At 54.4% G+C, this 57,671-nt stretch carries 51 protein-coding genes, 1 tRNA gene and 1 riboswitch; of the genes, 23 read left to right on the top strand and 29 right to left on the bottom strand.

What is annotated here, in order from left to right; all coding sequences use genetic code 11:
• Positions 1-336: 336 nt before the first annotated feature.
• A tRNA-Cys gene (locus tag IQ254_RS06800) sits at positions 337-408 on the bottom strand.
• 155 nt (positions 409-563) lie between these two features.
• Positions 564-1,382, bottom strand: a complete 819-nt coding sequence (locus tag IQ254_RS06795; protein WP_193965415.1) for a creatininase family protein — start codon at positions 1,380-1,382, stop codon at positions 564-566.
• 113 nt (positions 1,383-1,495) lie between these two features.
• Positions 1,496-1,550, top strand: a riboswitch (Glutamine riboswitch).
• Positions 1,551-1,589: 39 nt separating this feature from the next.
• Here IQ254_RS06795 and IQ254_RS06790 point away from each other — a divergent pair.
• The 4 genes from IQ254_RS06790 to IQ254_RS06775 all read left to right on the top strand — a co-directional run bounded on the left by IQ254_RS06790 (position 1,590) and on the right by IQ254_RS06775 (position 5,053).
• Positions 1,590-1,760: a DUF4278 domain-containing protein gene (locus tag IQ254_RS06790; protein WP_193965414.1), complete on the top strand. Its 171-nt coding sequence runs from the start codon at positions 1,590-1,592 to the stop codon at positions 1,758-1,760.
• Between the two features lie 269 nt (positions 1,761-2,029).
• Positions 2,030-3,370, top strand: a complete 1,341-nt coding sequence (locus tag IQ254_RS06785) for a cell wall metabolism sensor histidine kinase WalK (RefSeq protein ID WP_228040269.1) — start codon at positions 2,030-2,032, stop codon at positions 3,368-3,370.
• Positions 3,371-3,476: 106 nt separating this feature from the next.
• Positions 3,477-4,262 carry a pseudouridine synthase gene (locus tag IQ254_RS06780; RefSeq protein WP_193965412.1) on the top strand — a complete coding sequence of 262 codons (786 nt, stop codon included), beginning with the start codon at positions 3,477-3,479 and terminating at the stop codon, positions 4,260-4,262.
• A gap of 17 nt (positions 4,263-4,279) precedes the next feature.
• Positions 4,280-5,053 (top strand): RodZ domain-containing protein, encoded by a 774-nt coding sequence (locus IQ254_RS06775; RefSeq protein ID WP_193965411.1) that lies wholly within the window; start codon positions 4,280-4,282, stop codon positions 5,051-5,053.
• Positions 5,054-5,176: 123 nt separating this feature from the next.
• On the opposite strand, the gene IQ254_RS06770 is transcribed toward IQ254_RS06775, so the two are convergent.
• Positions 5,177-6,007, bottom strand: coding sequence for a prohibitin family protein (locus tag IQ254_RS06770; protein WP_369011293.1), 831 nt, complete (start codon positions 6,005-6,007; stop codon positions 5,177-5,179).
• Positions 6,008-6,137: 130 nt separating this feature from the next.
• Positions 6,138-7,187: a phosphoribosylformylglycinamidine cyclo-ligase gene (gene purM, locus IQ254_RS06765; RefSeq protein ID WP_193965410.1), complete on the bottom strand. Its 1,050-nt coding sequence runs from the start codon at positions 7,185-7,187 to the stop codon at positions 6,138-6,140.
• 578 nt (positions 7,188-7,765) lie between these two features.
• Between purM and IQ254_RS06760 the strand changes: the two genes are divergently transcribed.
• The 3 genes from IQ254_RS06760 to IQ254_RS06750 all read left to right on the top strand — a co-directional run bounded on the left by IQ254_RS06760 (position 7,766) and on the right by IQ254_RS06750 (position 11,535).
• The gene (locus IQ254_RS06760; protein ID WP_228040266.1) at positions 7,766-8,767 is read left to right on the top strand and encodes a septal ring lytic transglycosylase RlpA family protein; all 1,002 of its coding nucleotides are present in this window, start codon (positions 7,766-7,768) and stop codon (positions 8,765-8,767) included.
• Positions 8,768-9,038: 271 nt separating this feature from the next.
• Positions 9,039-10,625, top strand: coding sequence for a bifunctional pantoate--beta-alanine ligase/(d)CMP kinase (locus IQ254_RS06755; RefSeq protein WP_193965408.1), 1,587 nt, complete (start codon positions 9,039-9,041; stop codon positions 10,623-10,625).
• A gap of 46 nt (positions 10,626-10,671) precedes the next feature.
• Entirely contained in the window at positions 10,672-11,535 is an 864-nt protein-coding gene (locus IQ254_RS06750) for a shikimate dehydrogenase (protein ID WP_193965407.1), read from the top strand.
• A 10-nt stretch (positions 11,536-11,545) separates the two neighbouring features.
• Here IQ254_RS06750 and IQ254_RS06745 read toward each other — a convergent pair whose 3' ends face one another.
• Together IQ254_RS06745 and IQ254_RS06740 are read right to left on the bottom strand one after the other, a co-directional pair.
• Positions 11,546-12,940 (bottom strand): serine hydrolase, encoded by a 1,395-nt coding sequence (locus tag IQ254_RS06745; RefSeq protein ID WP_193965406.1) that lies wholly within the window; start codon positions 12,938-12,940, stop codon positions 11,546-11,548.
• A gap of 109 nt (positions 12,941-13,049) precedes the next feature.
• Positions 13,050-13,421, bottom strand: coding sequence for a hypothetical protein (locus tag IQ254_RS06740; protein WP_193965405.1), 372 nt, complete (start codon positions 13,419-13,421; stop codon positions 13,050-13,052).
• Between the two features lie 56 nt (positions 13,422-13,477).
• On the opposite strand from IQ254_RS06740, the gene recR reads away from it, so the two are divergent.
• From recR to IQ254_RS06720, 4 genes are all read left to right on the top strand, one after another.
• The gene (recR, locus tag IQ254_RS06735) at positions 13,478-14,071 is read left to right on the top strand and encodes a recombination mediator RecR (RefSeq protein WP_193965423.1); all 594 of its coding nucleotides are present in this window, start codon (positions 13,478-13,480) and stop codon (positions 14,069-14,071) included.
• Between the two features lie 184 nt (positions 14,072-14,255).
• Entirely contained in the window at positions 14,256-14,900 is a 645-nt protein-coding gene (locus IQ254_RS06730) for a histidine phosphatase family protein (RefSeq protein WP_193965404.1), read from the top strand.
• A gap of 12 nt (positions 14,901-14,912) precedes the next feature.
• Positions 14,913-15,566, top strand: a complete 654-nt coding sequence (locus tag IQ254_RS06725) for a histidine phosphatase family protein (protein ID WP_193965403.1) — start codon at positions 14,913-14,915, stop codon at positions 15,564-15,566.
• Positions 15,567-15,697: 131 nt separating this feature from the next.
• Positions 15,698-16,951 carry a PQQ-dependent sugar dehydrogenase gene (locus IQ254_RS06720; RefSeq protein WP_193965402.1) on the top strand — a complete coding sequence of 418 codons (1,254 nt, stop codon included), beginning with the start codon at positions 15,698-15,700 and terminating at the stop codon, positions 16,949-16,951.
• A 12-nt stretch (positions 16,952-16,963) separates the two neighbouring features.
• Here IQ254_RS06720 and IQ254_RS06715 read toward each other — a convergent pair whose 3' ends face one another.
• The 6 genes from IQ254_RS06715 to grpE all read right to left on the bottom strand — a co-directional run bounded on the left by IQ254_RS06715 (position 16,964) and on the right by grpE (position 23,162).
• Entirely contained in the window at positions 16,964-17,188 is a 225-nt protein-coding gene (locus IQ254_RS06715; protein ID WP_228040264.1) for a DUF2811 domain-containing protein, read from the bottom strand.
• Positions 17,189-17,680: 492 nt separating this feature from the next.
• Positions 17,681-18,814 carry a small ribosomal subunit biogenesis GTPase RsgA gene (rsgA, locus tag IQ254_RS06710; RefSeq protein ID WP_193965401.1) on the bottom strand — a complete coding sequence of 378 codons (1,134 nt, stop codon included), beginning with the start codon at positions 18,812-18,814 and terminating at the stop codon, positions 17,681-17,683.
• Between the two features lie 3 nt (positions 18,815-18,817).
• Positions 18,818-19,066, bottom strand: a complete 249-nt coding sequence (locus IQ254_RS06705) for a sulfurtransferase TusA family protein (protein ID WP_193965400.1) — start codon at positions 19,064-19,066, stop codon at positions 18,818-18,820.
• Positions 19,063-20,187 (bottom strand): molecular chaperone DnaJ, encoded by a 1,125-nt coding sequence (dnaJ, locus tag IQ254_RS06700; protein ID WP_193965399.1) that lies wholly within the window; start codon positions 20,185-20,187, stop codon positions 19,063-19,065. Before dnaJ ends, IQ254_RS06705 begins: the two co-directional genes overlap by 4 nt.
• Positions 20,188-20,293: 106 nt before the next feature.
• Positions 20,294-22,261 (bottom strand): molecular chaperone DnaK, encoded by a 1,968-nt coding sequence (gene dnaK / locus IQ254_RS06695; protein ID WP_193965398.1) that lies wholly within the window; start codon positions 22,259-22,261, stop codon positions 20,294-20,296.
• 211 nt (positions 22,262-22,472) lie between these two features.
• Complete coding sequence (grpE, locus tag IQ254_RS06690) at positions 22,473-23,162, bottom strand: nucleotide exchange factor GrpE (RefSeq protein ID WP_193965397.1); 690 nt, start codon at positions 23,160-23,162, stop codon at positions 22,473-22,475.
• A gap of 343 nt (positions 23,163-23,505) precedes the next feature.
• On the opposite strand from grpE, the gene IQ254_RS06685 reads away from it, so the two are divergent.
• The 3 genes from IQ254_RS06685 to IQ254_RS06675 all read left to right on the top strand — a co-directional run bounded on the left by IQ254_RS06685 (position 23,506) and on the right by IQ254_RS06675 (position 28,234).
• Positions 23,506-25,509: a GspE/PulE family protein gene (locus IQ254_RS06685; protein ID WP_193965396.1), complete on the top strand. Its 2,004-nt coding sequence runs from the start codon at positions 23,506-23,508 to the stop codon at positions 25,507-25,509.
• Between the two features lie 170 nt (positions 25,510-25,679).
• Complete coding sequence (locus IQ254_RS06680) at positions 25,680-26,804, top strand: type IV pilus twitching motility protein PilT (protein ID WP_193965395.1); 1,125 nt, start codon at positions 25,680-25,682, stop codon at positions 26,802-26,804.
• A gap of 209 nt (positions 26,805-27,013) precedes the next feature.
• A complete protein-coding gene (locus IQ254_RS06675) occupies positions 27,014-28,234 on the top strand; it encodes a type II secretion system F family protein (RefSeq protein WP_193965394.1) in 1,221 nt (406 codons plus the stop codon).
• A gap of 525 nt (positions 28,235-28,759) precedes the next feature.
• On the opposite strand, the gene IQ254_RS06670 is transcribed toward IQ254_RS06675, so the two are convergent.
• The 9 genes from IQ254_RS06670 to rpaB all read right to left on the bottom strand — a co-directional run bounded on the left by IQ254_RS06670 (position 28,760) and on the right by rpaB (position 37,343).
• The gene (locus tag IQ254_RS06670) at positions 28,760-29,758 is read right to left on the bottom strand and encodes a homogentisate phytyltransferase (RefSeq protein ID WP_193965393.1); all 999 of its coding nucleotides are present in this window, start codon (positions 29,756-29,758) and stop codon (positions 28,760-28,762) included.
• Between the two features lie 93 nt (positions 29,759-29,851).
• Positions 29,852-30,937: an AI-2E family transporter gene (locus tag IQ254_RS06665; RefSeq protein ID WP_193965392.1), complete on the bottom strand. Its 1,086-nt coding sequence runs from the start codon at positions 30,935-30,937 to the stop codon at positions 29,852-29,854.
• Positions 30,927-31,229, bottom strand: coding sequence for a DUF2288 domain-containing protein (locus tag IQ254_RS06660; protein ID WP_193965391.1), 303 nt, complete (start codon positions 31,227-31,229; stop codon positions 30,927-30,929). Before IQ254_RS06660 ends, IQ254_RS06665 begins: the two co-directional genes overlap by 11 nt.
• Positions 31,230-31,322: 93 nt before the next feature.
• Complete coding sequence (locus IQ254_RS06655; RefSeq protein WP_193965390.1) at positions 31,323-31,961, bottom strand: 1-acyl-sn-glycerol-3-phosphate acyltransferase; 639 nt, start codon at positions 31,959-31,961, stop codon at positions 31,323-31,325.
• A gap of 70 nt (positions 31,962-32,031) precedes the next feature.
• Positions 32,032-32,922, bottom strand: a complete 891-nt coding sequence (fabD, locus tag IQ254_RS06650) for an ACP S-malonyltransferase (protein ID WP_193965389.1) — start codon at positions 32,920-32,922, stop codon at positions 32,032-32,034.
• A 364-nt stretch (positions 32,923-33,286) separates the two neighbouring features.
• Positions 33,287-34,222, bottom strand: a complete 936-nt coding sequence (locus IQ254_RS06645) for a GGDEF domain-containing protein (RefSeq protein WP_193965388.1) — start codon at positions 34,220-34,222, stop codon at positions 33,287-33,289.
• A gap of 307 nt (positions 34,223-34,529) precedes the next feature.
• Positions 34,530-35,513, bottom strand: coding sequence for a beta-ketoacyl-ACP synthase III (locus IQ254_RS06640; protein WP_193965421.1), 984 nt, complete (start codon positions 35,511-35,513; stop codon positions 34,530-34,532).
• A gap of 15 nt (positions 35,514-35,528) precedes the next feature.
• Entirely contained in the window at positions 35,529-36,563 is a 1,035-nt protein-coding gene (plsX, locus tag IQ254_RS06635; protein ID WP_193965387.1) for a phosphate acyltransferase PlsX, read from the bottom strand.
• 51 nt (positions 36,564-36,614) lie between these two features.
• On the bottom strand, positions 36,615-37,343 hold the full coding sequence (gene rpaB, locus IQ254_RS06630) for a response regulator transcription factor RpaB (protein ID WP_193965386.1): 729 nt from the start codon (positions 37,341-37,343) through the stop codon (positions 36,615-36,617).
• A 310-nt stretch (positions 37,344-37,653) separates the two neighbouring features.
• Here rpaB and radA point away from each other — a divergent pair, with 310 nt between their 5' ends.
• Positions 37,654-39,180 (top strand): DNA repair protein RadA, encoded by a 1,527-nt coding sequence (radA, locus tag IQ254_RS06625; protein ID WP_193965385.1) that lies wholly within the window; start codon positions 37,654-37,656, stop codon positions 39,178-39,180.
• 160 nt (positions 39,181-39,340) lie between these two features.
• Positions 39,341-39,607, top strand: a complete 267-nt coding sequence (gene grxC, locus IQ254_RS06620) for a glutaredoxin 3 (protein WP_193965384.1) — start codon at positions 39,341-39,343, stop codon at positions 39,605-39,607.
• A gap of 93 nt (positions 39,608-39,700) precedes the next feature.
• Here the strand turns inward: grxC and raiA are convergent, their stop codons facing one another.
• Positions 39,701-40,354 carry a ribosome-associated translation inhibitor RaiA gene (gene raiA, locus IQ254_RS06615; RefSeq protein WP_193965383.1) on the bottom strand — a complete coding sequence of 218 codons (654 nt, stop codon included), beginning with the start codon at positions 40,352-40,354 and terminating at the stop codon, positions 39,701-39,703.
• A 154-nt stretch (positions 40,355-40,508) separates the two neighbouring features.
• Between raiA and lipB the strand changes: the two genes are divergently transcribed.
• Positions 40,509-41,192: a lipoyl(octanoyl) transferase LipB gene (gene lipB, locus IQ254_RS06610; RefSeq protein WP_193965382.1), complete on the top strand. Its 684-nt coding sequence runs from the start codon at positions 40,509-40,511 to the stop codon at positions 41,190-41,192.
• Here lipB and IQ254_RS06605 read toward each other — a convergent pair.
• Entirely contained in the window at positions 41,161-41,748 is a 588-nt protein-coding gene (locus tag IQ254_RS06605) for a DUF721 domain-containing protein (protein WP_193965381.1), read from the bottom strand. The genes lipB and IQ254_RS06605 overlap by 32 nt on opposite strands.
• 228 nt (positions 41,749-41,976) lie before the next feature.
• Between IQ254_RS06605 and IQ254_RS06600 the strand changes: the two genes are divergently transcribed.
• Positions 41,977-43,557 carry a metallophosphoesterase gene (locus IQ254_RS06600; protein WP_193965380.1) on the top strand — a complete coding sequence of 527 codons (1,581 nt, stop codon included), beginning with the start codon at positions 41,977-41,979 and terminating at the stop codon, positions 43,555-43,557.
• 14 nt (positions 43,558-43,571) lie between these two features.
• Positions 43,572-44,165, top strand: coding sequence for a DUF924 family protein (locus IQ254_RS06595; protein ID WP_193965379.1), 594 nt, complete (start codon positions 43,572-43,574; stop codon positions 44,163-44,165).
• Positions 44,166-44,281: 116 nt separating this feature from the next.
• Here IQ254_RS06595 and rppA read toward each other — a convergent pair whose 3' ends face one another.
• From rppA to glpK, 4 genes are all read right to left on the bottom strand, one after another.
• Entirely contained in the window at positions 44,282-44,959 is a 678-nt protein-coding gene (gene rppA / locus IQ254_RS06590) for a two-component system response regulator RppA (protein WP_193965378.1), read from the bottom strand.
• Positions 44,960-44,978: 19 nt separating this feature from the next.
• Positions 44,979-45,437 (bottom strand): DUF29 domain-containing protein, encoded by a 459-nt coding sequence (locus IQ254_RS06585; protein WP_193965377.1) that lies wholly within the window; start codon positions 45,435-45,437, stop codon positions 44,979-44,981.
• Between the two features lie 61 nt (positions 45,438-45,498).
• Entirely contained in the window at positions 45,499-46,896 is a 1,398-nt protein-coding gene (locus tag IQ254_RS06580; protein WP_193965376.1) for an aspartate aminotransferase family protein, read from the bottom strand.
• Positions 46,897-47,000: 104 nt separating this feature from the next.
• A complete protein-coding gene (gene glpK / locus IQ254_RS06575) occupies positions 47,001-48,515 on the bottom strand; it encodes a glycerol kinase GlpK (protein WP_193965375.1) in 1,515 nt (504 codons plus the stop codon).
• A gap of 250 nt (positions 48,516-48,765) precedes the next feature.
• On the opposite strand from glpK, the gene IQ254_RS06570 reads away from it, so the two are divergent.
• The gene (locus tag IQ254_RS06570; RefSeq protein ID WP_278000304.1) at positions 48,766-49,923 is read left to right on the top strand and encodes an HhoA/HhoB/HtrA family serine endopeptidase; all 1,158 of its coding nucleotides are present in this window, start codon (positions 48,766-48,768) and stop codon (positions 49,921-49,923) included.
• 71 nt (positions 49,924-49,994) lie between these two features.
• The gene (locus IQ254_RS06565) at positions 49,995-50,339 is read left to right on the top strand and encodes a DUF4870 domain-containing protein (RefSeq protein WP_193965374.1); all 345 of its coding nucleotides are present in this window, start codon (positions 49,995-49,997) and stop codon (positions 50,337-50,339) included.
• A gap of 352 nt (positions 50,340-50,691) precedes the next feature.
• On the opposite strand, the gene IQ254_RS06560 is transcribed toward IQ254_RS06565, so the two are convergent.
• Positions 50,692-51,051 (bottom strand): hypothetical protein, encoded by a 360-nt coding sequence (locus IQ254_RS06560; RefSeq protein ID WP_193965373.1) that lies wholly within the window; start codon positions 51,049-51,051, stop codon positions 50,692-50,694.
• An 804-nt stretch (positions 51,052-51,855) separates the two neighbouring features.
• Positions 51,856-52,170 carry a hypothetical protein gene (locus IQ254_RS06555; protein WP_193965372.1) on the bottom strand — a complete coding sequence of 105 codons (315 nt, stop codon included), beginning with the start codon at positions 52,168-52,170 and terminating at the stop codon, positions 51,856-51,858.
• Positions 52,171-52,828: 658 nt separating this feature from the next.
• Between IQ254_RS06555 and IQ254_RS06550 the strand changes: the two genes are divergently transcribed.
• A complete protein-coding gene (locus IQ254_RS06550) occupies positions 52,829-55,621 on the top strand; it encodes a TrlF family AAA-like ATPase (protein ID WP_193965371.1) in 2,793 nt (930 codons plus the stop codon).
• A 143-nt stretch (positions 55,622-55,764) separates the two neighbouring features.
• The gene (locus IQ254_RS06545; RefSeq protein WP_193965370.1) at positions 55,765-56,742 is read left to right on the top strand and encodes a hypothetical protein; all 978 of its coding nucleotides are present in this window, start codon (positions 55,765-55,767) and stop codon (positions 56,740-56,742) included.
• Positions 56,743-57,671: the final 929 nt, after the last annotated feature.

Here is a 57,671-nt window from a genome sequence, read left to right as displayed (position 1 = left end):
TGGCGGTCATCTTGCGGCCTATTTCGGTATGGGAAACCCCACAGACCTCGGCAAACTTGCGAATTGATAGTGGTTGACGTTCCACGCCTTTGTTGGACTTGCTTCTGCCTTTGGCGTACATGTTGTGACCTCATAAGGTAATACATGCACTCAAAAAGTACTACTTTTGTCGAATTAGTGCCACCAGGTACCACGATTTTTACCCCAATTTTACCCCAATAGCCTGTCTAAACATGGCCAAACATGCCCAAAACAGAGACGGCGAGGGAAACACCGAAGTGCTGCACTCGCCGTCGGTCAGGGCTTCTGGGGGCTGAATCTAGCGGTTTACCGTAAAGGCGACAGGCGGATTCGAACCGCCGAATGGAGGTTTTGCAGACCTCTGCCTTACCACTTGGCTATGTCGCCATCTTTTTAGCTTATGAGTATAGCAAACTCAGGGGCGCGACACAGCCCACAGACAAGTTAAGCGGGGCTAGTACTCTGAGGCGGAAATGACCCAGCTATTTACTCACGCGGAAACCCTTATGAGACCTGGAATTCCCGTTCTGCCTTCTGCCTTCTTACTTCTGCCTTTCGGTATTAGCCCCAGGCTGACGAAACCGATAAATATCTTCCAGCGTGGTGACCCATCCGCTGACCAGAGACGCCAATAACGCATCGCCCTTTTCGAGGGTCGCCAGGGTGGGGTCACCCAACACGCCGCTGGCGCTGAGATCGCGCGTTACCCAGGCAAAGGGTAGCGCCCCCTCCATCGTCAGCCAGCTCTCGGTCGGCAGCCCCTGGGGGAACTCCGTCGCCGCACGATCCATCCGCACCTGGTCGGGCAGAATTGAGAGCATCAAGCTGGTTTCAGCATCGCCGGCGTGAATGCCCAACTCTAATTCTTTAGGTGTTAGTACTTCACCAGCGCAGTTGGGTACCGCCCAGAGAAACAGCGGAAACACCATTAAATCGTTGTGGGCCTGATGTAGGTCGCGGGCGGCAATCTCCAGCACCTGGGGCTGGCCGCCGTGGGCGTTAAGCAGCACCAGTTTGCGAAAACCGGCCCGGTAGAGGCTTTCGGCTACATCATGAATCACCCGCAGCAGCGTCTCAGCTGAGAGGGTGATGGTGCCGGGGAAGTGCCAATGCTCGTTAGATTTGCCGTAGTAAAGGGGGGGCAGGCTGTATACCGGCACCGATGCATCTAATTGCGCTAACGCCTGACCGAGCACCGCTGTACAAATGGCGCTATCTACCACCAGCGGCAGGTGTGGGCCATGCTGCTCGATCGCTCCCATGGGCTGCACAATCACCACCTGATCGCGATCGTCCATAGCCTCAATATCGGTCCAGGTCAGGTAAGGGAAATAGCGATGGGCTGGGATAGGGCTATGCATAGAGAATCATCGGTAAAGGAGCAGGGCAATCACCCAAGTCTAAATGCCAAGAATTCCTCACAGAGGAGACTTGACATTTAAAGGGCAAACAGTAACAATGAATACAGAAACAAATCGTTCATCTCTCTATGAGAGACGGAAGTAGAGCTTAGCTCGAAGGAACGCGCCTCTGTTTATACACCTTCACTCATTAAGGAGAGGCGAAAGATGTCCTTGAAGTATCGTGGTATCGATTACGAATTGGCTACCCCTCAGGTAGCTGTATCTGAAGAAGTTATTGGTCGCTATCGCGGCGCTGTGGCTACTCGTCACGTCGCCAAACAGGCCAAAGCCCAGCATCCCCAGGGTCTCAAGTACCGGGGTGCTGTGGTTCGATAGATGTTGATCTTGCCCGGTTAGGCTAGGCGATGGCTCCAGCTACTAGAGTAATAACGGCTGGGGCTATCGTTCTAAATATTTTACTGGGCGTAGATTGTCGGCAGGAGTTACCTGAATCATTATTTCGCATCGTCATTTTGAGGGCACTCCTACGGGGGTGCTTTTTTGTGCGATAGGCTAGGAGCATACAAAAGTGCAATAAATAATTAGGGGCAGGGCAAAGGTTGGTTATTGGGTTCTTCCTGTTGGGAGTAGTCACAGGCGCGCTGATGATGATCTATCAACAGCGCCAACAGCGGCATCGCGAGTATCGACTCATCACCACGCTCAAGGCGACCGATTGGTCAACGGCGTTAGGCCAAGTTGAGCAATTGGTAGAGACCCAGCCTCAGCAGCAGCTCAAGCTGCGATCGCTGGGCACCGACCGCGACACCCTAGAGCATATTCTCAAGACGGCTCCCATTGGCTACCTTCAAGTCGATGAAGAAAATCAGCTGGTCTGGTGCAATGCCCAGGCCAATCGGCTGTTGAAGATGAACCAGCCTCTCAACGGTTCAGTACAGCGGCGACGGCTGCTGCTGGAGGTAGCTCGTTCCTACGAGCTCGATGCGTTGATCGAAGAAGCTCGGGAGCGCCAAACCTGTTGTCAGCAAGAATGGATGCTCTATCAAATTTCCCCCGACCCACTGCATCCTAAGGAGGAGCCCACCTATCCGCTGCGGGGATATGCCCTGCCTTTAAACAATGGTGACGTCGGCGTATTTTTAGAAAATCGTCAGGAGGCAGCACTGCTAGTACAACAGCGCGATCGCTGGACTTCCGATGTGGCCCACGAGCTCAAGACTCCGCTCACTTCCATTCGGCTAGTGGCCGAGACGTTACAGCCTCGAGTCGATGAGGCCCAGCGGCGCTGGCTGGATCGGTTAGTCAACGAAACAATTCGCCTGAGCAATCTGGTCGAAGATCTGCTCAATCTCAGCCGTCTCCAAGGCGAGCAGTTTCAGGGGCTTTACCTTAAACCGGTAGATCTGCCCCAGCTGATTCAGCGGGCCTGGATTAGTCTCGAACCCCTGGCCCAGACTAAATGCCTGAGCTTAACTTACGAGGGCCCCCAACAATGCCTGGTCAATCTGGATGAAACCCTATTTCATCGGGTATTGCTCAATTTGATCGACAATGCCATTAAGCACAGCCCTAGTGGTGCTACCGTTTATGCCCGTCTCACCCTGGCTGAGGCAGGCACGACCGCATCCAGGGCTAATGACGACAATGCCGACAAAATTACCCTAGAAGTGATTGATATCGGGCCGGGGTTTAACCCTAGAGACTTGCCCTATATTTTTGATCGCTTCTATCGGGCCGACCCGTCGCGCACCCGCAGCGGCTCCGAAACAGAGCATATTCCCCCGGGCTCTCGGGAAGGCTTGCCAGGGAGTCGTGGATCGGGCCTGGGGCTAGCGATTGTCAGCCAAATTGTCGAAGCCCACAGCGGCACCATCACCGCTGCCAACCACCCTGACCTGGGCGGGGCCTGGCTACGACTCTATCTGCCCATGGCAGTGCTGGTAGAACCGTTTAAAGGGGCGGCCATACTTCCAGACTCTAGATAAAGACGGTAAGAACTTATACTCAGCCACCCGCAATTGCTGGCATAATCGTTATATAGGTTGATGCCGCCTAAATCAATGAGACGGCTGACAGCACGTTGACAGGGATATGGTAGATCGGCTCCAGAAAATTCTTTCTCAATACGGGGTTGCCTCCCGGCGACAGGCCGAGCAACTGATCGCAGCCGGTCAGGTGCAGGTCAATGGCGAGATCGCTCACCTGGGCCAGCGGGCTGACCCGCAGCGCGATCGCATTGAAGTCAATCACCAACTTATTCAAGCTCACCATCGACCTACCCAGCACTACCTGCTGCTGCACAAGCCGTTGGGCATGGTGTCTACCTGTGCCGACCCCGAAGGCAGACAGACAGTATTTAGCGCTCTCCCCGCAGACCTGCACCATGTCGGCATCCATCCCGTCGGTCGGCTCGATGCCTACAGCACCGGAGCACTCCTACTCACCAACGATGGTGATTTTACCTTTCGCCTGACCCATCCCCGCCATGACGTACCCAAAACTTATTGGCTGCGGTTAGAGGGTAACGTTTCGTCTGCCGCTCTGGCGGCGTGGCGTCAAGGCATCCAGCTCGATCAACAACTCACCCGCCCAGCCCAGGTTCGGGTGCTTGCCAGTGGCCCCACGGATACCCAAATCGAGGTCATTCTACAGGAAGGACGCAACCGACAAATCCGCCGGGTGGCCCAAATCCTGGGGTATCGGGTGCTAGACTTACACCGGGTTGCGGTTGGGTCTGTTGGTCTCAGCAATCTTAGGGCAGGGGCTTACAGAGCTTTATCAACGGACGAAATCAAGGCATTATTAGATCAGTCCTCGGTTTCATCCACCCCCTCGGCTGGTCTATCTCGATCATCAGCTAGCCATTCACCGTCTTGAACTAACATCCTCCCTGTATGAAGACTAAAGAGTTGGTTGATCCCAATGTTCTCTACCGAGAGCAACTCCTAGAACTCGGCACCTTGCTGCTGGCCGCCCGCCAGCAGCAAGGTCAAACTCTTGAGGCGATGGCCACCAAGACATTGATTCGTCCCAGTTTACTGGCGGCTATTGAACAGGGCGACCTCGATGGGCTACCCGAGCCTGTCTATATTCGTGGCTTAATTCGTCGCTACGGCGATGCCCTGCATCTCGACGGCGAAACCCTGGCCAGTCAATTTTTCACCCCACGCCGTATCGAACGCCGTTCGTGGCAAGAGTCACCTGCCGCTCAGCTGCGCCCCCTGCATCTCTATGGGGCCTACTTTATGCTGATGCTAACCGCTATCAGTGGGCTATCCTACGTGCTTCGCCAAACAGCCCCAGAGGTCACCATGCTGCCTCCGTTAGCTCCCCTGGGCGAAGTAGAACCCAACCCAGCCACCAGCACTAATGCCCCGCCGCCAGCCTCCGAGCCCGCTGAGCCCCAGGCCCCGATCAAAGTCAAAATGACCCTCACCAGCCAATCCTGGTTGCGCATTACTTCAGATGGCACGACCGAATTTGAAGGTATTTTGCAGCCCGGCGATACCCGCCTGTGGTTGGCCGATCAGGCGCTTACCATCCGGGCAGGCAACGCTGGTGCAGTCATGGTGAGCTACAACGACAATCAGGCTGAAGCCCTGGGTCAACCGGGTATGGTGCGTGAGGTCACCTATTCTTCTCAATCGACCGTCAGCCTAGCCTGGTAGACAAAGCGTTCTGCACAACAATCGGGGCTTCCTCAAAGCCCTACAGACAAGGCAGCCCTTAATCTGAGGGCTGCCTTGTCTGTAGGAGGCGTTAATTAGGCTTCACGACCACGGCTGCTTTCTTTAACGTGAGCCGGGTAATAGGCCGTTCGAGTCTTCCATCTGTTGCAGATCAAAGATAAAGGGCACGCTACTGCCTTCCCCCATGACCAATACCCGCGGCACCTGAGCCCCGCCGTCTTTCCAAGCTTCGATCGCTTCTTTTTGCAGCACTAGCTGACCGCCTTGGGCTTTTAGAGTTTCGGCAATCAGGCGCTGAGCCTCAGCCCGGCCCTTGGCGCGGTTAATCTCAGCCTGGGCCTCTTGCTCAGCCTCCTGAGCAATATAGACGGCACGACGAGCCCGCTGTTCGGCAATTTGCTTATCTTCTACGGCCTTAGCAAAATCCGTCGAGAAGTTTAGGTCTACCACGCTCGTATCCAGTACCAAAATGCCGTACTTTGCCAATCGCGTGGTGAGGGCATCGTCAAAGTCTTGTTTGAGCTCAGCCCGTTGAGTAATCGCCTCTTCAACAGTACGGCGGGCCGCAGCAATCTTAAAAGACTCCTGGGTTTGAGGTGCCACAATCTTAGAGACTAGATTTTCGAGGGTGCCTTGGGTGCGGCGAATGTTGACCACCTCAGTGGGGTCAAGGCGAAAGTTAATGGCAAACCGACCAGACAGATCCTGAAGGTCTTTGGTAGAGCTCTGGGCTGGCACCTCAAACTTTTGTACGGTTACGTCGTATACATCGACATTAGAAACCAGGGGCGGCTTCAGGTGAATGCCCTCTAGCAAAGCACCATCCTGGGATTTACCCAAAATGCTAAGCACCCCAGCCTGGCCGGGATTGATAATTACAAAACTGCTGGTCACCAGGGCCAGGGCTACAATCGCCAAAAAGCTGAGTACCACTGGCGGCCAATTGAGAGTTGAAGATTTCAACAGAAAGTCCTAATCACACTGCTTCTCTACGGTATCGGCTATTGGGTAAAGCTGGGTCGTTCTTCAGCAAGGCTTCGGATCAGGGCTATCCAGTCACAGGTTATTCGGGTAGCCCTGTCACCACGCCACTGCCAGCCGTGACCTCGCCCACCAGGTAAGCCGTCAATTGGTGCTGAGTAAGCCAGCTAAGCGTCTGGTCAACCTCAGCCGATGGCACCACTAGGGCAAAGCCAATGCCCATATTAAACGTGTGGTAGAGGTCGACCTCGGGCACCTGCCCCGCCTCGGCCAGCCAGGTAAAGACCGGCGGTACCGACCAACTGCCGCGATACAGGTGGATATTCTGGGCCGGCCCCAGGCAACGGGGCAAGTTCTCGGGTAGGCCACCGCCTGTAATATGGGCCATCGCGTGGATCGGAACGCCCTCGCGGCGGGCCTTGAGCACCGGATCGACGTAGATTTGCGTGGGCGTCAGCAGGAGTTCTCCTAGGGGTTGGGAACCCAGTGCCGCTATCGTCTCATCCCAGCAGTAGCCAGCCCCACCGTTGGAGCGCTGACCTTCGGCAACGACCTTGCGCACCAGACTAAACCCATTGCTGTGTAGACCGCTGCTGGCCAGCCCAATCACTCGATCGCCCAGCTGCACCTGGCTACCGTCTAATATGTGAGATTTTTCGACTACGCCCACGCAAAAACCAGCCAGGTCGTATTCGCCAGGGCCATAGAAACCAGGCATTTCTGCGGTTTCGCCCCCCAGGAGGGTACAGCCAGCTTGGCGACAGCCCCGAGCAATGCCCTCTACAACTGCGGCTAAATCGACCGGCTCTAATTTACCGGTAGCGAGATAATCGAGGAAAAAGAGGGGCTCGGCCCCACTGGTGAGAATATCGTTGACGCACATGGCGACCAGGTCGATGCCGACGGTATGGTGACGCTGGGTAACCTGGGCAATTTTGAGTTTAGTGCCAACGCCATCGGTGCCCGAAACCAGTACCGGTTCACGGTAGCCCCTAGGGAGTTCACACAGACCGCTAAAGCCGCCCAACCCGCCCAATACCTCAGGGCGCCGAGTGCTGTCTACGAGGGTGCGAATACGTTGGACAAAGTTGCGTCCAGCTTCTACATCTACGCCGGCATCCCGATAGTCCATAACGGGTTCATCCTTAGCTTGGGGGCCAGTCTCTAACCTTAGGCAGGGACAGAGTCTTCGTCAATGGTTTTGGAGGAGAATGCAGAGAATGCGATCGCAGCTTCGAGCATGGTTATTGCCGTCAGATTTTGCATCAAAAGTTACATTTTTTCACTCTGAGATTACCGTTTTTTGGCTTACCCTGCCGACAATGGCATAGCAGATTGATTATTCTTTCATAATTTAGTTGCCTTGACCTATAACTAATTCAAAATTTAGATTCACCCGCATCAGTCTTTGCAAGCCTTATAGACAGACTATCTTAGGCAATTATTAAGGACTCCTCTATCGTTTATTTTGTAACGACGACTTTAAACCCCTAGGTATCCCCGGATTCGCAATACCAGTCGAACGTGCTAAGTTACATTTCGATAAAAATAGAAAACCAATTTGTAACGGGTATGGGATTTAAGGCAATCCAGTGATTGCCTGTTTTGATGCCTTTCCTAAGGTCAAAATTTATCTCCTGCTCTTCGTGTTGATTTCTTTTGGTGTAAATGAAACATTCCCTATTGGGCGGACTGACGGTTGCCGTCACTATGTCCGTTTTTGGAGCACCCTTGCCCAGTACAGCCCAGGAGATTAGCCATAACGACTTGCTCGAGGGCACAGTCGATAGCCAGCCAGCTAATTTTTCATCCCTTACCTTAGAACCTGACACCGATTCATTCGTCGATACCGTTGCTTCAGCCCCAGAGGCCACCACGTCTGAGGTAGTTCCTGCTAACGGCTCCCCTACCCTGACCTTTGCCGAATCAGCTGCTTCTGATGGTTTCCTGGCCGTGACCGATCTCGCCACGGTATATCCCCACGCCCTAGACGACAAGCAGGCTGCAACGGTCTACATTCGCTCTATTCCCGTCATTACTCTCGTAGGGGATGAGCTAGAGACCCTCAGCGCTGGCACTAACCCGGCGGCGGCAGCGCCTGACTACCATGCCCCTGTTAGCCAAGCCAATGAAATTTTGACGGCGCTCCAGACCCTCGCGACCACCCACGATGCTGCGGATATCAAGGCCCGCTGGGATAGCGACAACGACTCCTTTGTGGTGTCTTGGGGGAGTGAGGACATGCTGATCGTCAACGACAAGGTGATGCTGCCCGACACCACTCAAAACCCCGCAGAAGACGTTTTGCAAATTGCCAATCGCCTACGCCGACTTTTGGGCGATGCCCCTCCCCTAGCTCGGGTTGAAGGGCTACCCGAGCCGTCGGTCTCGGCGTCACAGGTAAGTGTTGTGGCATCGACCGTGAGTGGTATGGCCTCTTGGTATGGGCCAGGGTTCCATGGGCGGCGCAGCGCCAGTGGCGAGGTATTCAACCAGAATGCCTTGACAGCAGCTCATCGCACACTGCCGTTTGGTACCCAAGTTCGAGTGACTAACCTTGCTAATGGGCAGTCAGTAGTTGTGCGCATCAATGATCGCGGCCCCTTCGGCCATGGTCGGATCATCGATTTATCGGCGGCGGCGGCATCCAATATTGGCTTAAGGGCCAGCGGTGTTGCTCGGGTCCAGCTTGAGGTACTGTCGTCGCCATAGACTAAGCCCGGCAAGACCGGCGTCGGGATTTGGCAACGGCCCACTAGTCTGGCTTCGCGACCCATGGATGCCTCCATGACAGCCCTCTCTAACCCTCTGGTTGGAGAGGGCTTTTGATCAGAAGGTTGGTCGAGGACAAGGGGCAATGACATTGGCAAACAGACTTAGCCAGATATATTCAATACCTTAAATCTGGTAGGGTATTACCTTTGGAATCAGGTGGCCAGAAGTTCAGCTGTCACACACTCACGCGGCATGAGGTATAAACATTGTGCGAGCACTCAAGACAGTTGAAGGATTAGCGCGCTACTTGGCCCAGGTGCGAGCTCACTCGCCGGGGGAGGAGGCCGCCACGGTAGGCCTGGTAACCACTATGGGTAATCTCCACCAGGGGCACCTGAGCTTGATCGACCGGGCCCGACGAGAAAATGCAGTGGTGGTAGTCAGCATTTTTGTCAACCCACTGCAGTTTGGCCCCCAGGAAGATCTGGCCCGCTACCCCCAGACTCCTGACCACGACTTGCGCCTCTGCGAGCAATGCGCAGTCGATGCCGTATTTATGCCTACCCCGACAACCCTCTATGGCAGCTTAGCTCCCTCAGCTGCAGACCTTACTCAGGTAATGCCACCCAAAGAAATGATGGCGGTGTTATGCGGCCCCTATCGCCCTGGCCACTTTGAAGGCGTCGCTACGGTGGTGACTAAGCTGCTTAATCTGGTTGCTCCCGATCGCGCCTATTTTGGCTACAAAGATGCCCAGCAGTTGGCTATTCTTCGGCGCACTGCCCGCGATCTGAACCTGCCGGGCAAAATTGTAGGCTGCCCCATTGTGCGCGATCGCAACGGCCTAGCCTTGAGCTCGCGCAACGCCTATCTGAGCGCAGATGAACGCCAGCAGGCTACGGCCCTCTACCGAGGGTTGGTGGCTGCCCAAACCCTGTTTAAGGCCGGTGAGCGCCAGAGCCCAGCCTTGATTGAGGCCGTTTACCAGACGCTCGCCCAGGCCCCTGACCTGCGCCCTCAATATATAGAAGTAGTGCATCCTGAGACGCTGCACCCTCTCCAACACATTGACACCCTAGGGATGGTAGCGGTGGCAGCCCACCTGGGCAATACTCGCCTGATCGACAATGTACTGCTGCGCGATCGCCAGCCCATTGTGGCTATCGATGGCCCAGCGGGGGCGGGTAAATCGACCGTGGCCCGTCGAGTGGCCCAACGGCTTAACCTGCTGTACCTCGACAGCGGTGCCATGTACCGGGCGGTGACCTGGCTGGCCCTAGACCAAAACGTTGACCTACACGACGAGGTTGCGATCGCAGAACTGTTGCCAGGTTGTCGTCTCCACCTAGCAGCCTCAGGCGATGACCCAGCCTTTGCCGCCTACCCCAGCCGGATCTGGCTCAACGATCAGGAGGTGACCCAGCTCATTCGTAGCCCAGCGGTGACCGAGCAGGTCTCGCTGGTATCGGCTCAGCCCACCGTGCGCCAGCTGTTGCTCCACCAGCAGCAGCAGTACGGCGCGACCGGCGGCGTGGTGATGGAGGGGCGCGATATTGGCACCGTGGTCTTTCCCCAGGCGGAGCTGAAGATATTTCTCACCGCCTCAGTGGGGGAGCGCGCCCGCCGTCGGCAGCGTGACCTGGCCGCCCAGCAGCAGCCGGTTGCCGACATCCAGGCCCTTGAGCAGGCCATTGACGAGCGCGATCGCAACGACAGCAACCGCCGTGTCTCCCCCCTCCGCAAAGCCGACGATGCCGTTGAGCTGATTACCGACAGTCTGACCATTGCCGATGTGGTTGAAAAAATTGTGGCTCTCTACGAGGAAAGAGTGCAGGGCACAGCAATGGGAGAATGAGTTCAGGATCCTGTCCACCAATTCTGCTCCTCATTCAGCTAGCTGTATGGCGATTACCGGCACAACCCAACTTCTCGGCGTTATTGGTGACCCAGTCACCCACTCCCTATCGCCTGTGATGCACAATGCAGCCCTCGCTGAGCTGGGGGCCGACTATCTGTACGTAGCCTTCCCGGTGGCAGCGGCAGGGCTAGCAGCCGCGATCGCAGGCTTTGCCGCCATCGGGGTGCAGGGGTTTAATATCACTATTCCCCATAAGCAGGCGATTCTGCCCCTGCTAGCCGAGGTCACTGCCGAGGCCCAGGCTGTGGGTGCCGTCAACACCGTATGGCGCACCGCAGCGGGCTGGGTAGGCACCAATACCGACGTTGCGGGCTTTATCGCTCCCCTTAAGGCAAAACCCACCTGGACAGGTCGCACAGCTCTGGTGTTGGGCAACGGCGGGGCCGCCCGCGCCGTGGTGGCAGGCTGCGCCCAGCTCGGCTTTGCAGCGGTGCAGGTGGTGGGGCGCAACCCCAATAAGCTGGCGACCTTTGCCGCTAGCTGGCGGGCGTCGCCTCTGGGTGGCCCCCTGACTACCCACGGCTGGGATGCGTTGCCAACCCTCCTGCCCATGGCCGATCTGATTGTTAATACAACGCCGATTGGCATGCACCATGCCGCCGAACAAACGCCGCTGGCCGCCGCTGATTTAGCGCTGGTTCCAGCGACTGCGGTCATCTACGACCTGATCTACACCCCCCGCCCCACCAAATTACTTGACCTGGCGACCCGTCGAGGGTTAGCCACCCTCGACGGCTTAGAAATGCTGGTGCAGCAGGGGGCTGCCGCGTTAGAAATTTGGCTTCAACAGCCCGTGCCAGTGGCTACCATGCGCCAGGCTCTGACCGATTGGTTAGCTTCGGCATAAGATGCCGGCGCTAGGGCAAGAACGCCTGAGGCCGAGCCGCGATCGCCTCAGATGAGGCCACAGTATGCTCAAAGCCGTTGTGGGTCAGCAAATATTGCACCACGTCTGCGACCACCGACCTGAGGGCGCTTTCACTACCGCTGTGGTCTAGGGTCGCGGTGATAATATAGCGCTGACCGCCAACGCTGATCGCTGTCGTTGTGCCCAGCACCTTAGAGTTTCTGCCGGTTTTTTCGCCCAGCCAGGTAATGGGAGCCTGGACGGCAGCATGGCCCAAAGCGCGATCGCGCTGGTTAGCGAGGGCCGTTTCGATTAACTCAGCACCGGGATATTCGTGGTTATAGATCGCCACCATCATGTCAGTGAGTTCGTCGGTGGTGATCACATTGGGGGCGTTGCCAGCATTGGCCGGGTAAGTCGATTCGCCCACTAGCTTGCTAGTCACTCGGGTAGTGGTGTATCCCCGGCTCCGCAGAATTTGGTTAACCCCTTCCCATCCCAGGTAGTCGATCAGCTGATTGGTGGCGATGTTGCCGCTGGCGCTCACCATATCGGCCATGACTTGCTCTAGAGGATACTCGGTTCTAACCCAGGTCGAGCCCGCATCTTCGGTCCAGTTGCTGGGGCTGACCCACAGCGGGGTGGCGGGGGCGGTGCCTTCCTGGTGCAGTTTAGCCATCAGCGCGATCGCAACGGGCACCTTGATTAGGCTGGCCGGGCTGGCGGGGGGCTGATTCCCCTGCCAGCGGCGGCATTCGCGCTGGAGGTTGCAAATCGTCAGCCGGAGCCGCCCAGCTAGGCCCTTTTGATCGGCGATCGCCCGCAAAAAATCAGAGCGAGCAGTGTCATGGTGGTAGGCGGCGATCGCCCGCTCTCCTTCATACTGCCGTTGCTGAACCACTACCTGCATGGCGCCGAAAGTATCGCCAGGAATTTGGTCAAGGGCCAACAGCGCCGCTTCCCAATGGGTTACCACTAGATCTAGCATCGAGGTCGGTAGAAAGGCTGGATCTCCCAAACCACGAGCTGCTGCTGCATGCATCTGAGCCTGGTGCCGCCATTTCTGGGCCTGCTCTTCTTGGCGTAGGCGGTGATCAATCGACCAGAGCTGATCGAGGGCGTCGTCTGACACGACCCCCAGGCCAGACCGGTTGGCCATCGTTACAGCCGGGCGCTGGCGGAGTTCAGCCCGCAGGCGATCGCGGCGGTGATATAGATCCGCCAGGGTGTCTGTCTTAGACAGTGGCACTAATTGACGCTGTAGTTCTGGAGCCCACACCGGTAGCGCAGGCAACACCACACTGGCCAGCAGCATGCCAACCACCATCCCAGGCTTTAATAGCTGCAACCCTAACGCATACATCGACCCCTCAACCCCACGGGAGTAGGCGTTGTCATAGGACAACGCTACTTAATATAGGGCTTTCTAGACTGAAAAAATGCCAGCCAGGGTACATAAGCTCGGTTTTCGAAGCATCGCTCCACCCTGGCTTTATAGGCATCACCTAGCAGCTTTAGTCAGCAGACAACACTAACTGACGATCGACAACCCTATTCCAGCTAGCGGTGAGGTCATCCTCGCTCCGGTAAGCTTCCCAAGGACCAGCATCAAATCCAGCAATATTCCATTGCCCAGCCAGATGATTGCCATCTTCTGAGACAGTACCGACATAATCAATAGAGGGCAGCTGCTGGGTTAAGTAGCGTTTCACAAAGCTAACCTGTCGTCCAGCGACGCGGCCCACGAGCTGGGCTTCGCCCAAATAGCCATCGTCCAAAATGCTACCGCTGAGGGTATTGCCCCCCTGTACCAGGGTGACCTCAAAGCGGGTGGGATGGTCTTGCTGCCAATAGGTACCTAGCCAGGTGCCGCTCAAATCTGCCATAGGTTTTACCTTACACGTACAATCTATACATTGAGCAAGGCAAGGAGTCTGGCCCCATTTATACCCGTCCCCTGGCGCGATTAATCGAAGAGTTTCAGCGGCTGCCAGGGGTTGGCCCCAAGTCGGCCCAGCGGTTGGCGCTACATATTCTCAAGCGTCCCCAGAGTGAAGTGCAGGCCTTAGCCCAGGCCCTGCTAGACGCCAAGACCCAGGTAGGCCAGTGCTCGGTGTGCTTCCATCTCTCGGCTGACCCCGTTTGCGATATTTGCCGGGCCACCAGTCGCGATGGCCAAACGCTCTGTGTGGTAGCCGACTCGCGTGACGTGATTGCGATCGAAAAAACCCGCGAATACCGGGGCCGCTACCACGTGCTGGGTGGCCTGATCTCACCCATGGATGGCATTGGCCCTGAGCAACTCACTATTGGTCCGTTAGTGCACCGGGTCAACCAGGAGGGCACTCAAGAAGTGATTCTGGCCATTAGCCCCAGCATTGAGGGCGACACCACGACCCTCTACGTGGGGCAGTTGCTCAAGCCTTTCACCCGAGTCACGCGCATTGCCTTTGGTCTGCCCATGGGCGGCGATCTAGAATATGCCGATGAAGTCACCCTGGCCCGCGCCCTCGAGGGCCGTCGCGATCTAGATTAAGTCCGGATTTAGCTAAGTCTTATACAATTCTGAATCTGTTTTGGGTTGCCCAGTCCGTAGGTTAGATTAAGGGTGCATGCCCCATAGGCTTATGGTCTATCCAATCCTATGGCTGTTGCTATAGAGATCGTTGTCACAGATTGATCTAAGGGGGCCACTGCCCCGTTTTTACCCCTAGGCATCCATGGGAGTTTTTCTCTACTTTTTGCGCCATGGCCAAACCGCCTACAGTCTCACAGGTGGCTACTGCGGTATGCCTGAAAACGATCCCGGCCTTACCCCAGAGGGGGTAGCCATGGCCGAAGAATTTGCCAGTACCTATGCCCATCTGCCCTGGACGGCCGCCTATATTAGCCCCCTACGGCGGGCGGTGGAAACCGCTCGGCCCCTGTGTGAAGCACGGGGGCTAGACATGCATCTGCGCGATGGCCTGCGAGAGGTAATGTACGGTCGCTGGGAGGGCATGCATCCCTCGGCGGTCGATCGGGAGCACCACGATGAGTATGTGGCCTGGCTCACCGACCCTGCCTGGTACGCACCAGTCGGGGGCGAGCGCGCGGTAGATATTGCCCGGCGGTCGGCTCAGGTGCTCGATGAAATCGAACGTACCCACGCCAATGGCCATATTTTGCTGGTTTCTCATAAGGCCACCATTCGCATTATGCTGTGCACTCTGCTGGGCATTGATGTCGGTCGTTACCGCGATCGCATGGATATGCCTGTCGCAGCCGTCAGTGTCGTCGAACTGGGCCAGCGGGGTCCCCTATTTCACACCATTGCCGATCGCTCCCATCTGAGCGACCAGCTGCGATCGCTTCCCTGCACCTGAGGCCAGCCCCCTATGCCCCTGAGGCTATACCTGCTCCGCAATGCCGAAACCGAATACTGCCGCACGGGTCGCTACTGTAGCCAGGATGGGGTAGCGCTGACAGATCGTGGCCAGCAGATGGCTGACTATTTTGCTAAGGCCTATCACCACCTCGACTGGAAGGCGATTTTTTGCAGTCCCCTCAACCACGCTGCCGCTACGGTGCAGCCCCTCTGTCAGATTACGGGGCTCGGCGTGCAGCAGCGCTATGGCTTGCGAGAGCTATCCTTTGGCCAGTGGGAAGGCATGGCCCCCGCCACCGTTAATAAGACCTTTCACGACGACTACATTCGCTGGCTGGCCGACCCCGCCTGGAACACCCCGACCCAGGGTGAAAAGGCTATGCAGGTGGCCCGCCGCAGCTCTAACGTACTGGCTGAGATCGAAGACACCTATCCCGATGGCAATGTGCTGGTGGTTTCCCACAAGGCCACCCTGCGCATCGTGCTCTGCACCCTGCTCGGCATTGATGTCGGGCGATATCGCGATCGCCTCGCCATGCCCGTCACTGCTGTTTCTCTAGTCGAGCAAATGGACTATGGCCCCTTTGTGCGCCAACTCAACAACTGCTCTCACCTCCCCCTGCATCTGCGTCGCCCCTGGGCCGGTAACGGCTCTGATAGCTGAGCAGATCAACCTAGCAGCTCTATCCCAGGGCAGATGGCAGCGGCTATACAATTCACTGCGATCAAAGATGGGCGCGATCGCGCTGCACCGGTCTCGATTTCTCGTCAACCACAACTCACCCGTTAGCCCCTATGTTGACTCGGTTTACACTAGTTTTACGACCCCTGGTATGGCTCGGCCTCTTGGGCAGTTGCACCCTATCTACCGCGCCCAGCAGCCCTCCTGCTCAGCCTTCGGCAGCCGCCCCAGAGGCTGTCACCGATACAGGGTCTGTCACCGATACAGAGGCTGTCACCGATTTAGAGAACCCAATTGCCACCGTCAATCAGGTCAACCCCGTCACCGTAGTGACAGGTCTAGAACACCCCTGGAGCATGGCTTGGTTACCCAATGGTGACATGCTCATCACCGAGCGCCCTGGCCGTCTACGCCGAGTTAGCAATGGTGTTTTAGAGCCGACCCCCCTCTCGGGATTGCCCAACGTCCTGGCCCTGGGACAGGGAGGCCTGCTGGATATCGCCCTCCATCCACAGTTTGAAACCAACGGCCTGATTTACCTGGCCTATGCCGCAGGCACTCGGCAGGCCAACCGTACCCAGGTAGCCCGGGCCCGTCTGCAAGGCGATACCCTCACCGATTGGACGGTCATTTTTGCCAACAATCGCGATAAATCGGGGGGGCAACATTTTGGTTCACGCCTGCTATGGCTGCCCGACAACACTCTGTTGGTCGCCATCGGCGACGGTGGCAACCCACCCTTAGAGCTGGAAGGCAACCTGATTCGCAATCAGGCCCAAAACCGCCAGACCCTGCTAGGATCCATCGTCCGCCTCACGGACACTGGGGAGGCACCCAGCGATAACCCCTTTGTCGATACCCCTGAGGCCAATCCCCTGATTTGGAGCTACGGCCATCGCAACATTCAGGGGCTAGCCCTCGACCCCGCCACTGATCAGGTGTGGGCGACCGAACACGGCTCCCGCGGCGGCGATGAGTTAAATCAGCTGGCCGCCAGCGAGAACTATGGATGGCCGGTCGTCACCTTCAGCGAAGAATATTCTGGTGGCCCGATCTCAACCGAGCAGTCACGCCCTGGGATGGTCGATCCGATCACCCACTGGACGCCCGCGATCGCGCCCTCTGGGCTAGCCATATACCGGGGCGATCGCTACCCTCAGTGGCAAGGGCAAATCTTTGCTGGCGGTCTAGTCTCCCAGGATGTCAAGCGCATTGAGGTAGACGTCAACGGCAATGTCATCAATGAAACGGCCATTCCCATTGGTCAGCGAGTTCGGGACGTGCGCCAGGGGCCCGACGGCTTTCTCTACGTGCTTACCGACGACCCGAATGGCCGTCTTGTGCGCCTAGACCCTGCGGTTCAATAGCTGAAGCCAGCGTTAGGCAGCATAGTCAAACACGGCATCTAGGTATAGACGATTAATCCGGCGATCGCTGATACCGTTTTGCATCAGAAACAGCGACAAGGCCGCACAAAACACCCGATGCTGACTCCAGGAAGGATGGGTTTCTACATAGTCGCGCATGGCCTCAAACAGCTCCTCCGGCACCTCTACATTAAGGCTAATTCTGGGTGCCATTGCCGCCATTGATTGCTCACTCATCTCCACTTCCCCAAGCTGAAAGTTCACACCAGAACACCACCCACTATCAACCCAAACCACAACCTGGATCCCTTGCCGTAAAGGAACTTCAGATGCGTTAACTAGGTCAAGACAGAAGCGCTGTATACGTTGGTCGCACCATTGTCACCAGAGTGCTGGGGGATGTCAATCTTGCCAAGCCTGCCCCTATCCGCTAGCCCCTATCAGTCGCAAACGAAGCGCTAAGGGTTTCAGCGATCCCCATTGCTTTCATCAGTAGCAGTCGCTACACAGGAGATCTTGTGTACCTGTGGACAATGCCAATCCACAGCCTTAGCTGCAAACCCCATTCTCCGTTTGATTCTGGGGAAATAAAGTCTAATTCTGGGGAAAACCTTGGGGAAAACTCATATAAAAAAGAAAGAAAATATAAATTTCGCTAGTTTTAAAGTTTTTAATGTTGTAGGTAACCCACTGATGGCGATCGAGCAGGGTTGTCACTCAGCTTACAGATCAACCCGGAGGCGATTCTTCCTCAGGTAACCGCTCCAGGGCATCTAGCGAGGCGTCGTGACATAGCTCGTCGAGAGCTTGCCTTTGACTACGCCGTGAGGAGCGACGGTATCGTTTAGATTGCAGCCGAGGCTCATGGTGGTGCTGCCCTTTTTGTCCTACCCTGACTTTGAGCACAGCTTCGGGATCTCGCTGCTGAAGCTGTAACGCTTCGTATGCAATGGCCTCCTCTAGCAGCGTGAGATAAAGTTCGTAGCGAGGCCAATCGGGGTCTACAGCACAGCCAGGAGTGCCCTGGTGCAGACAGTCGTTGAACTGGCAGCGGCCTAAGGCTAATCGCTGACGAATCTCAGGAAAGCACTGGCCTAAGGCCAGCGGTGTTAGGGCCAGATCAGGCTGATTAAAGCCGGGAGTGTCCGCCAAGAATCCGCCAGCCGGCAGCTCAAATAGCTCCACATGGCGGGTCGTGTGGCGGCCTCGGGCGAGCTTGCCCGACACGGTTCCAGTTCGCAGACTAACCCAGGGAATGAGCTGATTGATCAGGCTTGACTTACCTACCCCAGATGGCCCCGAAACAACCGTTGTGCGGCCCCTCAGCCGCGATCGCAACCCATCTAGAGAGGCGCTATCTCGAACACTCATCACCTGTGGCGTATAACCCCATCGCGGTAACTGGGTTTGCCAATATTGCACGCTGGCAGGGGTTGCCAAGTCTTGTTTATTGAGGCAAAGGCTTACCGGCACCCCGGTTGACTCAGCCTTCACCAAAAACCGCCCCAACTGCTGGGGATCAAGATCGGGTTCAGTCAGGGCGAATACCAGCAGAATCTGGTCAGCATTGGCCATGGGTGGGCGATCGAGCATCGTTTGGCGCGGGTGTATTGCCGCGATCGCACCCCGCCCCGCAGCCCAGTCTACGGCCTCCAAATGCACCCAATCTCCTACCATCACCCGTTGCCCGGTCTTCTTTAACCGCGCCCGACGAGTGCACAACAGCACCTGCCCTACGATCCCTAGATCACCTGGTGATTCTAGCCGTACCCGATAATAGTTAGCCTGAATCGCGACAACGCGCCCCCACGACTCAGCACCCGTCTCTAAAGCAATGCCTTCACTCGCCTCATCGGGTACCATCACCTAAGCCGGGCGACGTACGCGTAGGGCAAAGTAATCCGCACAGTCTTCCAACTGCTCCACCAGATACCCCTCCATCGTCAGGCTATCTGGAACCTGCTCCACCGGCTCTCCACTGTCCAGCCAAACCTCAAGCAAAGCACCAGGAGCCATCTTTTCGAGCTGTAGCTTAGTGCGCACAAAGTTAATCGGACAGGGAGTACCCCGCAGGTCTAGACAATCATCGGGCCGGGTAGACATCACGCTACTCATCCGCGAAATAGACCTCCTAAGAAACCTTCAATACCGCCTCGATTTACCTTCTCACCCCGAATTTCCGCTAGTTTCTCGATTAGCTCTCGCTCTTCGGGCTTCATGCGGGTAGGAATATCTACCTGCACCATGATCAAATGGTCGCCGCGGCTAACAGGGTTACCCAGCTTGGGCACACCACGATTCTCTAGGGTGAGCACAGTACCTGGCTGAGTTCCTGCAGGTATCTCTAGTTCCTCCGGGCCATCTACCGTATCAATAGTCAATGTGCAGCCCAAAATTGCTTGCAGGTAGCTAATTTTTAAGTCAGAGAGGATGTTGATACCATCGCGCTTAAAGGCAGCATCTTCGGCCACAAACAAGTAGACATAGAGATCTCCTGCCGGCCCCCCCCGTAGCCCAGCATCCCCCTCACTCGACACCCGCAGCCGAGTGCCATTGTCGACCCCAGCAGGCACTGTAATTTTAAGCTTCTTCGTCTCTTGGTTCTGACCGCTACCCCCGCAGACGTCGCAGCGATTCTCAATGACCTCACCAGTACCGCTACAAGTAGGACAGGCCGATACCTGAGTAAAACTGCCAAAGGGCGTGCGCGTAGCCCGACGTACCTGCCCGGTACCGCTACAGGTACCACAGGTGGTGGGGCGAGTGCCGGGCTTAGCCCCGCTGCCTGTGCAGGTACCGCAGGTTTCTAGATGGCTAATCTTGATTTCTTTTTCGCCACCAAACACGGCCTCTTTAAAGTCAAGTCGCAGGTCGAGGCGGAGGTCATCTCCCCGAGTTGGTCCTCGTCTTCGCCCGCCTTGGCCCTGCCCCCCCGAAAAACCGCTAAAGAAGCTTTCAAAGATGTCGGCGAAACCACCCATGTCGCCAAAATCTTGATACCCTCCAGCCCCTGCAGCGCCGACTCCAGCTTCACCGAAGCGATCGTAGCGGGCGCGGATCTCAGGCTCAGAAAGCACCTCATAGGCACGATTGATCTCTTTAAATGTATCCTCAGCCCCAGGATCTTTGTTGACATCTGGGTGGTACTTACGAGCTAAGCGGCGATAGGATCGCTTAATTTCATCTTGATCGGCGTTGCGCGAAATACCAAGAATGTCATAGAAATCACGGGCCATAGGGGGCTACCTAGACAACTCCAGCAACAATCAAACATTAAACCATTTTAAAAGGAGTGCACACCTTGGCTAGGTGGGATACCCGCCCTATTATTTCCCCTACGCGCTAGTCAATCGCTTCGTAATCAGCTGTCACAGTGGCATCTAGCTCTCCCTCACTGTCGTAGCCATCGTCATACTCACTATCGTAGGTTGCGGCATCGTCATCCTCTACGCCAGCGTAAGCCGATGCCGGAATGTCCATATCCACATCGGCACCAATATCTGCTTCACGATAGAGATTAGCGCCTACGGCAAAAATAGAGGCCTGTAAAGCATCGATACAGCCCTGGAAGGTGAAGATGTCAATGCTCGAATCATGAGTGGCTGCACGCAACTCACTGGCTTTTGCTTCCAGCGCAGCGCGAGCTTCATCATCGAGCAAACTACCGTGATCGCGTAGGGTGGCTTCGTAGCTATAAAACAGATTATCGGCTCGGTTGGTAAGTTCTGCTAGCTGGCGCCGCCGTTCATCTTCATCAGCGTAGGCTTCAGCCTCAACCCGCATGCGATCAACCTCATCATTGGTGAGGCCGCCCGTGTTGGTAATACAGATACTCTGAGCCCGTCCCGTTCCCTTATCGAGAGCAGATACTTTGAGAATCCCATCGGCATCGATTTCAAAAGATACCTCAATCTGCGGCACTCCACGGGGAGCGGGGGGAATACCCGTCAGCTCGAACTTACCCAGGCTCTTATTATCTCTGGCCATGGCCCGCTCACCTTGCAGGGCATGAATCTCGACTGAGGTTTGCCCATCGGTGGCTGTGGAAAATACCTGGGATTTACTAGTGGGAATAGTGGTATTGCGCTCAATCACTTTCGTAAAGACTTCTCCAAGGGTCTCAATACCGAGGGAGAGCGGCGTCACGTCGAGCAGCAGTAAGTCTTTAACTTCGCCTCCTAACACCCCGGCTTGAATGGATGCCCCTAGAGCGACTGCTTCGTCAGGATTCACCGAGCGATCGGGAGATTTACCATTGAAGTAACTGCTGATCGCCTGTTGCACGGCTGGAATACGGGTAGAGCCACCTACCAGTAAAATGCGATCGATTGCCTCAGGGCCCAAGTCCGCATCCTTTAAAGCCTGTTTAACCGGTTCTAGGGTCGCTTGAACAAGTTCTGATGCAAACTGTTCAAATTGGGACCGAGTCAGCGCCATTTCCAAGTGTTTTGGGCCTGATTCATCAGCCGTAATAAACGGCAAATTAATTGAAGTCGAGGGCATACTCGACAACTCGATTTTTGCTTTTTCAGCCGCTTCGCGAATGCGCTGCAGAGCCATGCGATCGGCAGATAAGTCAATCCCTTCCTGTTCCCGGAAGGCCGCTGTCATCCACTCAACAACGCAATTATCGAAGTCATCTCCACCGAGGTGATTGTTACCAGCAGTGGCTTTTACCTCGAAGACACCGTCTCCCAACTGCAAGATAGAAACATCGAAGGTACCGCCGCCGAGGTCAAACACCAGCACCATTTGGTCTTGGTCTTGCTTGTCTAGGCCATAGGAGAGAGCTGCGGCTGTCGGCTCATTGATAATACGCAGCACCTCTAAGCCAGCAATAGTACCGGCATCTTTTGTAGCCTGTCGCTGAGCATCGGTAAAGTAAGCTGGCACCGTGATAACGGCCTGAGTAACCTCAGCACCCAGATAGGACTCCGCATCCTGCTTAAGTTTTTGCAGAATCATGGCGGAGACTTCCTGGGGCGTAAACGCTTTACCACGAATCTGGACATCCACAGTATCGTCACGCCCGTTGACGCAAACGTAAGGCACTCGACTGCGCTCAGCCTCCGTATCTTCCCACCGTCGACCAATGAAACGCTTAATGCTGTAGACGGTATTTTCAGCGTTGGTGACCGCCTGCCGCTTAGCCAATTGCCCTACCAAGCGTTCGCCGTTTTTGCCAAACCCGACAATGCTGGGCACGGTGCGCCCTCCTTCAGTGCTGGCAATTACAGAGGGTTTACCGCCTTCTAGCACGGCAACACAGCTGTTAGTTGTCCCTAGGTCAATGCCGATTACTTTACCCATAGCCTGCGGTGCTCAATTTAATCGTTCGCCATAACTCTTGCGAGGTTAGCCTGGGTCATAGTTGACGCGGGCTAATTGTGGTTAGTTTGCCCGCTTACCACCAAAAAGTTACCCTGCACCTCAATGATTTATGGCAACGCCTGGGCTGAGCTAAATACCGCTGCACACACAAGATACTTAATAGTCTCTGTCAGCTCCCCATCACCGTAACCTACTCAGTCACCTCATTATCGACATCAGCATCTTCAGGAGGGGCCGCGACCTTGACCATGGCATGGCGCAAGACTCGTTCACCTAATTGATAACCACGCACGAATTCTTCAATGACTACCCCTTCTGGGTGATCGGCAGTAGGCTCACGCATCACCGCTTCGTGCAGTAGCGGGTCAAATTCTTGACCTTCGGCGCGCATAGCGGCAACCCCGAGGCGCTTTAAGGTTTCAACCAATTGCTTATAGACGCTCTGATAACTTTTGTGAATAGTCATCTCGGCCTCGGTCTGGGGTTTAATTTGCGATCGCGCCCGCTCAAAGTTATCGACCACCGGCAACAGCTCAATTACCGTGTCGCCCTTGATCTGGGTAGTCAAGTCCTCTTTTTCTTTACTAGTGCGCTTGCGATAGTTCTCAAAGTCAGCAGCAATGCGCATCGACTGGTTAGCACGGTCTTCAAGTTGAGCTTTGAGACCGACTACCTGGCGCTCTAAATCGCTGACCACAGCTGCTTCGACACCCTCGTTTGAGGGGTGAGTCTCGCCCTCAGCGGATTCTACTGTAGCTGCCGCCGCTTCGACCACATCATCAAAATCTAGGTCATTGATGTCGCCTTCTTCCAGAATTTCTTCAATCGCCTCAGGCTCAGAGGAAGGATCGTGTTCGGCTTGGTGGATATCGTCAACCATTTTGATACGTAACCCGACGGGTGAATGCAACAGTTCAATAGCTTTAGGTTAGCCAGGGGCGAGCCTCAACCGTTGAGGCTCGCCCCTGGTATTGGCCACAATTCTATCGTGGATTGTAAATTTCACGGCTACTCGCTGAGGCAACTCGTACATCCAGCCTGGGAAATGGCCTGCGGTTCGCCCTGGTGCAGATAAATTGGATGAGGGTATTATCGAGACTACGGGGTCACACGAAGGGATGAGCGATCGGGCATACTAGCCGACGCAGTCCCTCACTTAGGGCATACTGCCTGCATACGGTTAGGTTCAGGCCTTTTTTCATCGGTACTTTGGCATCAGCGCTATGACTAATTCCTCCTCCCGGCGAGCTCTGGTACTGCAACGGAGCTTTTCACCCTTCGGCAACAAGCTCATTCAATCTGGCTATGTAGACTCTGAGCAGATGCAGAAGGCTCTGGCGGAGAGCCGTAAGAACGGCCAATCGCTTACTGACGTGCTGGAGTCTTTGACGGGGCAACAGTTATCCCCCGAGCTGCTACGTCAGTACAAAAAACAACAGCTCTTTGAGCTCAAAATTCTCTATGGCGTTGAGTCTCTAGACCCTGAGCTCAATGATATTTCCCCGGCCCAGATTGGTCACCTGATCGACACCCTGATCCCCGTCGATATCTGCCGCCGACATCGTCTCGTACCATTATCCAAGCATGACGATGAGTCACCTTCTGTGCTGGTTGCCATGGTCGATCCTGAGAACTTAGAGGCCCAGGACGACCTCACCCGTATCTTGCGGCCACAAGAGTTGGCGCTTAAGCGTATGGTGATTACGGTTGAAGACTATCAGCGCTTAATGTCAACCTATTTGGATGATGCTGTTGCTAGACAGAAAAAAGAGGATCTAGACGCCGCTGTAGATGTTAACACCAGCCTAGAGGAGCTAGATTTTGGTGAAGGTGGCCTAGAAGAAGTCATTGATGAGGAGGCTGACTTAGGAGCCGCACTCAAAGATGCTGGCGCTGCTCCTGTCATTGCCCTAGTCAACAAGATTCTAGCCAAGGCATTGCAGGAAGGGGTGTCTGACATTCACATTGAACCCCAAGAGGAGTTTTTACGAGTGCGCTTTCGCAAAGACGGGGTGCTCAAAGAAGCTCTGCCTAAGATGCCGAAGAAAATCATCCCTGCCGTTACTGCCCGATTCAAAATCATTGCTGAGCTAGATATTGCGGAACGTCGAGCGCCTCAGGATGGTCGCATTCGGCGAGTATTTCAAGGCCGTAAGGTTGACTTTCGGGTCAATACTCTACCCAGCCGTTGCGGCGAGAAGGTGGTACTGAGAATTCTCGACAATTCCACGACTCAGCTGGGTCTTGACAAACTCATTACCGACCCTACGTCACTGCGCATCGTTCAGGAAATGGCCTCTCGCCCATTTGGTCTGCTGCTGGTGACCGGGCCAACGGGCTCGGGTAAAACCACAACGCTTTACTCCGTGCTCTCAGAGCGTAACGACCCTGGCATCAATATCAGTACGGCCGAAGACCCGATTGAATACACGTTGCCTGGTCTAACCCAGGTGCAAGTAATCCGTGAGAAGGGCATGGACTTCGCATCGATTTTGCGGGCATTTTTGCGACAAGACCCCGATGTCATTCTGGTGGGTGAAACCCGCGACCGTGAAACGGCTAAGACGGCGATCGAGGCAGCCCTCACCGGGCACCTTGTATTGACTACCCTACACACCAATGATGCCGCTGGCGCGATCGCCCGCCTTGATGAGATGGGGGTAGAGTCATTCATGGTATCTAGCGCTTTGATCGGGGTGCTTGCTCAGCGGCTTGTGCGCAAAGTCTGTTCAGAATGTCGTGTTGCCTACAACCCGAGTATCGAGGAGCTAGCTCACTTTGGCCTCACTGCCGCAGCCGATGCCGATATCACGTTCTATAAAGCCAACACCCTTTCTGTTGAAGAAATAACGGCTGCCAAAGAGGGCAACCGCCTATGCTCTACCTGCCAAGGGGGAGGCTACAAAGGTCGAGTTGGCGTCTACGAGGTTTTGCGGGTTACCGAGCGGCTCCAACAGCTGATTTCTGAAGGTGCGCCAACTGAGCATATCAAAGAGGCTGCCGTCGAAGAAGGCATGCAGACTCTGCTTTCCTATAGTCTCGACCTAGTGCGCCAGGGTTACACTACCCTTGAAGAAGTAGAGCGAGTAACGTTTACAGATACAGGGCTAGAGGCTGAGTTGAAGGCTAAGCGCAAGGCCTCGCTTACTTGCTCCTGCTGCGCCGCCGAACTTCAGCAGGAGTGGCTTGACTGTCCGTACTGTCTGACCCCTCGATTCCACGATTAGTTAGAGCTTTGCTCATTGCGGCGACATGATGCAGCTTTAAATTGGGCATCTTGTTACCAATAATTGTTACTAAATCATTAGGTATCACGGCACCAACGACATTCCGGGCTGATTTTAGGCTCTTAAAACCCGACATTTTTCTCGTTTCTCCATCCCCATGAGGTAGTTCTATGGAATTGATGATCGAAGACTTGATGGAAGAGGTAATTGAGCGTGGCGGCTCTGACCTACACCTCTCAGCAGGGCTGCCACCTTACATCCGCATCAGCGGTAAGCTCACGCCCACTGAACATGAACCCATGACCCCCGAGTCATGTCAGCGGCTCATTTTCAGTATGCTGAACAACACTCAGCGTAAACAACTCGAACAAACCTGGGAGCTCGACTGTTCCTATGGCGTCAAAGGGCTGGCTCGATTTCGAGTAAATGTCTACAAAGATCGAGGCACCTACGCGGCCTGTTTGCGGGCACTCAGCTCAAAAATCCCCTCTATGGACACGCTCGGTCTCCCCAATATTGTTCGGGAGCTATCGGAAAAGCCCAGGGGGCTGATTCTCGTTACTGGCCCTACTGGTTCGGGGAAATCAACTACCCTGGCTTCGATGATCAACAACATCAACCTCACTCGGCCAGAGCACATTCTCACCGTTGAAGACCCAATTGAATTCGTTTACGAACCGATCAAGAGCTTAATTCACCAACGCCAGATTGGGGAAGATACCAAGAGCTTTGCCAATGCCCTCCGCGCCGCCCTGCGGGAAGACCCCGACGTGATTCTGGTGGGTGAAATGCGCGACCTGGAAACCATCTCGCTGGCCATTTCAGCGGCAGAAACTGGCCACCTTGTATTTGGCACCCTGCACACCAGCTCAGCGGCCCAAACCGTTGACCGCATGATTGACGTATTCCCTCCCGAACAGCAACAGCAAATTCGAGTGCAGCTTTCAGGCTCCTTGGTTGCTGTGCTAAGCCAAACTCTGGTACCCAAGGCAAACCCTAAACCTGGTGAATTTGGTCGGGTTATGGCCCAGGAAATTATGGTGATTACCCCAGCTATTGCCAACATGATTCGAGAAGGCAAAACACCCCAGATTTACGGCGCCATTCAGACGGGGGGTAAGCTGGCTATGCAAACCCTAGAGAAAGTATTGGCCGATCTTTACAAGGCGGGTACCATTTCCTTTGAGGCAGCCATGTCTAAAACCTCTCGCCCCGATGAATTGCAGCGCTTAATTGGCCCAGCAGCCACACCCAATGCCGCTGCCCGTCAGGGTACTACTGCGGCTCGCCGATAGGAAGCTAGCCTATCAAAGGATGACTCAGTCGATGCCAGAGATGAGATCCACAGGTCATATTTTTTGGTATCGACATGGGCCTAACCCAGATCGACTATCTAGAATGGAACAGTCCACGCATTAATAACCATCAGGTAAATCTAGCGGGTTCGACAACTTAAACCCATCGTTATAATTGCAGTACCTTCAAACCACTGAGCCTTTGAGCCATGCCTACCTACGTTGCCATTGGTCGCGATACCAGCGGAGCCCAGCGCAAAGAACGAGTTTCTGCCGAAACACCTAATGAAGCTCGTAATCTCCTGAAAAATCAGGGCCTCTACGTGATGGACCTGAAAGAAGATGCAGGTTTCAACTTTGATCTGGAGAGTATCAAGACCTCCATGACCAAGGTAACCGTAAAAGATAAGGCCATTTTCTCTCGTCAGTTCGCAGCCCTAGTCAACGCAGGCGTGGCTCTGGTTAGGGGGCTTGGTGTCTTGTCAGAAGACTGCTCTAACCCCAAACTCAAGCAGGCTCTGATGGCTATTAATGCTGACGTGCAGCAGGGTACTAACCTTTCTGACGCTATGCGCAAGCACCCAAGCTGCTTTGACAACCTCTATGTGGCTCTAATTCAAGCAGGTGAGGTTGGTGGCGTACTCGATGAAGTGCTCAACCGTCTGGCTAAGCTCTTAGAAGACTTAGCTCGATTACAAAATCAAATTAAATCTGCCATGGCCTATCCGGTAACAGTAGGTTTTTTGGCCGTGATTATCTTTGTCGGTATGACCGTGTTTCTATTACCGATCTTTGCCGATATGTTTGAGGATTTAGGCGCTGACTTGCCAGTATTCACTCAAGTCATGATGATGATCAGCAGGTTCTTACGTCAGCCACTGAACTGGGTGTTTATGGTTGCCGCTATATCGGCATCGGGCTTTGCCTACAGGCGTTACTATGCCACCCTGAACGGGCGGCGAGTGATTGATCGACTTTCTCTCAAAATGCCGCTATTTGGCGACTTGATTCAAAAAACTGCTACAGCTCGTTTTTGCCGCACCTTTGGCTCACTGTCAAAGTCTGGGGTGCCTATCCTAACGGCACTAGAAATTGTGCGTGATACAGCTGGTAACCAGATTATTGCTGAAGCTGTAGATGACGCCAAGCAGGATGTTCAGGGTGGTGGCATGATCAGCATTGCCTTGCAAAAGCACGCCGTATTTCCTTCTATGGCTGTTCAAATGATCAGCATTGGGGAGGAAACCGGGGAACTTGACGCCATGTTGATGAAGGTTGCCGACTTCTACGAGGACGAGGTCGAGCAGGCAGTAAAGGCACTCACCAGTGTGATGGAACCGCTGATGATTATTGTGTTGGGCGGTATGGTTGGATCGATTTTAATATCGATGTATTTACCCATGTTCAAGATTATGGATGCAATTGGGTAAAGTGGATTGCCGGGTATAGCTTGACTCCTGTGGCTTCAGGGTCGCACTTTTGAGGTCACTGCTTCAGATCTGCGACCATTCGAGCTGGGGAGGCCATACTCCCTAGCACAGTCTAATAGCGATGGAGCACTTGAGAACTGAGCTTAGGGGCAGATGATGACCCAAGTATAGAGTTGGCCAATTCACTTAGGACGTGGCTAAATGCCGATCGCCGGGGTCAAGGTGGCGGGCTGGTGACCGATGCAACGTCCTAACTATTGTGGCGATGGCTGTAGTTGTCAATGGACTTACTCTGGTTGTTGGGCTCAGCCAGCCTAGAGCATCGGTTCAGTATGGCTAGAAACCCGGTTTCTGCGTTGGTTTGTCTACGAGATTTGGTCGTTCACAGGGTAGAAACCGGGTTTCTGTACTGGCGTTCTAGGACTGGTAGAAGACGGTTTGGTTTGGTGACCTTGATGAGTAAGGTATCTACTAAGGAGTGATGCATGTCGTATATTGGGTTGCTTGGGGCTTGTCTTTTCGGAGTTAGGCCAGCCAGCAGGCCAGGGGAAAGATTAGGTATTGCAGGAAAAACAGCTTCCAGATGAACTGATAAAACATTGGATAGACCTGGTTATTTGGCGTGGCAATCACCTGGCCCGTGTGGGGCACTCGCCGACTCATCCACCACAGGAGAGCTAGAACTAGCAGGTGTGACCCGGCTAAGAAAAGCCGATTAATATCAGCTAGCCAGGGGGCCACGAGGGCCATACCTAGATAACAGGTGGTGAGAATGCCCAATGCTAGGTTGAATACGGTGCGTTGCCCCAGTTGCACCGATAAGGTACTAATGCCGTAGCGGCGATCGCCCTCAATGTCGGGAATATCTTTAAAGAAGGCGATCGCGATGCTAAATAGCAAAATAAAGACTGTCAGAGCCCACACCCGACCTGGAATAGTGAGGGAAAGAGCCATGCGATCGCTAACGTGCAAAAACAGCCCTAAATTGACAATGGCTCCCCGTACCGCCAAGATGCAGACCGATGCCCAAAACGGAAATCGCTTGAGGCGCAGAGGCGGTAAAGAGTAGGCCGTACCAATGACTAAACTCAGACCTACCGTAGCCAGAAGCCAGGGGCCACCCACCGCAGCGATTGCGATGGCCCCCAGTCCGGCCGTCGCTACGATCCAGCGGCCATCTACAATCGAAAATTCTCCAGCCGCCAGGGGCAGGTGAGGTTTATTGATGCGATCAATGGCAATGTCTTCTAGTTGGTTGAGACCCACTATATAGAGATTCCCAAGCAGGCAAGCCGCCCACGCCATACCGATTAGCCTGACCAGTAGACCGGCGGGAAGATAGTAGTCTGGATTCAAACCGGCTAGCACAATGGCGGCAATGCCAACCACGCTGAGACTAGTGCCAATGACGGTGTGAGGCCGCCAAAATTTCCAGAGGGCATAGAGCCAAGAGAAGGGAGCCTGGGTAAAACACAGCCGATTTCCCTGGGGTATTGAGGAGTTTGGTGGAGCAGTGTGGGGCATAAGTGTCACGAGGGTTGCCAGAGGCCTAGCTTCTTAGCTTATCGGCTGTTGGCGCAGTTCTTAATAGCTATAGTCTTAAACTCAGCTAAAGTTTCAGTCGCTAGCAGGTCTGCCCCGCATGACTTCAAGATCGAGCCAGGTAATCATCACCCCTGCCACTGGTACTGCCAGAAATAACCCCAGCACCCCAGCCACGGTGGCACCCACTAGCAACGCAAAGAACATGACCACTGGGTTGATGTCTAGAGAGTCTTTCATGACATAGGGCAGCAGCAGATTTTCTTCAACCTGCTGCAGAGCGATACAAACTACTAACGCTTGAATAGAGAGCCATACGCTCTGGGACAAAAGTAGCAGCCCCACCAAGCCAACCCCGATCGTCGCGCCAATGCCTGGAATGAGGTCAAATACACCGGCAATGAGAGCCAGCAATAGGGGAAAAGGAACCCCCAATATTAAAAATACAATGAAGGTAGACAGACCAAAAAATATCGACAGCAGCAATCGACCCCAGAAAAAGCCCAGCAGATTGCGCTGTAGTACGGTGTTAAAGCGCTCTTTGTTGCGCAAAGGGAGGTGGTTGAGTAGCCACCACCAAATATTGGCCCCGTCTAGCAACATAAAGAGGGTGATCACAGCGATCAGGATGGCTAGCACTAAGTTTGCTAGGGTCGACTGTAACAGCCCTAACCCAGTGGTCAGAATAGTCACGGCCTGGTTTTGCAGCTGTGGTTCTAACCCCTGCAAGTTAATGGGCAGGTTCCAGGTCTTTAGAAGGCCTTCAAAACTGCTGAGCCAAGGGAGAACTGACGTAGAAAAGTCTTGCATGCTGGCTGCTAACTGCTGCCCCTGGGATAACACGGCCATACCCAGCGTCATCGAAAGGCCTACGACAAGCGTCAAGCAGCTTAAAAAGACCGTCGTGACGGCGACGCCACGGGGCAACCAGCGGCTGAGCCAAGTAGCCGGATGGTTAAGCAAGAATGCCAGAATTGTGGCGCTAACAAACACCACCACCACTACCTCAAAATAGGCTAGCAGCTGAATCGCTGCCCAGCCGCTGGTAAACATGAGCAAAAACCGCACCAGGCTACTGGTGCCGAGAACAGTCCAGACCGGGTCTCGGCTATGGTGGGGCTCTCCCCGAATAGCCTCTTCTTGAAAATCTTCAGTTTTCATCGGCGGCGTCTTGCACCAGCACAAAGGGTTGCACAATCAACGATTGAAACTGCTTTTTGGCAGTTTGATCCCAGATTTCTAGCTGAAAGGGGGAAGGTTTGGTAATTAGGGCTTCGGCAATCCAATGATTGACGGCGGTGGTGTTGTCGGTAGCGATCGCCACCCCCACGTCAACCAGATCGAGCCTTTGGTCGACTACAACCACTGCGCCGCGATTGGCGTGGGGGCTAATCCAGGCCCAGTCAGCCGGGGCCACCATCTCTGAAAGTTCGGTTTTAAGATCTTGGGTCATGACTTGGGAGTGCGATCGCCAGCTTGTACCAGGCTACCAGATGGGGCAGGGCGGAGACAGCCCGACTGTTTGGCAAGTAGCCCAAGTAGGCTGTTATCTACCCTGGTCGTGGAGACGATGGATGACATCGGCACACTGGGCAGTAATGGCCTCTAAGCCTGCTCGCCCAGTAGATGGCGGCGGCGCAATCGGAGCCCCAATGCGAATAGTCAGGGGAGTAGAGCGCGGTAGCGAGGAGCCCTTTTTGAAAATATATTGGGTGCCCCAGAGGCTGACCGGCAACAGTGGAACCTGAGCCTTAGCCGCAATCAGGGCCGCCCCAATTTTGGGGTCAGGGATGCGCCCGTCGGCGGTGCGAGTGCCCTGAAGAAAAATACCGACAGCCCAACCTTGATCAAGCTGTTTGAGGGCTTCTCGAATAGCGCTGCGATCGGCACTGCCGCGCTTGACGGGGTAGGCTCCGTAGAGCCGAATAGCCTGGCTCAACACCGGCACCTTAAACAATTCTTCTTTGGCCATGTAAGAAACCGGGCGACGCACAGCCGCAGAAAGCAAGGGTGGGTCAAAATCACTAGCGTGGTTAGCCACAACGACCAAACCACCACTTTTAGGCACTTGCTCGGTGCCATAGACCCGACCACGAAAATATAGGCCCAACATCGGGCTAACTATCGACCATTTGAACAAGTGATACCACAGCAGGTTAACGGGGGGTTCGCGATCGCGGCTCATCTCACCTATGTCCAAGCACAATTCAAAGTCTCCCTATCGATTGGACTGGCACTAGGGAACAAGGCCAGCGTTAGACGGCCAGTCCATTCACCTGATCTAGATTGCCCACATTCACCAGTGCCAGGTCGCGACAGGTGCGCTTAGTCAGCCCCGTAAGCACATTGCCCGGCCCTACTTCGATTACTCTGTCAATGCCGAGCTCTGGCAGCGCCAGGGTGATTTCGCGCCAGCGCACCGAGCCCGTCATCTGCTGCACCAGACGTTGCTTGAGGACGGCTCCATCGGTGGTCGGTGTCGGGTCAACGTTTGACAATACCGGCACCTGAGCCACTGAGAAATGCACCGGCTCTAGCGCTTGGGCAAACTGAGCGGCCGCATCAGCCATGAGCGGCGAGTGAAAAGCTCCGCTAACGTTAAGCTTCACTGCCCGCTTAGCCTTAACACCGTCCATCACAGCTGTGACCGCTTCAGGCGTACCTGAGATCACCACCTGGCCAGGATTATTATCATTGGCTAACACCACGCCAGGAGTAGCCTCAATTTTGGCGGCCAGCGCCTCCGCATCGAACCCCAGTAGGGCGGCCATCATGCCGTCAGACGCCTGAGCCATCAATTCAGCCCGCCGTTGTACCAGGGCAAGCCCGGTGGCAAAGTCAAACACTCCAGCGGCGTAAAGCGCTACGTATTCCCCCAGGCTGTGACCGGCAACGACATCAGGCTGGTGGCCCTGGGCCTTGAGCAAATCAACCAGAATACTTTCTACAACGTATAAACAGGGCTGGGTATAGAGCGTGTTAGAGACTTTGTCGTCAGCAGACTGAACGATGTCAAGCACAGACCAACCTAGGATTTCCTCGGCCGCCGCCAAGCGTTCTTGGCCCAAGGGCAAGACAGCCAAATCTACACCCATGCCAATCGCCTGAGAACCCTGCCCAGGAAACACCCACGCCACCTTTGCCATATCCCTGTCCTACCCGACTGTGCTGGATGGGTTTGCCTAGGCTATATAACCGATATTCTTAAGCGCTATAGCCAGAGATACCCGGTCAGCGCTATCGATGCTGGCAGAACCACAGAAACCACTGTCTCATAAAACGTTCATTAGAAACCTCTTAAGAGGATATTTGAAAACACGGAGACAGGTATCAAGGACGTCACCCTAACCTACGTAGCCTGACCTGAATCATAGCGATGTAGATGAGTGCTGCGGAGGACTCGGGCACCAGGCACAGCCTGTCATCAAGCGATAGAGAATGGCATTAACGACGTCATGATGGATGCTTTCACAATCGGATGATGGCCAGATCGGCTTGCAAACACCTGACTTAATTGACTCTGCCAACAGCTCTCTTAGCCGTAACGATACAGTTTCGCCCCGCCTTTTTAGCTTGATAAAGACAGCGATCGCCCGCTATGAGTAGGCTACCTACATCGACAGAGCCAACTACATCGACAACGCCAATGCTAACCGTAATTGCGAGTGAGCTGCTTCCATAAGATAGCGGGCTAGATTCCACCTGCTGGCGTATGCGCTCAGCCATCAGACGTGCTGCTTCTCCGCCGACACCGGGTAGCATAACGACAAATTCTTCCCCACCGATACGCACAAGCTCATCCTCAGCGCGAATAACTTGCGCTACAGTCTTGACAAAGTGGATGAGCACATCGTCCCCAGCATCATGCCCAAAATCATCGTTAATTCCTTTGAAGTAGTCAATATCTAGCATGAATAGGCTGCCAATATTACCGTGTTTTGCATAAATATCCGGTGCGTGGGTAAAGAGGAATCGCCTATTACCACAGCTTGTGAGCGAGTCCGTATAGACCATTCGGTTGAGTTCTGCTGATTGTTGTTGAAGCAGTTTCTGATTTTCCTGAAGTTTGCGATTGATCAGGCTCACCTCTGTGATGTCATGCATGATGCCAACTAAAAATACTTGGCCTCCAGGTAGTGTGAGTCGGCTTTTTCGGGTGATCATTTCTCGCGGCGTAGAATCAGCTCGAAAGACTGTTTCTACGGCTTCGTCAATCTCACCCGATGCCAGTACTCTCAAATCCCCTGCATTACACTGGACGGCTTGGCGCTCCTTAAAGACATCCTTGTCGAGTTTGCCAGCTAAGTCTGCTTGAGAAACACCAAAAAGACTTTCAAAAGCTTGATTCACTAAAACGTACCGAAGCTCAGCATCTTTTACGAGAACTGGATTGGGTAAGATGTCGAGTATTGGGGTCTGTAGGAAGTCTACGCTTGAAGAATCCATGGCTGCTTATATCAGATCTGTATTGATATTGCCCCAAAATTGTTGTGCCAATGCGGTCAGCGAGCTGACTTAGTAGAAAGACGTAATGCTGTATTTCCTGGGACATAATTTAACCGATCCATGGTGCATCGACGCTAATGACGGCAGTCTGGTTATTGTTTTGTCCGCTGTGAGGGCTTTACCAACGTCTCTGCATGCGGGGACGGTTAGGGAATGAATTTCTATCTTGCAGCGAGATATAAGGGATGGCTACAGCCGATAGGTCTAGCAGACCGGCTGTGGCTTTAACTGCGTTCCAGGGCAATCCTTACTGCCACTCCAAAATTGCGGCACCCCAGGTCAGACCAGCCCCAAATCCAGCTGTAGCAATCACATCGCCAGGCTGAATTTTGTTAGCCCGCACGGCTTCGTCAAGAGCGATAGGAATAGAGGCCGCAGAGGTATTGCCATGACGGGCCATGTTACTAACAACTCGATCTAACGGTACGCCAAGGCGATCGGCCACGGCATCGAGAATGCGCTGATTAGCCTGGTGCAAGACCATCCAGCTGATATCGGCGGTAGTCAAGCTCGCCCGAAAGAGGGCTTTTTCAATCACCTCTGGAACGCGGCTGACGGCAAATTTGTACACTTCGCGGCCATTCATGGTGATGGGGGCAAACGTGCCCTCTTGAACCGCGATATCGCCGACCAGCACCGCCGGATCGGACTGGTAGGCTAGGTTCAGACAGTGATTGAGGGAACCATCGCTGCACAGCTCAAAGCCAAGTAGGCGATCGCGCTCTGCCGCCCGCAGCACCACCGCCCCAGCCCCATCGCCGAAAAGCACACAGGTGGTGCGATCGCTCCAATCAGTCCATCGCGACAGCACATCCGCCCCGATGACGACAACATTTTTGTATACGCCAGTTCGTAGATATTGAGCTGCTGTCACCAAGGCAAACACAAACCCTGAACAGGCGGCGGTCAAATCAAAGGCAACGGCGCGGGTGGCCCCCAATGCAGCCTGCACCTGGCAGGCGCTGCCAAACAGATCGTCAGGGGTAGAGGTGGCCAACAAGATCAGGTCCACCTCGCCAGCACTCACCTGAGCCATCGCCAGAGCATTGCGAGCGGCCTCGGCGGCCAGGGACGTCAATGAGTCGGTTGGCGCAGCTACATGCCGCTGACGAATGCCAGTGCGCGACGCAATCCAGTCATCGGAGGTATCAACACGCTGGCTAAGCGCGTCGTTACTGAGGGCTACGCTCAAACGAGCCGAGCCACTGCCCACCAGTGACACACCGGGCATAAACTGTTCCACGGGTTATTCTCCGTCTGCTGCGGGCATAGCTACCCGCTGGTACTGTGCCTGAATGCGATCTTGCACACGATTATCCACCGCTTCTTTAGCCAGGCGGATGGCGTTAAATACCGAGGGTGCCTGGGAACTACCGTGGCTAATCACCGTCACCCCAGCTACCCCCAGCAACAACCCACCGCCATGTTCGGCATGGTCAACTCGCTGCTTAATTCGTCGTAGATTGGGTTTGAGAATCGAAGCTCCAATCTTGCCGCGCACGCCTTGAGGCAATTCTTCTCGCAAAATTTGCAGTACCGACTCACCTACCGCCTCTGCGAACTTCAGCAGCACGTTGCCGACAAAGCCATCGCAGACTACAACATCAAACTGACCTGACAAAATATCGCGCCCCTCGGCATTACCGGCAAAGGGAATGTTAGGGTTTTCTTCGAGCAGCTGATGAGCCCGCAACGCGGCGTCGTTGCCCTTGCTGGGCTCTTCACCAATATTGATTAGCCCCACCCGAGGATGCTCGACCCCCAGCACATAACGGGAATAGATCGTGCCCATCATGGCAAACTGCTCTAAGTACTTAGGGCGGCAGTCTACATTCGCCCCGACATCCAGAATCAGTACTGACTTATTGGCAACTACCGTGGGAAACACCGCCCCGATCGCCGGGCGGTCAATCCCTTTCAAACGGCCCAAACGCAAGAGTGCAGCAGCCATAGCGGCCCCCGAATGACCGGCGGAGACGACCGCATCGGCCTGGCCTCGCTTGACTAAGTCCATAGCGACATTAATCGAGGCCTGGGGCTTTTTACGTAGGGCGCTCAGGGGCTCTTCGTGCATTTCGATGCTGCCCTCGGCGGGCACTAACTCAATCCCCTGGAGCTGATCAACATTAGCCGTTGACGCCTTAATGTGATCGACGTTACCCACCAGGGCAACGTCTACGTCTAACTCGGCCTTGGCGCGGATGGCACCTGCGACGATTTCGCCAGGGGCAAAGTCACCCCCCATCGCGTCTATGGCAATACGTGCCCGGTTAAAACCCATCTGCTGAATCTTTTAAAAACCTGAGGAAATTCTAGCAGACTACCCTACCGACTATTCTTCGCCAGGTTCCACTATCCGTTGAAAAAGGTAGCCAGTCCCTCGGGCGGTGAGAATGAGCTCTGGGTTGCTGGGGTCATCTTCAAGCTTGGCCCGCAGACGAGAAATGTGGACATCGACCACCCGAGTATCGACATGGCGTTCGGGGGTGTAGCCCCAGACCTCTTGTAAGATTTCGGAGCGAGAGAACGGCTCACCTGAGCGACTGACCAACAGCTCTAGCAGGCTAAACTCCATGCCGGTGAGCCGAATGCGTTCGTCGCCTTTATAGACCTGGCGTTTGTTAGTGTCGATGCGAATTGTATTGACTGAAATCACCCCAGAACTGGGGATGCCAGTCATACCGGTTTTATCGACCCGGCGCAGCACAGAGCGAATGCGGGCCTCTAGCTCTTTGGGAGAGAAGGGCTTGACCACGTAGTCGTCGGCTCCGAGTTCTAACCCAGTAATGCGATCGGCCACGTCGCCCAGGGCCGTGAGCATGATAATAGGGATATCAGACTCTTTACGCAGCTCTTGACAGACACCGTAGCCATCTAGCTTGGGCATCATCACGTCGAGCACCACCAGGTCGGGGGCGGCGTTGCGAAAGGTTTCGAGGGCTTCTTCGCCGTCGGCTGCGGTGACGACGTCGTAGCCAATCATAGACAGACGAGTTTCGAGGATGCGTCGAATGCTGGCTTCATCGTCAACGACCAGTATTCTTTCTTTGTTATTTTCCAAGGCTTTTCAAGGCTCCCTACATAACGTCATATTCTATAAACAATCGCAACGTTAAATGATTAACTTTTGAACGCTCCCAGGTTGCTTGCCTAGTGCGATCGCAAAAATCGCCGACATAACTTCCCTACAACACCCCGCATGAAAGGCTTTATGACGTTGGACTATTCTATGTGTATTGATTCATGTCACACCCTTGAAATTTCCCTGCTTCAGGCTTTTTTAAGGTTTATGACAAAACGCTAGACTCACGCTTAGGAGCGTTTGGTGCTTCAGAAGATTGGCTGGTCGAATCAGTAAAACAGGGAATATCGTGGCAAAATCGCGTTCCATTTATGTCTGTAACGAGTGCGGGGCTGAGTCGCCTCAATACTTTGGCCGCTGCCCTGTATGCAATAGCTGGAATACTCTAGTGGAGCAGGCTCAGCCTGCGAAAGAAACCACTGCTCGAGCTGCCAGCCTGGGGCGTAGCCGAGGCGCAGCGACCCGGGCTAAAGCCAGTCAGCCACGATTGGCCATGACCCTGCATCAGATTCAAGATCACCCCCAGGCGCGTCTACCGTCGGGCTATGGGGAGCTAGACCGGGTGCTGGGGGGCGGCATTGTGCCAGGGTCGCTGGTGCTGCTGGGGGGTGACCCCGGCATTGGTAAATCAACTCTGCTGCTACAGGTCGCCAATCAACTGGCAGCACGACAGCGGGTGCTATATGTCTGTGCTGAAGAATCGGGTCAGCAGGTGAAGCTGCGGTGGCAGCGGCTGGGGACAGCAGAACGGGGAGAGGGGAAAGGTGCCACGGCAGATGATAGTTTAGCGGTACGGGCAACGGGTAAAGGTAGCCGAGGCAAGAGTAAAACTGGGGCGTCAGAGGAAGTTGAAACCGCTGGAATAGAGTCGGTAAATACCCAGCTCTTTTTGCTGCCGGAGATTGATTTAGAAACGATTTTGATGGAGCTGGAGTCGCTACAGCCAGCGGTGGCGATTATCGACAGCATTCAGGCGCTCTACTACAGTGCGTTGACCTCGGCACCGGGGTCGGTAGCGCAGGTGCGGGAATGCACCTCGGCGCTGATGCAGCTGGCGAAGCGGGCCAATATTTCGCTCTTTATCGTCGGTCACGTGACCAAGGAGGGGGCGATCGCAGGCCCGAAAGTCTTAGAGCACCTGGTCGATACAGTGCTGTACTTTGAGGGCGATCGCTTTGCTAGCCACCGCCTGCTGCGATCGGTCAAAAACCGGTTTGGGGCCACCCACGAGTTGGGCGTGTTCGAAATGGTCGATCGCGGTCTGGCGGAGATCAGCAACCCCTCGGCCCTGTTTTTGGGCAACCGCGATGAGCAGGTGCCCGGTATCGCCACCATCGTCGCCTGCGAGGGCACGCGTCCTCTGGTAGTGGAGCTGCAATCGCTGGTCAGCCCCACCAGCTATAGCTCACCGCGCCGCTCGACCACGGGCATTGAGTTCAACCGGCTGCTGCAAATTTTGGCGGTGCTCGAAAAGCGGGTGGGCATTCCCCTCTCCAAGCTCGATGCCTACGTGGCCTCGTCGGGGGGGCTGGCGGTGGGGGAACCCGCGGCGGATTTGGGCGTGGCGATTTCGGTGGTGGCCAGCTTTCGCGATCGCCTGGTTGACCCCGAGCTAGTGCTGATCGGCGAAGTGGGCTTGGGCGGTCAAGTGCGCCCTATTTCCCAGCTGGAGCTACGGCTAAAGGAGGCGGCCAAACTGGGCTTTAAGCGGGCGATCGTGCCCAAGGGACAGTCTGTAAACGTCGCAGGGCTGGAGATCGTGGCGGTGTCGCGGGTGGTGGATGCCATCACCCATGCGCTGAAGGGCAGCGGGTGATGGAGCTATGGGTATGTAGGTGGAGCCGAACCAGTAGAAGGCTGAGGCCTCCCCAGGGGCGATCGCATTGTCTCGGGATATAGACGCAATGTCTCGGCATCCAGGTAAATGGAAGGTAAAATCTTGTAAAGAACCTTAACTGTCGCTCTGGAGGTACACCATGACCCCTACCGTCGAAATCTATACCTGGAGTCGTTGTCCCTTCTGCATTCGCGCCAAGGGCTTGCTTGACCAAAAAGGCATTGCCTACACCGAATACTGCATTGATGGCGATGAAGCCGCCCGCAGCGAAATGGCCAAGCGGTCAAACGGGCGGCGATCGCTGCCCCAGATTTTCATCAATGATCACCATGTGGGCGGCTGCGACGACCTGTTTGCACTAGATGCCCGAGGTGGTGTAGAACCCCTGCTATCAGCGGCTAGCTAGAAGATGACGCATTCAGAAACCCGGTTTCTTTGGAGAGGCGCAAAGATATCTCTGGCTACGCGCAGAAGGAACCGGGTTTCTAGCTAGGCAAGACTAGCTGTGGGCATTGGTTTTAGCGGGGTGCTGCGCTTTGCTACCATTGCCATTGAGCTGACCATTTTGGTTGGCTTTGCGGGGCTGAATGAGGCCATAGCCGCCATGGTTGCGCTCATAGATCACGTTGATTTCTTGCGTGGTGACATTGAGAAACATATAAAAATCATGGTCGATCAGCCCTAGCTGCTCTAGGGCCTCGGCCACGGTCATAGGAGTCATAGCAAAGTATTTGGCGCGAATGACCTCTTCAGGTAGATGGGGTTCACTGGTATTGAGCACGTGGCTAACATCAGTCGCTGGTGCTTCGTTAAGATAGGCCTCAGTGGTTTTGCCCAGAGTACCCTGCATGCGGGTGTTGCGCTTTTCTTTGAACTTGCGCAGCTGACGGCTGATTTTGTCGGCGACTAGGTCAATACTGGCGTAGAGATTCTCGCTGCTCTCTTGGGCTCTAACGACGGCTCCATCAACAAAGAGGGTGACTTCAGCGGACTGATTTGCACCAACTCTATGGTTGCGCGCTACCGATAAATGAACATCTACCTCGTTGGTCAGGTGTTTGAAGTGGCTCACCGCCTTGAGGATTTTTTGCTCTACATGCTCCCGAATCGCGTCTGTAATTTCAATATTTCTGCCATGGATAACCAACTTCATAAAGCGGACTCCTTGATACGTCGGCTCATGGGTTTACCCTAACACCTTGTATCTTGTACAACAGCGTCCTTTAGAATCCTTTGCATGGGTTGATAATTCTTGATTGCAAGTTCCTAAAAACTAACCCATTTGAGCGAACTTACGGTTGACAACTATGGGGCTAAACCCACACGAAACCACGCCCCGGTGCGAAGTGTATGAGTTAGGGATCGTTCCCTATGCGGAAGCTTGGGCCTGGCAGAAATCGCTGGTGCAGCGCCATCGGGACGGCCCCCAGCCCGATCGTCTGCTGCTGGTCGAGCACCCTGGTGTGTATACCCTGGGCCAGGGGTCTACCCTCGACCATCTCAAACGGCCGCCAGAGCAATTGCCCTATCCACTGTTTCGCACTGAACGCGGCGGCGAAGTCACTCACCACTGCCTGGGGCAACTGGTGGGCTACCCCATTCTCAATCTCAAACGGCACCAGACCGATCTGCACTGGTATCTACGTCAGCTAGAGGAAGTTTTGATCCTCACCCTGGCTGAGTTTGGGGTAATGGCGGTTCGCCAGCCGGGGTTAACAGGGGTGTGGGTAGGCCACTGCAAACTAGCCGCGATCGGTATCAAGGTCAGTCGTTGGATTACTATGCACGGGTTGGCGCTGAATGTGTGCCCTGATTTGCGCGGGTTCGAGGCGATTGTCCCCTGCGGCATTACCGACAAACCCGTCGGTAGTCTGGCGCAGTTTTGCCCAGAGGTCACGGTAGATATCGTGCGTCCAGTCGTAGTCAAACACTTTGCCGCTGTGTTTGGCGTCGTTCCCACTACTGAGAATGTCGCCCTACTGGACCTCTAAGCGTTTTCACCGCACAAATACTGCATCGCCCCCAGCGCTTGAGTTCCCCGGCGGGGCAAGGGCACTGGCACTGGGGACAGAGGGGCTGCTGGGTCGCCAGTCGCTGAGTCATAGTAGCCCAGCGTTCAAAGCTCTCCTCAGCGGTTTGCGGTCGCTGCAACGATGTCGGAATCACCTGGGGTTCAAAACTCGGGTGCTGTCGCAACCACTCAGGTAAGGCCGTTGGAGAACGTTGTTGAGCCCTGGGCGACGACTGCTTTTGCCGATGCCAGTCGCCGCTAGAAAACCGAATGTCGCGCAGGTTGAGATGGAGGCGATCGTTGAGCTTGGCTAAGATACGCAGACGTTCTAGGGTCAACGTCTGCGCCCACATGGGGTTGATCACCGCCACATGCAGCACATCGCGATCGAGTCGTACCGGAGCCGCCTGACGCGCCACCCCTTCGCCCACCAAGGCTGCCCAGTGATTGAGTACCTGACGAAACTGGCCCCGACTCTGCCATCGGGGCTGTCGCTCTAGCTGGTGAATGACATTGTGAATAGAATCCAGCGACATCTGACACCCAAGATAGGGAAAGGTCTGCTCAGCCTAGCTCACTTTATTGCCTTACCGCAGATACCATCACCTGGGACAGGGTTTACCGAAAAAGGCATTGGGGCAGCGCCATGCAGTGAAAAGGTCGCTAAGCTGTGGCTTAAACTCGGCAATTTTTTAGCAGTCAGATTACGCTGAGAAAGAACCCCCATTTACGCTGGGCAAGCCGCCCCCTCACGTGCAGAACCTATGGCTTCCATCCTTGACCCGCCGATCTTGACCAAGGTTGCCAAGATGAAGGAGCGTATCCGCTGGCAGCATCCGGCTTTAGCGGCACGCAATATCGATCAGACCCGGTTGATTTTGGACGATGGCCGTAGCCGCGAGAGAGAATTTTCGTTCTTAGTGATTGGCGACAGCGGCTCAGGACCGCACACCGATCACCATCCTCAGCGGCGCATTGCCGAGCAAATGGTGCCCCATCTAGATGACTGCCGCTTTTTGCTGCATACCGGCGATGTGGTGTATCAGGTAGGCTCTAGTGAGCAATACCCCGAAAATTTCATCAAACCCTATCGAGAGTGGCTGGTGGGGGGCGATCGCCCCGAGCAGATCGCCTTTGACGAGATGCTGTTTCGGTTCCCCTTTTTGGCGGTGCCCGGCAACCACGACTACTACAACTTGCCTAGGTTGTATAGTGCTCTGGTACAAGTTACCCAACCGATCCGCAAGTTGCTGGGGTTCAATCTAAACCCCAACGTGGGCTGCCGTGGATCTGGGGTAGGCGATGCCTATGCCCGAGCGTTTTTGGATTATCTCAAGGGGCTACCCAACGACCAGATTGCCACGCACCTAGACCGCTACTACGGCCCCTGGAATGAGCACACCTGGGGGTTACACTACCGGCCCAGCCAGTTTACCCGCCTGCCGAATCGCTACTACACTTTTCGCTACGGCGACATTGATTTCTTTGCCCTTGATAGCAGCACCTTTAATGACCCCGCTCTATCGCCCCAGATGATTGCCGACCCGGCCTATCGCCAGCACCTCGCAGCCAAACGAGCCGAGGTTTTGCACCAGCAACAAGAGGTTCGAGAAGAGGCTCTACGTCTACAACACACCGACCCCCATGCGCAGGAACGCCTAGACGATCTCCAGGCGAAGGCAGAACAACTGGAAGAAATACTGCTGGATATCGATAAGCAGGTGCATCCTGGGCCGACGGCGCTGGTCGATACAGAGCAGCTACTGTGGCTACGGGACGGGTTAATTGCCTCCTGGCAAGACAAGTCGGTGCGGGGGCGCATTCTCTTCTTTCACCATCCGCCCTACGTCACGGAGGTGACCAAGTGGGCCCAGGGGCAGACCCTAGCTATTCGTCAAAATCTGCGTTGGGTACTCGACCAGGTGGCCGCGGCAATACCTGACATCGGCACCGATCGCCCGCCGGTAAACCTGGTGTTAAACGGCCATGCCCATTGCTTTGAATATCTCAAGACCGAATCTACTGGCTACGCCGACAGCCATATGAATTGGGTAGTCTGCGGCGGCAGCGGCCTGAGCCTGCGGCGACAGCGACCGGAGGGGACAATGCTCTACGAACCGCTGGGAGCTAATGCTGACGGTAAGGAGGCATTTAAGCTGGTAGCCAAATCGCAGCTGTATCTGGGCCTGACCGGCCACAAAACCGAGCGCCAGCGGCCCTATTCGTTTGTGCGTATTGATGTCACCGCCGATGAGTCACCTCAGTTTATTGTCACTCCCCACATTTCGGAGCGATCGCACCAGAGCTGGCAAGACTATGCTCTAGATCCGCTAGTACTGAGCTAAGAGGAATCATACCGATGGTAGGGAGCGAACGGCCAACAGAGATTCTGCGGTTCTGGTTTGGCGATCCTGAGGATAGACAGGGGGAGTATGGCCAGCAGCGACAGGTGTGGTTTAAGAAAGACCCGGCTTTTGATGACACCATTCGGCGGCTGTTTTTAGCGGATGTTGACCGGGCGGCAGCTGGTGAGTTAGCCGCCTGGCACCAGCATCCGAGATCATGCCTGGCGCTGGTGCTGTTGCTTGACCAGCTGCCGCGCAATCTGTTTCGGGGTGAGGCGCGCAGCTTTGCTAGCGACGGTGCCGCCCGAGACACCGCCAACCACGCCCTGGCGAAGGGCTATGACCAGCAGGTATTGCCGGTAGAGCGCTTGTTTTTTTACCTGCCGCTGGAGCACAGCGAGCATTTGGCAGATCAGGATCGCTGTGTGGATCTGGTGCGATCGCTCCACGACACCCATCCTGGGTTTGAGTCACCCCTTGACTATGCTCTGCGTCACCGCGAGGTGATTCAGCGGTTTGGCCGCTTCCCCCATCGTAACGAAATCTTGGGCCGCGAGACAACGCCGGAGGAGGCGGAGTTTTTGCGGCAGCCGGGGTCGCGGTTTTAATCAATTTTGGAGTTTGGATTTTGGATTTTGGCGGGATGAGCGGCACTGTCATGGGAGGCTTCTGGATGTAACAGATGCCCCAATCCGAAATCGCCAATCACCAATCCAAAATTCCCCTAGCCTCCTAGCCGATAGCCTTTGCCATAGACCGTATGAATGATCGGCGGCGTGCCTTTGGGCTCGATCTTGCGACGCAGCAGGCGCATTTGGGCGGCGACCACGTTGCTGCTGGGGGCCTCTTGGTCATCCCAAACGCCTTGGTAAATTTGCTCGTGGGTCAGGAGCTGGTTGGGGTGGCGCAGCAGGTAGGCCAGCAATCGGGTTTCTTTGTCGGAGAGTTCCACGGGCTGGCCCTGGCGGTGGGCGAGCTGGTTGGCTTCATCGAGGGTGAGGTCGTCGTAGGTGAGGCGGGGCGGCGGAGCGGGTTCCAGATTGGGCGATCGCCGCAGCAGGGCCCGCACCCGCGCCAGCAACTCCCGCAGCTCGAAGGGTTTGACCAGGTAGTCGTCGGCCCCGGCGTCGAGGCCATCGACGCGATCGTTGAGGGTGTCTTTGGCGGTGAGAAAGAGGACTGGGGTGCTATCTTGGCGCGATCGCACCTGCCGACAGATCTCTAGCCCACTCAGCCCCGGCAGCATCCAGTCGAGAATCAGCAGGTCATAGCCGCCCTGGCCCGCTAGGTCACGGCCTGCTTCTCCATCGGTGGCGACATCCACGTCATAGCCTTCCCGCTTGAGGAGCCGACTCAGCGGGTCGGCAAGTTCCACTTCGTCATCAACGAGCAAAATCTTCATGGGGAAGAGGGGGTGGGTTTCAGCTCCAGGGATCGTCTGTCAGCAAGGTTTGTAGGTCTGGGCTAAAGGGATAGGCCGTGGGGAAGGTGCTGGTAGGATAAGCTGCGATCGCTTCCGCTAAAGCATCCTGATAGATCTCCTCAAGCACCGCTTCAAAATAGCCTTTGAGGCTAGGCGATTGTTTAAGTAACCGCTTCAGAGCATTGCGCTGCTCCAAAATAGTCAATTGCCAACCGCGATAATCATCGGGTAAGTCTACGTGGCAACGCTTGAGTAAATGAACCAGCAAAACGCTCAGACGGCTCTCTAGCTCTCGCTTGGCAGATTTGCCCAAGTCTTCAATCTCCTCTATCAGTCCGTTCCAATCGAGGTGCTCAGTGTCTCTGCGTTTTAGGCAGGCGACCGTAGCCTCGACCCAGCGGACAAAATCCTCATCGTAGAGCTGTGGTAGGGGTGTTTGCAGCGGAGTCTTGGGCATAGCACCAAGGTTTGAGAGAATTGTTCCTCTAGTGTAAGCCACGCCAAATTGGGTGTCGCCATCACAAACAGTCACCTATGGCCTGCTCCAAAATGGCCAGGCCTTCGTCTAGTTCGGCGGTGGTCACCGTTAGCGGTGGGGCGATCCGCCAGACGCTGCCCATGCCGGGCAGGGCGGTAATATTCATGCTCAGGCCCAGCTCTAGGCAGCGGCGGGTGATGGCGGCTCCGGTTTCGGGGTCGGGTTCGCGGCTCTGGCGATCTTTAACCAGCTCTACCCCCAGCAGCAGCCCGCGCCCGCGCACGTCGCCAATGATTTCATAGCGATCCTTCAGCTTCAGCAATCCGGTCTTGAGGTAAGTGCCCATGGCCGCTGCTTGCTCCACAAGGTTTTGGCGGGTCAACACCCGCAGCACCGCCAGCCCCACTTCGGCGGGCATCGGGTCAGACACATGGGAGGTGTAGTAGATAAACTCCTTCTCGTAGCAGTCGGACTCGATCGCATCGCTGGTGACCATCGCCGCCAGGGGCAGGCCACCCCCCAGGGTCTTCGACAGGGTGAGTATATCGGGCACCATGCCCAGTTGTTCAAAGGCAAAGAAGCTGCCCAGACGACCAAAGGCGGTTTGAGCTTCGTCCAAAATCAGCACCATGCCCCGCTCCTGGCAATACTGCTGCAACCGCTGAAAGTAGCCCTCGGGAGGCACTACTACCCCGCCAGCACTGAGTACCGGCTCGGCAATGACGGCAGCATAGGCCCCCACCGACTGGCTATCCACTAGCTCCAACCCCACCTCCAGGCAGGTCATGTCGCACTGGTCTTGGCAGTGGCGAATCGGGCAGCGATAGCAGTTGGGCGTGGGCAGCGCCAGGTTGCCGGGAATGGTGGGGCCGTAGCCCTTTCTGGCTGACACAAAGGTGCTGGCGCTGGCCCCGGCGGTCATACCGTGCCAGGAGGCGCTCAGGCCCACCACCTCAAAGCCGCCGGTGTGCAGCTTGGCCATGCGCAGGGCGGCCTCGTTGACCTCGCTGCCGGTGTTGAGAAACAGCGCCTTTTGTAGGGTAGGCGGCAAGCGCTGACAAAGGGCATCTGCTAAGTCCACCACCGCCGGAGACAGCATACCGCTGAACAGGTGCAGCACGGTTTCACAGGCTTTGTGGATGGCCTGCACCACATCGGGGTGGTTGTGGCCCAGAGTGGCGCACATTTGCCCAGAGGTAAAGTCAAGAATTTTGTGGCCCTGGCGATCGTACAGGTAGCTGCCCCGCGCTCGCTCAATCAGCATGGGCGCGAAGCTACCGCCGTAGCGCACCAGGTGATGCTCGACAATGTCCCACATTTCTTCATCTGAGGGGCCATTGCCCGCAGGGTTATGGTCTGGGGAACCGTTGGTGGCTGAGCCTGCATGGGCAGTCGCAGAGCTAGCGGTGACGCCGAGGGGATGAGCAGTATCGGGCATGGGTAGACCTGTAGGAGAAGGCGATTTCCATTAGATTAGGGGTAATGCTCGGCTGCACCAAGCGCCTCGCCGTGAGCCAGGGCGATCCCGGATTGCAGTCTCCATTAATTGGCCCAATCTTTGGCCCGGCCCACGGCCTTCGTCCACATCGCAAAGTTTTCCTGGGCTTCGCTTTGGCCAGCACCGGGTTCAAAGACGCGATCGATGGGGCGGCTGTCGACCAGGGTGCGGTAGTCATTCCAGAAACCAACCGCCAGGCCCGCGGCAAAGGCAGCGCCCTGGGCGGTGACGTCGAGCACCTGGGGCCGTTCGATGGGAATGCCCAGCACGTCGGCCTGGAACTGCATGAGAAAGTCGTTATTGCAGGCCCCGCCGTCAACCTTGAGCTGGCGGATGGGGGTACCGCCATCCTGGTTGACGGCATCGACGACTTCTTTGACTTCGTAAGCGATCGCCTCCAGCACCGCCCGCACCAGGTGATCGCGGTGGGCACCGCGCGTCAACCCCAGAAACGCACCACGGGCGCTCATATCCCAGTGGGGAGCCCCAAGGCCGCTGAGGGCGGGCACAAAATAGACACCCCCGTTATCGGCGACGTTTTGGGCCAAAATTTCGGTTTCAGCGGCGCTGGAGATCACCTGTAAGCCATCGCGCAGCCACTGAATGCAGGCCCCAGCGGTAAACATACTGCCCTCGATCGCATAGCCGATCTGGGGATGCTTGGCATCGCCATTGGCCTGGGACCAGGCCACGGTGGAGAGCAGCTGATGCTGCGATCGCACCACCTCATTGCCGGTGTGCGACACCAGAAACGCCCCGGTGCCGTAGGTGCATTTGAGCAGGCCGGGGCGATCGCAGCCGTGGCCGTAGAGCGCCGCCTGCTGATCGCCAAAGATCGCCGTGATCGGGATTTCGACCCCTAAAATCGCCGGATCGGTGTGGCCAAACAAGCCCACGCTGGGCTTAATCGTCGGCATCATGTGAGGCGGAATGTTGAACATCTCCAGCAGGCTGTCATCCCACTGACCACTGGCGATGTTGAGCAACATGGTGCGGCTGGCATTGCTGTGGTCGGTGGCGTGCACCTGCCGCCCGGTCAGGTTCCACAGCACCCAGCTATCGACGGTGCCCGCCAGCACCTGGTCAAAGTCGATCGGCGGGTCAGCTTCTTTTTTGGCCTGCTCCAGCAGCCAGGTCAGCTTAGTGGCCGAGAAGTAGGCATCGAGCACTAAGCCAGTGCGATCATAGATTTCCTCGGCCTTACCCGCCGCTCTCAATTGGTTACAGAGGGGGGCGGTGCGCCGGTCTTGCCAGACGATAGCGTTGGCCAGGGGACGACCGGTGCTGCTGTCCCACAGCAGACAGGTTTCGCGCTGTACGGTTAGGCCAATGGCGGCAATGTCGGTGGGTTTGAGCCCGGCTTTAGAAATAGCCGACCCCATGGCCCATTCGATCTCAGTCCAAATTTCGCGGGCATCGTGCTCGACCCAACTCGGCTGCGGATAGTACTGGGTGAGTTCTCGATAGGCCTGACCTGCGATCGCACCGCCGCGATCAAAAATAATCGCGCGGTTGCCGGTGGTGCCCAGATCCAGGGCCATGACGTAGTTAGCGGTCATTGTATCGGTATGCTTGCAGCGCCAAGACTGTAACAAATTATGCCAAATTCATCCCTGGTCTTTAGACAGATTTTTACAACTCGACATGCTTCCTCTGCATTCCACGGGGCTTGTTTCAAGTCCCTTCGGCCTAGCCCACTCCAAAGTTCGGTATCCCCCTCCCCCGATAGTCAGACTCTTGTGAAACAATTTTGGAAGATTCAACGGGATACTACCCCCTGCTGTTGTGCGTAATTAAAGGCTTGCTCCCTTGAAACAAGGACTCTGGATACCCCTGAAATGGCTTCTGGCCACGGTGTTCGCGGTGGTGATCATGGTGACAACGGCGATCGCCCCGCCCGCCTATGCCCAGTCGGCGGCCACCGCTGCGATCGCCAATGAGAGCTTTGTCGCCGCCGCCGTGCGCCAGGTTGGCCCGGCAGTTGTCCGCATCGACACCGAGAAAACCATCACTCGCCAGGCCCGCGATCCGTTCTACGACGATCCCTTTCTGCGGGATTTCTTCGGTGCCATACCCCGCCAGCCCCAGGAAGAACTGCTGCGGGGCCAGGGTTCAGGGTTCATCATTGACGACACCGGCAACATTCTCACCAACGCCCACGTGGTCAACGGGGCCGATCGGGTCGTGGTCACCCTCAAGGATGGCCGCAATTTTGAGGCCGTTGTCGAAGGGGTAGACGACGTGACTGACCTGGCCGTGGTCAAAATCGAAGACGATGCCGAAGATGACGCCCTGCCGGTAGCAACCCTGGGCAACTCCGACCAGGTAGAAGTGGGCGATTGGGCGATCGCCGTGGGCAACCCCCTCGGCCTCGACAACACCGTTACCCTAGGGATTGTCAGCACCCTGAAGCGCACCAGCAGCTCCGTGGGCATTCCCGGCAAGCGGCTGGAGTTTATTCAGACCGATGCCGCCATCAACCCCGGCAACTCGGGCGGGCCACTGGTCAACCAGCGGGGCGAGGTGATTGGCATCAACACCGCCATTCGGGCCGACGCCATGGGCATTGGCTTTGCCATTCCGATCAACAAGGCCAAAGAGGTCAAAGACCGGCTCTCGCGGGGCGAAACCGTTGCCCACCCCTACATCGGTGTGCAAATTGCCAACCTCACCCCCGAGCAGGCCAAGCGCAGCAACGCCGACATCAACTCTGGGATGTATCTGCCCGAGATCGACGGGGTGCTGATCATCCGCGTGCTGGAGGGCACCCCCGCCGCCGATGCCGGGCTGCGTCGTGGCGATGTGATTGTGCAGGCCGGGGGTGCGCCGGTGCGCAGTGCCGATGAGCTGCAAATCGTGGTTGAGAATACCAAGATTGGCGATGCGCTAGAGCTTCAGGTACAGCGGGGCGATCGCCCCATGACCCTCAAGGTCAAAACCGCCGAACTCCATGAGCAGTCTGGCTAACCCACCCCTACCCCTCCCAGGGGGGGAAATGCAAACTCTCAAATCCAAAATTCTTTTTCTAGGAGATTCCCATGAACACCACCGAAGACACCGGCACCCGTAAACTTCTCTCTGCCCTCAGCCACGGCTCTATTTTTTTTAACACGCTGATACTGGCCGTCGGCGTTCCCATCGCCATTCTGCTGATTTCAAAAGACTCCCTAATCAAAGAAAGCGCTAAAGAAGCGATCAACTTTCACATCAATATGTGGTTTTGGTGGACTGTAGCCGGCATTTTGGCCTGGGTGCTGATCGGCATTCCGCTTTTGGTGGTGCTGGGGATTGTGAATTTCATCATGCCGATCGTCGCCATTTTCTACAGCCTCACCCAGCCCAATAGCGTGTTCCGCTATCCGCTGATTTTGCGGCTGTTCTAGGGCACCGATACGGTATTCAAATAGCAGGCTCCACTTTAGTCCCTGGTCACTCTGGTGCCCTAGCTCTGCCTGGGCACCCTAACTTGCGGCTCTGCCGCTCATGCTAGGCGGCAGAGCCGACGATGAGCATTCCCACGCAGAGCGTGGGCACGAGGGAATATCAAAAAAAGCCCCCAGAACGTTTAGCATTCTGGGGGCTTTTTGCAGGGTTGGTCTGGACGGTATAGCTATCGCCAGATCGGTTAAGACATTCTACATAGCACTCTGGAGCGATTGCTATACAGCCATTGCGCTGCCCCAGGTTTTGCCAGTGGTAGTGCCCCCTGTCCTAAGCGCAATGGCCATCGCTATATTAGGCGGCGCGGCGGCGGGGGCGCTTGCGCTCAGACTTTTTCTTGTAGCCGACGGCCTGGGCTTCATCGCTGTCAGGGCCAAAGTGGCCGCGTACGGCGGCTTTCATGGCCATGACGGCGTTGTGAAATTCCCACTCGGCCAGGCGGGCTTTGTCGGCGGCAGCTTTGGCCTTGGCCAACAGCTCGGTCTCTTGCTGCTGCAGGGCCTGCATGGTTTGCAGGGCGGCTTGCAGAAACTCGGGGCTGGCCTCGGGGCGGGCGGCGGGGAAGCTGGGGACGGCCCCGGTGCCTTCAAACGACTCAATATCTTGCAGAATGTAGCGGCTGGGCAGGCGGCGGCTGGTATCAACAATGGCCATAGAGGCACTCCTATAAAGAACAAAATTAACGGTTCTGACGGGTTGGCAACAGTGGGGGATTGGTTTGGCGATCAGCCTCGGAGTCGCATCGGCGGCTCTGGGTTCAGCGGGGCATTGCGTTGCTGTGATTAGAATTGCCCGGTGAGGTTGCGAACGCGACAAATGCTTTAACGGGTTGGCAAACATGCGTCAAATGGCTTAGAACCCTGGCGATGCAGACGCAGATAACCCATGAGATTGAACAGAGGTGCCGTGCAGCAGGACAACGCTACACAGCTGTGCCACTATGCTTCGCATCGCTGCGCGAACGCTACACAGCTGTGCCAGTAAAGCGGATCGCGGGGTCGATCTTTTTGATCGCGGGGTCGATATGCTTTACAGCTGTGCCACTTTGCTACACAGCTGTGCCAGTAAAGCGGATCGCGGGGTCGATCTTTTTGATCGCGGGGTCGATATGCTTTACAGCTGTGCCGCTTTACTACACAGCTGTGCCAGTAAAGCGGATCGCGGGGTCAATATGCTTCACAGCGGCCTCGGGGTTTTATACGAAATCCGTATTGAGAAACCCTTGATTCAGAACAGACCTGTAGGGTGGGCACCGCCCACCTTCCACCTCCCGCTCCTATCGGAGATTTGATGGGGAGGGTTTGGTTGTGGGTGAATGAGTAAGGTGGTGGGCAATGCCCACCCTACGTTTTGACTTATGGCGATTCCAGGACGGATACTCGTTCCGAGTCGGGTTCCGAACGCTGCGCGAGTCGCCGCCCCCGACAGTCATAGATAGACCATCGGGAGCGGGCGATGTTACTCAATCAGCACGGTTTTGGTGAGAATCGCCATCCAGGTTTGGGGCTCGCCAGGTTGCCCCGGCTCGGGGCTGGTGGGCGGTGCGGGGATGGGGTCGCTCCAGTCGTTGGGGTCGGCGTAGCCGAGGGCGTGGAGGATTTTAATGGTGCGGTCTATGGCGGCGAGGCTGCCGTAGAGCATGTGGCGCACTTTCTCGGGGTTTAGGGACCGGGTTCCTTTGATATTTGCGCCAGACCTGGGCGGTAGCGGCAGGGACCCGGTCCCTGGGCTCCCTTGGTCGTCGCTGGTGTCGGGTTCGAGATGGTCAAACATCGTTTCTGTCTCCAATTGCGTTTGCAGTGAGCAAGCCCTGCCTGCAAGTCCCCTCCTGGGAGGGGCAGGGGTGGGTTCAACTGCGACCAGCGACTGACATGCCGCAAGCAACACGCTCATCGCCAAGACAGACCCACCCCGCCCTGCGGGCACCCCTCCAGTGGAGGGGAAGGGCGAGGAAGACAGAACGCGAAAACCCTAGCCACCCGCAGTTGAAGTGCAAACTGAGGGGGCTAGGGTACCATGACCTTAGCCTCGCAATCTGCCGGTCAGAATCGCGGGGTTAGCTGTCTGTCGGTGTTCCCGCACTTTCAGACAGCGCTAAAGTTTTCGAGTTCTGTGGAATCGCCGCACATTGCTGAGCGGCTTAACGATAGAGAATAGTGGTACAAAAGCTCCCCGTCAACCGTGGTGCGTAACGAAAGCGTAAAGGGAGTTTGAGAAACCTCCGCCGACTTCAAGCGGGTAGTTATACTGAATTTTTATACCTAATCACCCATACCAGGATCTTAGGCCGACGATTTTCCACCTCAATATCCGTATGGCGTGGTTAGGCTGACAGATTTCCAGCTAGGCACCTATATAGAGATCTCGAGCAAAAAGCTTTCCTCTAAAAATGAGTTATACCTCAATTAAATTTAGAAACTGAGAAGACAAAATGACAAGATTATTTCCAAAAGGATCTGAATGGAGAAAGTGGGACTTACATATTCATACTCCTGCATCTTTTCACTGGGAAGACGGCAAGCGCTTCTGCAAAATGGCAACCTCAGAAAAGAATGACGTGTTGCGGCGTCTTTTAGAAAAAATTAATCAATCTGGCGCTGAAGTCTTCGGCATCATGGACTACTGGACTTTTGATGGCTACTTTGAGTTAATCCAGTTCTTACAAGACAACCCAGATGTAGAGTGCCATAAAACTATCTTGCCGGGCATGGAGTTGAGGGTTGAAGCTCCAGTTGATTTTCGACTTAACATTCATGTTCTTTTATCAAACCAGCTAACGAAGCAAAACCTTCTGGACTTTAAATCCTCACTGCTAATACGTATAGGAACTAATACACGTCCTCTATCGGACGAAGCATTAGTCGAATTCGCAAGAACATTAGATACTAGTAAGGCTCGTCACCACGGATACAGCGATCATTTAAAAGATGAAGAGAAATGCTTGGAGTTAGGAAGTAAAACCGCCGAAATTACTCGTGACTGCTTAAAGGATGCTCAATCAAAATTACCGGAAGGATCTTGTCTCATTATTTTACCATACGATACATCGGATGGGCTACTTAAGTTAAATTGGAAGACTCATCCTCAGGCTGACAACTACTTTATGCAATCCGCACATATTTTTGAGACAAGAGATTTTGACAATATAGATCTCTTTCTGGGAAGAGAAACAGATAAAAATCGAGAACATATAGAAAATTTTCTTAAGACAATGGGTGGAAAGCCGAAACCGATTGTTTCTGGCAGTGATGCACATAAAATTTCTAATTATGGTGTTTATCCGAGCGACAAAGCCACTTGGATAAAAAGTGACCCAACTTTTGATGGACTGAAGTATACAGTTTATGATCCATCAGAAAGAGTATGCATTTCTCCTAACCATCCTGCCTTAGAGTTTCCTAAACCTTTCTTCAATAAGATTGAAATAAAAGAATCTCCCATCTTTCCAAGCTCACCTGACAAGAAAATAAAATTTACCGCTACTCAACTAGAACTTAACAACGGACTAATTGCCATTATTGGTGGCAGAGGCACAGGTAAAAGTATATTGCTGGATGCTATTGCTAAAACGTTTAATAAACCTAAAAATGAGGACAGAGTTGGAGAGATTTCGATGCGAGGGGACTTTTCTGTAGAATATTCAAAAAATACAGGTGAAACCCAGACATTTGAGATCGGCGGCGACTCTGAAGTTATATACTTGCATGTACACCAGAGAGAAGTACAAGAAATTGTAAAAGATCCAGAGTTTTTAAGTAACGCAATCTTGGAAATGCTCGGAGCCTCGGCATCTCTTGAGAATTCCTCAGAAGAAGATATAGACAAAGTATTATGCGAGATCAAGGATTGTAAAGAATGGCTAGAAGAGCATGATAAGGATAAGAGCGAAGCCACTATTAAACGTCGCACCCAGTTAATATCAACAATTACAACCGAAAGAAACAAACAACTTATTGAAGAGTACGTCAAGAACACTTCATCGATTAAAGCTGGAGAAAGGCGTATTTCTAGGTTAAATTCTCTTCAAGCCAGGCTAAATGAAGTTGCCAAAGAAGTAAACGACGAAGTTAAAGCTGTTAATAGTGATTTAGGGGGAGAGAATCCTATTCCTTCTGTAAGTTTTGAGTCGCAATTAGAGGCCATTCGAGTAGCTGTTTCCTCATTGAACTCAAGCACCGAACAATGGAAAATTAATAACACCAACATTCAAGAAAGCTTAGCAAGTGAGCAAATTGAAGGTGATCCTGTCACTTTATTGCAAAAAGTAAATGAGTACCGCTCCGAAATAGAAAGGGAGGAAGAGATTCTACGTCAAATAGGCCAACACGAAAATCAACTAAAGTCCTTGATAGAGAAAAGAGACTCATTTGTCGATCAACTAAATATTGAGCTTGACAGTCAGGTTGCTCACATTAACGAAAAATGGAATGAAAAATCACAAGGAAAGCCAGAATGGAATCCAGCCCAAATACAGTTAACTAAAGATCTCCTACAACCGATTAGTATTTGCGGAGAAATATACTTTAATGTCGATGAATTTTATCGTCAAGTAGAAACGTGCTTAAATCTCAGAAAGTTTAGAAGTAAACAGCAGTCATCTTCCTCATCTCGAATTAGAAGCACTATTGGAGTTCATGGGTATGAAGACTACAAAAAATTGATTGCAAATTTACCCATACTGAAATTAGATCAAACAGATGGAGAATTGTTAACACTAGACGTTTTTTTGGAACAGGATTTATTTAATACAAATGGAAATGACGACTTTCTGGAGTTGCTCTTCTCAAAGTCGAAGAGACAGCAATACTTAAAGGTCTTGGCCAAAATAAAATATGATAATAAGATTCCAGGAGAGTTGTCAATAGGGCAAAGAGGAACACTATACTTATGCTTGAAGCTTGCCACAGAATCATTTTTTGATCCTATCATTATTGACCAACCAGAAGATGATCTTGACAATGATTTTATCATGACGAATCTTGTCCCAATATTCTCAAAAATCAAGAAATATCGTCAAGTCATTATAGTGACACACAATGCCAACTTAGTGATAAATGCCGATGCAGAACAAGTGATTGTTGCAGATAATAATTCGGAAGAGTTGTCATACATTAGCGGTTCTCTTGAGAACTCAGTCATTAGAGGAAAAATATGTGATGTCCTTGAAGGGGGTAGAGAAGCATTTATCAAGAGAGAGCAAAAATATGGATTAAGGAGGGCATAACAAGTCGTTGCGGCAGCAGGCCAAAGGTGATTGCCGGAAACACTGGGGTTATCTACTGCCTCTGAACTCAATCGTTATGCGACACAGGCTTAAATTGAAGATGAGTTTGACAAACGCAGCGTATTCTGACCAATATCACTGACATGAAATTCAAGAACAGAAACTTGCGTGCAATAGCAGAAATGGTGATAGGCGATGTCCAATATTTTCCATATCGCTCTAGTAGTTACATCACTCAGTTTTTTGAAGAATGCGACTTGGATTTTGTTCATGATGGCTCAACTCGCTGGTGGTGGACTCAAGAACGGCTGTCGGAGTTGCTGGAAGAGCCACAACCAGCTGCTCATGCCTTACCAGAACGTTTTGTGCATGTCTTAAGAGTATTGATGCATAAAGCTGATGCAGAGGAAGAAGATCCAGATCGTTCGCTCGCCCTCGAAGCTTTAAATAAACCATTATCTCGAGAGGGTTACGAGGCCCTCTATGGGGATGATGATCTACTGTATATACGTCACATTGGAACAAAAACCATATCTACTGCTCTTAACCCTCACCGACCGTTTACGCCGAAGGAGATTGAGAAAAGAGAACTTCTTATAGATTACTTAAATAAATGTTCTGAAGATGAACTAATCGAAGAAATTCTGCTCCCGTTATTTCGACAGTTAGGATATCACCGAATTACGGCCGCGGGGCACAAAGATAAAGCGCTTGAATACGGTAAGGACGTATGGATGAAATTCATCCTCCCGACACAACATGTTCTCTACTTCGGTCTCCAAGCCAAAAAAGGCAAACTTGATTCTTCAGGTGTTACTAAATCAGGTAATGCAAATGTAGCTGAGATTTACAACCAAGTAGTTATGATGTTAGGACATGAAATTTTTGACCCCGAAATTGGAAAACGAGTTCTTGTTGATCATGGCTTTATTGTTGCCGGGGGAGAAATTACCAAAGCAGCACGAAACTGGCTAGGGAATCAGCTTGACGCCTCAAAGCGTAGTCAAATTCTCTTTATGGATAGAGAGGATATTTTGAATCTTTATGTTGTTGCAAACTTACCACTTCCACTGGGAGCAAATTCCCAAACTTTTCTTGAGGAAGATGGATTATCCTTTTAGTTACTCTTGTATAGGGGATATTAATATTATGCGTGAAAAACCTAGTGAAGCGGATTGGTGAAAGTCTTTTGGCGTTACCCAAAAGCGCTGGCAACCGCTGGCCAGGAACATTATCTTCCGCTCCATCTACAGCGTTTCTTGATCCCATAAGGTACAACACAAGCCCTGGAACCCTTGCCATATAGGGATCTCAGATTTGAATCTGTACCTCATCCATCCGGGAACCGCTGTAAATGAATGAAGGGCGATCGCATATCCCCTGTAAGTCACGTCAACGAAGGAAACCCAACAATCTCAAAAGGATTTTATTACTAATCCAGAAGACAATCGATCGTAACCACAGTACCGCAGGTTGGTGGCCCGCCAGCGGAATCCAACACAGCCTATGCTGGCGTTGGGTTTCACTCCATTTCACCCAGCCTACCCTTTACTGCCAAAGGGGCAGATCTCCCCAGATAAGACCGTGAACTGTCAATGCGCAACCGCGACATTTACCGTATTCCCTGAACCAAAAGACTTCGTTGTGTTGTGCCAACTCGCCCCAGAGACTCAGCCTTCTATGACTTTCGAGCATTGGGATGGCAGGTTCTCCCACAGGGGACTTTCACCCCATTAGTTCACGCCCATGCTGGGCGTACACACGCTGCACTCGACCCTTGGCAGGTTGCCTGTCGTATCAAAATCACCTGTGGCGGGTGAGCTTCACCGTTGGCCTACTTGATTCTTGGTGGGAAAGGGTACTTGACGCTTAACTGATTGTTAGATGACCAAGGGGGCATGGCTCTTCCGGATCCAGGGTGGTAATTGTATAATGAGTTACGTTTAGGGGGATTGACATCATGGACTTTCACCTAGATACGCTGCTTAATTTTCCTAATGCAACCGTCGAGCAGTGCATTCAGGAGGCCGGAGAGATATTTCTGACATTG

Source organism: Nodosilinea sp. LEGE 07088, from assembly GCF_015207395.1.
Lineage (GTDB): Bacteria > Cyanobacteriota > Cyanobacteriia > Phormidesmidales > Phormidesmidaceae > Nodosilinea.
The sequence above is the reverse complement of the archived record's forward strand: the minus strand, read 5'-3'. Positions and strand labels throughout refer to the sequence as shown.

Excerpts from the sequence above, each read along its gene's own strand:
- raiA (WP_193965383.1), bottom strand. The coding sequence starts at position 40,354 with ATGAAGTTGGTTATCCATGGCAGAAATATTGAAATTACAGACGCGATT.
- IQ254_RS06715 (WP_228040264.1), bottom strand. The coding sequence starts at position 17,188 with ATGAGTGAGCAATCAATGGCGGCAATGGCACCCAGAATTAGCCTTAAT.
- IQ254_RS06785 (WP_228040269.1), top strand. The coding sequence starts at position 2,030 with ATGATGATCTATCAACAGCGCCAACAGCGGCATCGCGAGTATCGACTC.
- IQ254_RS06705 (WP_193965400.1), bottom strand. The coding sequence starts at position 19,066 with ATGAGTAGCGTGATGTCTACCCGGCCCGATGATTGTCTAGACCTGCGG.
- dnaJ (WP_193965399.1), bottom strand. The coding sequence starts at position 20,187 with ATGGCCCGTGATTTCTATGACATTCTTGGTATTTCGCGCAACGCCGAT.
- IQ254_RS06675 (WP_193965394.1), top strand. The coding sequence starts at position 27,014 with ATGCCTACCTACGTTGCCATTGGTCGCGATACCAGCGGAGCCCAGCGC.
- lipB (WP_193965382.1), top strand. The coding sequence starts at position 40,509 with ATGGGGCTAAACCCACACGAAACCACGCCCCGGTGCGAAGTGTATGAG.
- IQ254_RS06545 (WP_193965370.1), top strand. The coding sequence starts at position 55,765 with ATGAAATTCAAGAACAGAAACTTGCGTGCAATAGCAGAAATGGTGATA.
- IQ254_RS06665 (WP_193965392.1), bottom strand. The coding sequence starts at position 30,937 with ATGAAAACTGAAGATTTTCAAGAAGAGGCTATTCGGGGAGAGCCCCAC.
- IQ254_RS06720 (WP_193965402.1), top strand. The coding sequence starts at position 15,698 with ATGTTGACTCGGTTTACACTAGTTTTACGACCCCTGGTATGGCTCGGC.
- IQ254_RS06595 (WP_193965379.1), top strand. The coding sequence starts at position 43,572 with ATGGTAGGGAGCGAACGGCCAACAGAGATTCTGCGGTTCTGGTTTGGC.
- IQ254_RS06795 (WP_193965415.1), bottom strand. The coding sequence starts at position 1,382 with ATGCATAGCCCTATCCCAGCCCATCGCTATTTCCCTTACCTGACCTGG.
- rppA (WP_193965378.1), bottom strand. The coding sequence starts at position 44,959 with ATGAAGATTTTGCTCGTTGATGACGAAGTGGAACTTGCCGACCCGCTG.
- IQ254_RS06645 (WP_193965388.1), bottom strand. The coding sequence starts at position 34,222 with ATGGATTCTTCAAGCGTAGACTTCCTACAGACCCCAATACTCGACATC.
- IQ254_RS06725 (WP_193965403.1), top strand. The coding sequence starts at position 14,913 with ATGCCCCTGAGGCTATACCTGCTCCGCAATGCCGAAACCGAATACTGC.
- plsX (WP_193965387.1), bottom strand. The coding sequence starts at position 36,563 with ATGGGTTTTAACCGGGCACGTATTGCCATAGACGCGATGGGGGGTGAC.
- IQ254_RS06685 (WP_193965396.1), top strand. The coding sequence starts at position 23,506 with ATGACTAATTCCTCCTCCCGGCGAGCTCTGGTACTGCAACGGAGCTTT.
- grxC (WP_193965384.1), top strand. The coding sequence starts at position 39,341 with ATGACCCCTACCGTCGAAATCTATACCTGGAGTCGTTGTCCCTTCTGC.
- IQ254_RS06640 (WP_193965421.1), bottom strand. The coding sequence starts at position 35,513 with ATGCCCGGTGTGTCACTGGTGGGCAGTGGCTCGGCTCGTTTGAGCGTA.
- IQ254_RS06760 (WP_228040266.1), top strand. The coding sequence starts at position 7,766 with ATGTCCGTTTTTGGAGCACCCTTGCCCAGTACAGCCCAGGAGATTAGC.
- IQ254_RS06740 (WP_193965405.1), bottom strand. The coding sequence starts at position 13,421 with ATGGCAGATTTGAGCGGCACCTGGCTAGGTACCTATTGGCAGCAAGAC.
- IQ254_RS06600 (WP_193965380.1), top strand. The coding sequence starts at position 41,977 with ATGGCTTCCATCCTTGACCCGCCGATCTTGACCAAGGTTGCCAAGATG.
- IQ254_RS06550 (WP_193965371.1), top strand. The coding sequence starts at position 52,829 with ATGACAAGATTATTTCCAAAAGGATCTGAATGGAGAAAGTGGGACTTA.
- IQ254_RS06750 (WP_193965407.1), top strand. The coding sequence starts at position 10,672 with ATGGCGATTACCGGCACAACCCAACTTCTCGGCGTTATTGGTGACCCA.
- IQ254_RS06560 (WP_193965373.1), bottom strand. The coding sequence starts at position 51,051 with ATGGCCATTGTTGATACCAGCCGCCGCCTGCCCAGCCGCTACATTCTG.
- purM (WP_193965410.1), bottom strand. The coding sequence starts at position 7,187 with ATGGACTATCGGGATGCCGGCGTAGATGTAGAAGCTGGACGCAACTTT.
- IQ254_RS06730 (WP_193965404.1), top strand. The coding sequence starts at position 14,256 with ATGGGAGTTTTTCTCTACTTTTTGCGCCATGGCCAAACCGCCTACAGT.
- IQ254_RS06680 (WP_193965395.1), top strand. The coding sequence starts at position 25,680 with ATGGAATTGATGATCGAAGACTTGATGGAAGAGGTAATTGAGCGTGGC.
- IQ254_RS06660 (WP_193965391.1), bottom strand. The coding sequence starts at position 31,229 with ATGACCCAAGATCTTAAAACCGAACTTTCAGAGATGGTGGCCCCGGCT.
- IQ254_RS06580 (WP_193965376.1), bottom strand. The coding sequence starts at position 46,896 with ATGCCCGATACTGCTCATCCCCTCGGCGTCACCGCTAGCTCTGCGACT.
- fabD (WP_193965389.1), bottom strand. The coding sequence starts at position 32,922 with ATGGCAAAGGTGGCGTGGGTGTTTCCTGGGCAGGGTTCTCAGGCGATT.
- glpK (WP_193965375.1), bottom strand. The coding sequence starts at position 48,515 with ATGACCGCTAACTACGTCATGGCCCTGGATCTGGGCACCACCGGCAAC.
- rsgA (WP_193965401.1), bottom strand. The coding sequence starts at position 18,814 with ATGGTACCCGATGAGGCGAGTGAAGGCATTGCTTTAGAGACGGGTGCT.
- IQ254_RS06555 (WP_193965372.1), bottom strand. The coding sequence starts at position 52,170 with ATGTTTGACCATCTCGAACCCGACACCAGCGACGACCAAGGGAGCCCA.
- IQ254_RS06565 (WP_193965374.1), top strand. The coding sequence starts at position 49,995 with ATGAACACCACCGAAGACACCGGCACCCGTAAACTTCTCTCTGCCCTC.
- IQ254_RS06775 (WP_193965411.1), top strand. The coding sequence starts at position 4,280 with ATGAAGACTAAAGAGTTGGTTGATCCCAATGTTCTCTACCGAGAGCAA.
- dnaK (WP_193965398.1), bottom strand. The coding sequence starts at position 22,261 with ATGGGTAAAGTAATCGGCATTGACCTAGGGACAACTAACAGCTGTGTT.
- IQ254_RS06780 (WP_193965412.1), top strand. The coding sequence starts at position 3,477 with ATGGTAGATCGGCTCCAGAAAATTCTTTCTCAATACGGGGTTGCCTCC.
- IQ254_RS06585 (WP_193965377.1), bottom strand. The coding sequence starts at position 45,437 with ATGCCCAAGACTCCGCTGCAAACACCCCTACCACAGCTCTACGATGAG.
- grpE (WP_193965397.1), bottom strand. The coding sequence starts at position 23,162 with ATGGTTGACGATATCCACCAAGCCGAACACGATCCTTCCTCTGAGCCT.
- IQ254_RS06605 (WP_193965381.1), bottom strand. The coding sequence starts at position 41,748 with ATGTCGCTGGATTCTATTCACAATGTCATTCACCAGCTAGAGCGACAG.
- IQ254_RS06790 (WP_193965414.1), top strand. The coding sequence starts at position 1,590 with ATGTCCTTGAAGTATCGTGGTATCGATTACGAATTGGCTACCCCTCAG.
- IQ254_RS06670 (WP_193965393.1), bottom strand. The coding sequence starts at position 29,758 with ATGCCCCACACTGCTCCACCAAACTCCTCAATACCCCAGGGAAATCGG.
- IQ254_RS06655 (WP_193965390.1), bottom strand. The coding sequence starts at position 31,961 with ATGAGCCGCGATCGCGAACCCCCCGTTAACCTGCTGTGGTATCACTTG.